The 56,835-nt window shown below is 60.5% G+C and carries 53 protein-coding genes, 1 tRNA gene and 2 pseudogenes (2 of these 56 running past the window's edge); 13 read left to right on the top strand and 43 right to left on the bottom strand.

From position 1 onward, the window contains the following. The 3 genes from ORL50_RS11480 to ORL50_RS11470 form a co-directional block, all read left to right on the top strand. On the top strand, positions 1–271 hold the 3' portion of the coding sequence (locus ORL50_RS11480; RefSeq protein ID WP_266014350.1) for a YajD family HNH nuclease. It extends 104 nt beyond the left edge of the window; the window shows 271 of its 375 coding nt (coding positions 105–375); its start codon lies off the left edge, out of view; its stop codon occupies positions 269–271. A gap of 209 nt (positions 272–480) precedes the next feature. Continuing rightward, complete coding sequence (locus ORL50_RS11475) at positions 481–951, top strand: RNA methyltransferase (RefSeq protein WP_266014347.1); 471 nt, start codon at positions 481–483, stop codon at positions 949–951. Between the two features lie 92 nt (positions 952–1,043). After that, positions 1,044–1,421 carry a YgaP family membrane protein gene (locus ORL50_RS11470; protein ID WP_266014343.1) on the top strand — a complete coding sequence of 126 codons (378 nt, stop codon included), beginning with the start codon at positions 1,044–1,046 and terminating at the stop codon, positions 1,419–1,421. Between the two features lie 116 nt (positions 1,422–1,537). Here ORL50_RS11470 and ORL50_RS11465 read toward each other — a convergent pair whose 3' ends face one another. Next, entirely contained in the window at positions 1,538–2,767 is a 1,230-nt protein-coding gene (locus tag ORL50_RS11465; RefSeq protein ID WP_266014340.1) for a hypothetical protein, read from the bottom strand. A 26-nt stretch (positions 2,768–2,793) separates the two neighbouring features. Further along, the gene (locus ORL50_RS11460) at positions 2,794–3,243 is read right to left on the bottom strand and encodes a YcgN family cysteine cluster protein (protein WP_266014337.1); all 450 of its coding nucleotides are present in this window, start codon (positions 3,241–3,243) and stop codon (positions 2,794–2,796) included. A 162-nt stretch (positions 3,244–3,405) separates the two neighbouring features. On the opposite strand from ORL50_RS11460, the gene ORL50_RS11455 reads away from it, so the two are divergent. Next, positions 3,406–3,999: a nitroreductase family protein gene (locus tag ORL50_RS11455; protein WP_266014334.1), complete on the top strand. Its 594-nt coding sequence runs from the start codon at positions 3,406–3,408 to the stop codon at positions 3,997–3,999. Between the two features lie 90 nt (positions 4,000–4,089). Here the strand turns inward: ORL50_RS11455 and ORL50_RS11450 are convergent, their stop codons facing one another. From ORL50_RS11450 to ORL50_RS11430, 5 genes are all read right to left on the bottom strand, one after another. Continuing rightward, positions 4,090–5,022, bottom strand: coding sequence for a D-2-hydroxyacid dehydrogenase (locus tag ORL50_RS11450; protein ID WP_266014331.1), 933 nt, complete (start codon positions 5,020–5,022; stop codon positions 4,090–4,092). Between the two features lie 114 nt (positions 5,023–5,136). Further along, positions 5,137–5,430 carry a YcgL domain-containing protein gene (locus tag ORL50_RS11445; protein ID WP_008036150.1) on the bottom strand — a complete coding sequence of 98 codons (294 nt, stop codon included), beginning with the start codon at positions 5,428–5,430 and terminating at the stop codon, positions 5,137–5,139. Next, positions 5,427–6,560: a ribonuclease D gene (gene rnd, locus ORL50_RS11440; protein WP_266014325.1), complete on the bottom strand. Its 1,134-nt coding sequence runs from the start codon at positions 6,558–6,560 to the stop codon at positions 5,427–5,429. Before rnd ends, ORL50_RS11445 begins: the two co-directional genes overlap by 4 nt. Positions 6,561–6,712: 152 nt before the next feature. Then, positions 6,713–8,362: a phosphoethanolamine transferase gene (locus tag ORL50_RS11435; protein ID WP_266014322.1), complete on the bottom strand. Its 1,650-nt coding sequence runs from the start codon at positions 8,360–8,362 to the stop codon at positions 6,713–6,715. A gap of 178 nt (positions 8,363–8,540) precedes the next feature. Further along, complete coding sequence (locus ORL50_RS11430) at positions 8,541–9,923, bottom strand: glutamine synthetase family protein (protein WP_266014319.1); 1,383 nt, start codon at positions 9,921–9,923, stop codon at positions 8,541–8,543. Positions 9,924–10,857: 934 nt separating this feature from the next. On the opposite strand from ORL50_RS11430, the gene ORL50_RS11425 reads away from it, so the two are divergent. Both ORL50_RS11425 and ORL50_RS11420 read left to right on the top strand, forming a co-directional pair. After that, on the top strand, positions 10,858–12,042 hold the full coding sequence (locus tag ORL50_RS11425) for a cyanate transporter (protein ID WP_266014316.1): 1,185 nt from the start codon (positions 10,858–10,860) through the stop codon (positions 12,040–12,042). 117 nt (positions 12,043–12,159) lie between these two features. Continuing rightward, entirely contained in the window at positions 12,160–13,086 is a 927-nt protein-coding gene (locus ORL50_RS11420) for a LysR family transcriptional regulator (protein ID WP_266014313.1), read from the top strand. A 68-nt stretch (positions 13,087–13,154) separates the two neighbouring features. On the opposite strand, the gene ORL50_RS11415 is transcribed toward ORL50_RS11420, so the two are convergent. The 18 genes from ORL50_RS11415 to ORL50_RS11330 all read right to left on the bottom strand — a co-directional run bounded on the left by ORL50_RS11415 (position 13,155) and on the right by ORL50_RS11330 (position 36,323). Continuing rightward, positions 13,155–13,520: a 5-carboxymethyl-2-hydroxymuconate Delta-isomerase gene (locus ORL50_RS11415; RefSeq protein ID WP_266014310.1), complete on the bottom strand. Its 366-nt coding sequence runs from the start codon at positions 13,518–13,520 to the stop codon at positions 13,155–13,157. 58 nt (positions 13,521–13,578) lie between these two features. Further along, positions 13,579–14,505, bottom strand: a complete 927-nt coding sequence (locus tag ORL50_RS11410; RefSeq protein WP_266014307.1) for a LysR substrate-binding domain-containing protein — start codon at positions 14,503–14,505, stop codon at positions 13,579–13,581. Between the two features lie 93 nt (positions 14,506–14,598). Beyond that, positions 14,599–15,303 carry an NAD(P)H-dependent oxidoreductase gene (locus ORL50_RS11405; RefSeq protein ID WP_266014306.1) on the bottom strand — a complete coding sequence of 235 codons (705 nt, stop codon included), beginning with the start codon at positions 15,301–15,303 and terminating at the stop codon, positions 14,599–14,601. Between the two features lie 9 nt (positions 15,304–15,312). After that, the gene (locus ORL50_RS11400) at positions 15,313–16,968 is read right to left on the bottom strand and encodes an ABC transporter ATP-binding protein (protein WP_266014304.1); all 1,656 of its coding nucleotides are present in this window, start codon (positions 16,966–16,968) and stop codon (positions 15,313–15,315) included. Positions 16,969–16,970: 2 nt separating this feature from the next. Next, the gene (locus ORL50_RS11395; protein ID WP_266014302.1) at positions 16,971–17,798 is read right to left on the bottom strand and encodes an ABC transporter permease; all 828 of its coding nucleotides are present in this window, start codon (positions 17,796–17,798) and stop codon (positions 16,971–16,973) included. Between the two features lie 3 nt (positions 17,799–17,801). After that, positions 17,802–18,761, bottom strand: a complete 960-nt coding sequence (locus ORL50_RS11390) for an ABC transporter permease (RefSeq protein WP_266014300.1) — start codon at positions 18,759–18,761, stop codon at positions 17,802–17,804. A gap of 165 nt (positions 18,762–18,926) precedes the next feature. Beyond that, positions 18,927–20,528, bottom strand: coding sequence for an ABC transporter substrate-binding protein (locus ORL50_RS11385; RefSeq protein WP_266014297.1), 1,602 nt, complete (start codon positions 20,526–20,528; stop codon positions 18,927–18,929). Between the two features lie 93 nt (positions 20,529–20,621). After that, positions 20,622–22,037: an aldehyde dehydrogenase family protein gene (locus ORL50_RS11380; RefSeq protein WP_266014295.1), complete on the bottom strand. Its 1,416-nt coding sequence runs from the start codon at positions 22,035–22,037 to the stop codon at positions 20,622–20,624. Next, on the bottom strand, positions 22,030–23,220 hold the full coding sequence (locus ORL50_RS11375) for a pyridoxal phosphate-dependent aminotransferase (protein ID WP_266014292.1): 1,191 nt from the start codon (positions 23,218–23,220) through the stop codon (positions 22,030–22,032). Before ORL50_RS11375 ends, ORL50_RS11380 begins: the two co-directional genes overlap by 8 nt. 36 nt (positions 23,221–23,256) lie before the next feature. Continuing rightward, entirely contained in the window at positions 23,257–24,864 is a 1,608-nt protein-coding gene (locus ORL50_RS11370; protein ID WP_266014289.1) for a 5-guanidino-2-oxopentanoate decarboxylase, read from the bottom strand. 10 nt (positions 24,865–24,874) lie between these two features. After that, positions 24,875–26,974, bottom strand: coding sequence for an acetate--CoA ligase family protein (locus ORL50_RS11365; RefSeq protein ID WP_266014286.1), 2,100 nt, complete (start codon positions 26,972–26,974; stop codon positions 24,875–24,877). An 18-nt stretch (positions 26,975–26,992) separates the two neighbouring features. Next, positions 26,993–28,153: an acyl-CoA dehydrogenase family protein gene (locus ORL50_RS11360; protein WP_266014284.1), complete on the bottom strand. Its 1,161-nt coding sequence runs from the start codon at positions 28,151–28,153 to the stop codon at positions 26,993–26,995. Positions 28,154–28,198: 45 nt separating this feature from the next. Next, positions 28,199–28,990 carry an enoyl-CoA hydratase/isomerase family protein gene (locus tag ORL50_RS11355; RefSeq protein WP_266014281.1) on the bottom strand — a complete coding sequence of 264 codons (792 nt, stop codon included), beginning with the start codon at positions 28,988–28,990 and terminating at the stop codon, positions 28,199–28,201. A gap of 1,227 nt (positions 28,991–30,217) precedes the next feature. Further along, positions 30,218–31,630 carry an amino acid permease gene (locus tag ORL50_RS11350; protein ID WP_266014278.1) on the bottom strand — a complete coding sequence of 471 codons (1,413 nt, stop codon included), beginning with the start codon at positions 31,628–31,630 and terminating at the stop codon, positions 30,218–30,220. A 208-nt stretch (positions 31,631–31,838) separates the two neighbouring features. Further along, on the bottom strand, positions 31,839–34,091 hold the full coding sequence (locus tag ORL50_RS11345) for an ATP-binding protein (RefSeq protein ID WP_266014275.1): 2,253 nt from the start codon (positions 34,089–34,091) through the stop codon (positions 31,839–31,841). Next, the gene (locus ORL50_RS11340; protein WP_266014272.1) at positions 34,088–34,834 is read right to left on the bottom strand and encodes a substrate-binding periplasmic protein; all 747 of its coding nucleotides are present in this window, start codon (positions 34,832–34,834) and stop codon (positions 34,088–34,090) included. Before ORL50_RS11340 ends, ORL50_RS11345 begins: the two co-directional genes overlap by 4 nt. Positions 34,835–34,866: 32 nt before the next feature. Continuing rightward, positions 34,867–35,583: a response regulator gene (locus ORL50_RS11335; protein WP_266014269.1), complete on the bottom strand. Its 717-nt coding sequence runs from the start codon at positions 35,581–35,583 to the stop codon at positions 34,867–34,869. A gap of 92 nt (positions 35,584–35,675) precedes the next feature. Continuing rightward, on the bottom strand, positions 35,676–36,323 hold the full coding sequence (locus ORL50_RS11330) for a TetR family transcriptional regulator C-terminal domain-containing protein (RefSeq protein WP_266014266.1): 648 nt from the start codon (positions 36,321–36,323) through the stop codon (positions 35,676–35,678). A gap of 318 nt (positions 36,324–36,641) precedes the next feature. Between ORL50_RS11330 and ORL50_RS11325 the strand changes: the two genes are divergently transcribed. Both ORL50_RS11325 and ORL50_RS11320 read left to right on the top strand, forming a co-directional pair. Continuing rightward, complete coding sequence (locus ORL50_RS11325; protein WP_266014263.1) at positions 36,642–38,603, top strand: oxidoreductase; 1,962 nt, start codon at positions 36,642–36,644, stop codon at positions 38,601–38,603. Positions 38,604–38,652: 49 nt separating this feature from the next. Next, the gene (locus ORL50_RS11320) at positions 38,653–39,240 is read left to right on the top strand and encodes a cupin domain-containing protein (RefSeq protein WP_266014260.1); all 588 of its coding nucleotides are present in this window, start codon (positions 38,653–38,655) and stop codon (positions 39,238–39,240) included. A 61-nt stretch (positions 39,241–39,301) separates the two neighbouring features. Here ORL50_RS11320 and ORL50_RS11315 read toward each other — a convergent pair whose 3' ends face one another. The 3 genes and pseudogenes from ORL50_RS11315 to ORL50_RS29080 all read right to left on the bottom strand — a co-directional run. Next, the gene (locus ORL50_RS11315; protein WP_266014258.1) at positions 39,302–40,309 is read right to left on the bottom strand and encodes a serine/threonine-protein kinase; all 1,008 of its coding nucleotides are present in this window, start codon (positions 40,307–40,309) and stop codon (positions 39,302–39,304) included. Next, positions 40,306–41,034 (bottom strand): PP2C family protein-serine/threonine phosphatase, encoded by a 729-nt coding sequence (locus tag ORL50_RS11310; protein WP_266014255.1) that lies wholly within the window; start codon positions 41,032–41,034, stop codon positions 40,306–40,308. The genes ORL50_RS11315 and ORL50_RS11310 overlap by 4 nt, the downstream gene beginning before the upstream one ends. Continuing rightward, positions 41,034–41,144: pseudogene (locus tag ORL50_RS29080) on the bottom strand (hypothetical protein); the annotation flags it as partial. The gene ORL50_RS11310 and the pseudogene ORL50_RS29080, both read right to left, overlap by 1 nt. On the opposite strand from ORL50_RS29080, the pseudogene ORL50_RS11305 reads away from it, so the two are divergent. Then, a pseudogene (locus tag ORL50_RS11305) lies at positions 41,143–41,277 on the top strand (DNA adenine methylase); the annotation flags it as partial. The pseudogenes ORL50_RS29080 and ORL50_RS11305 overlap by 2 nt on opposite strands. 257 nt (positions 41,278–41,534) lie before the next feature. Here ORL50_RS11305 and ORL50_RS11300 read toward each other — a convergent pair. After that, positions 41,535–42,113 (bottom strand): hypothetical protein, encoded by a 579-nt coding sequence (locus tag ORL50_RS11300; RefSeq protein ID WP_266014252.1) that lies wholly within the window; start codon positions 42,111–42,113, stop codon positions 41,535–41,537. A 271-nt stretch (positions 42,114–42,384) separates the two neighbouring features. Between ORL50_RS11300 and ORL50_RS11295 the strand changes: the two genes are divergently transcribed. Then, positions 42,385–43,371 (top strand): tyrosine-type recombinase/integrase, encoded by a 987-nt coding sequence (locus tag ORL50_RS11295; protein ID WP_266014249.1) that lies wholly within the window; start codon positions 42,385–42,387, stop codon positions 43,369–43,371. Here ORL50_RS11295 and ORL50_RS11290 read toward each other — a convergent pair. From ORL50_RS11290 to dapA, 8 genes are all read right to left on the bottom strand, one after another. After that, complete coding sequence (locus tag ORL50_RS11290) at positions 43,361–43,969, bottom strand: hypothetical protein (RefSeq protein WP_266014246.1); 609 nt, start codon at positions 43,967–43,969, stop codon at positions 43,361–43,363. The two genes, ORL50_RS11295 and ORL50_RS11290, sit on opposite strands and share 11 nt — an antisense overlap. A gap of 5 nt (positions 43,970–43,974) precedes the next feature. After that, the gene (locus ORL50_RS11285) at positions 43,975–44,385 is read right to left on the bottom strand and encodes a hypothetical protein (protein ID WP_266014243.1); all 411 of its coding nucleotides are present in this window, start codon (positions 44,383–44,385) and stop codon (positions 43,975–43,977) included. Positions 44,386–44,442: 57 nt separating this feature from the next. Continuing rightward, the gene (locus ORL50_RS11280) at positions 44,443–44,949 is read right to left on the bottom strand and encodes a hypothetical protein (protein WP_266014241.1); all 507 of its coding nucleotides are present in this window, start codon (positions 44,947–44,949) and stop codon (positions 44,443–44,445) included. 249 nt (positions 44,950–45,198) lie between these two features. Beyond that, positions 45,199–45,288, bottom strand: a tRNA-Ser gene (locus ORL50_RS11275). Between the two features lie 83 nt (positions 45,289–45,371). Beyond that, a complete protein-coding gene (gene purC / locus ORL50_RS11270; protein WP_008034929.1) occupies positions 45,372–46,085 on the bottom strand; it encodes a phosphoribosylaminoimidazolesuccinocarboxamide synthase in 714 nt (237 codons plus the stop codon). Between the two features lie 28 nt (positions 46,086–46,113). Next, entirely contained in the window at positions 46,114–46,872 is a 759-nt protein-coding gene (locus ORL50_RS11265; RefSeq protein ID WP_045058765.1) for an MBL fold metallo-hydrolase, read from the bottom strand. Between the two features lie 4 nt (positions 46,873–46,876). Continuing rightward, positions 46,877–47,992 (bottom strand): NlpB/DapX family lipoprotein, encoded by a 1,116-nt coding sequence (gene bamC, locus ORL50_RS11260; protein WP_266014222.1) that lies wholly within the window; start codon positions 47,990–47,992, stop codon positions 46,877–46,879. A gap of 17 nt (positions 47,993–48,009) precedes the next feature. Then, positions 48,010–48,888, bottom strand: a complete 879-nt coding sequence (dapA, locus tag ORL50_RS11255) for a 4-hydroxy-tetrahydrodipicolinate synthase (RefSeq protein WP_266014219.1) — start codon at positions 48,886–48,888, stop codon at positions 48,010–48,012. Positions 48,889–49,215: 327 nt separating this feature from the next. Here dapA and ORL50_RS11250 point away from each other — a divergent pair, with 327 nt between their 5' ends. Both ORL50_RS11250 and ORL50_RS11245 read left to right on the top strand, forming a co-directional pair. Next, complete coding sequence (locus tag ORL50_RS11250; RefSeq protein ID WP_266014216.1) at positions 49,216–49,776, top strand: glycine cleavage system transcriptional repressor; 561 nt, start codon at positions 49,216–49,218, stop codon at positions 49,774–49,776. An 11-nt stretch (positions 49,777–49,787) separates the two neighbouring features. Then, on the top strand, positions 49,788–50,261 hold the full coding sequence (locus tag ORL50_RS11245) for a peroxiredoxin (RefSeq protein WP_266014213.1): 474 nt from the start codon (positions 49,788–49,790) through the stop codon (positions 50,259–50,261). Positions 50,262–50,382: 121 nt separating this feature from the next. On the opposite strand, the gene ORL50_RS11240 is transcribed toward ORL50_RS11245, so the two are convergent. Then, complete coding sequence (locus ORL50_RS11240) at positions 50,383–51,453, bottom strand: AI-2E family transporter (RefSeq protein WP_266014210.1); 1,071 nt, start codon at positions 51,451–51,453, stop codon at positions 50,383–50,385. A gap of 31 nt (positions 51,454–51,484) precedes the next feature. Then, positions 51,485–51,724: a sulfurtransferase TusA family protein gene (locus ORL50_RS11235; RefSeq protein WP_020300476.1), complete on the bottom strand. Its 240-nt coding sequence runs from the start codon at positions 51,722–51,724 to the stop codon at positions 51,485–51,487. 98 nt (positions 51,725–51,822) lie between these two features. Between ORL50_RS11235 and ORL50_RS11230 the strand changes: the two genes are divergently transcribed. Next, positions 51,823–53,256 carry a M48 family metalloprotease gene (locus ORL50_RS11230; protein WP_266014202.1) on the top strand — a complete coding sequence of 478 codons (1,434 nt, stop codon included), beginning with the start codon at positions 51,823–51,825 and terminating at the stop codon, positions 53,254–53,256. Between the two features lie 253 nt (positions 53,257–53,509). On the opposite strand, the gene ORL50_RS11225 is transcribed toward ORL50_RS11230, so the two are convergent. The 4 genes from ORL50_RS11225 to rpoE all read right to left on the bottom strand — a co-directional run. Further along, on the bottom strand, positions 53,510–54,943 hold the full coding sequence (locus ORL50_RS11225; protein ID WP_266014199.1) for a DegQ family serine endoprotease: 1,434 nt from the start codon (positions 54,941–54,943) through the stop codon (positions 53,510–53,512). 181 nt (positions 54,944–55,124) lie between these two features. Then, entirely contained in the window at positions 55,125–56,081 is a 957-nt protein-coding gene (locus ORL50_RS11220; RefSeq protein WP_266014197.1) for a MucB/RseB C-terminal domain-containing protein, read from the bottom strand. A gap of 8 nt (positions 56,082–56,089) precedes the next feature. Continuing rightward, a complete protein-coding gene (locus ORL50_RS11215) occupies positions 56,090–56,677 on the bottom strand; it encodes a sigma-E factor negative regulatory protein (protein ID WP_266014194.1) in 588 nt (195 codons plus the stop codon). Between the two features lie 31 nt (positions 56,678–56,708). Then, positions 56,709–56,835: the final stretch of an RNA polymerase sigma factor RpoE/AlgU gene (gene rpoE / locus ORL50_RS11210; protein WP_007944079.1), read on the bottom strand. Its footprint extends 455 nt past the window's final position; the window shows 127 of its 582 coding nt (coding positions 456–582); its start codon lies off the right edge, out of view — the gene reads right to left on this strand; it ends in the stop codon at positions 56,709–56,711.

Genomic DNA, 56,835 nt, shown 5'->3' with positions numbered 1-56,835 from the left:
GTACCCGCACGTGTGCGGGCGCTGCACCCGTGAGTTTTCCGGCAAGCGCCTGAGCGAATTGACCGTGCATCACCGCGACCATAACCACGACAACAACCCCCAGGATGGTTCCAACTGGGAACTGCTGTGCCTGTATTGCCATGACAATGAGCACTCGCGGTACACCGACCAGCAGTACTTCAGCGAGGGTTCGTTGAGCTCGCCGAAAATCGCCAAGGCGACGCATAACCCGTTTGCGGCGTTGGCTGGGTTGATGAAGAAGGACGACTGAAGAAATTCGGCGATCGGGCTGGCCTCTTCGCGAGCAAGCCCGCTCCCACAGGGGTCTTCGGTGGACCAGGTTCTTGTGATCACTGGAGCTCATTGTGGGAGCGGGCTTGCTCGCGAAGAGGCCAGCCCGTCCATCACAGTACTCCAAACCAAACACCCCTCCCCCAATCCCCGTATAATCGCCGTTTTTTCCCCGAAGGCACCCCGCTCGTGGCAGACAAACGGTACAGCTGCATAGGTTTGTATAACCCCAAGTCACCGGAAAACGTCGGTTCGGTCATGCGCGCCGCCGGCTGCTATGGCGTGGCCTCCGTGTTCTACACCGGCAAGCGTTATGAACGCGCCGCCGACTTCGTCACAGACACCAAGCGCGTGCACTACGACATCCCGCTGATCGGCATCGACGACCTGAAAAAAATCCTGCCCCTGGGTTGCGTCCCAGTGGCAGTCGAGCTGGTTGACGGTGCCCGCGCACTGCCTGAGTACACGCATCCCGACCGCGCCCTGTACATCTTCGGCCCGGAAGACGGCTCGCTAGACAAAGAGATTCGCGACTGGTGCGAAGACGTCGTCTACATCCCGACTACCGGCTGCATGAACCTTGCGGCAACCGTCAACGTCGTGCTCTACGACCGTATGGCCAAAGGCTTGAACACCCGCTCCGGGGCGAAATTCCGCTGAATTGCCGCACATCCGATGGAACAAGCCGCCCGCGATGGGAGTCAGCTTATTTATCTATTCTTGAAGCAGTCCATCCAGCCAGGAGACAGATCATGAGCGAACTCAAACGCGTACAGCGCATCGAATCCACCCCGTTCCAGACTTATCCCGACCAGAACGTCCACGGTTGGGAGCGCATCGGCTCACTCGCCGGTGGCGTGGTGATGATGGGCAAGGGCCTGCGTCGCGGCGGCATTTTTGGTTTGATCCAGGTGGCGATCGGCGGCGTGGCGCTGGCCCGGGGCATTACCGGACACAGTTCGGCCAAGAGCCTGCTGGAGAAAAGTCGCCAGGACATGAACAACGTGCGAGCGAAGATCGAGCGCGCCGGGGAAGAGTTGACCAGGTTGAAGAAGAACGCTGAGGCGGCGACCAGTACGGCTACTGTGACGGGTAATGATTCGCTGGTTTCGCCCAAGACTGGGGTCTAAGGATTTAAGGTCAAGAGATCGCAGCCTTCGGCAGCTCCTACAGGTAATGGGTCGTCCGCATATGTTGCATACGACTCGATACCTGTAGGAGCTGCCGCAGGCTGCGATCTTTTGATTTACTGAAGCAACCCGGTATCCAGGACTTCGGAAGACTCACCGATCACACTCTCGGCCAGCTGCACAAATTCCCTGGTATCCACACTCTCCAAGCGCATCGCCCCACGCAGCACATCGTCCAGCGAGCGCTTGTTGCGGGTCTTGATGCGTATCTCCTGATCCAACTCCCCCAGCAGCAACACCGCCCTGCCAACTTGCGCCGAATCGATTTGCTCGCCGCGCAAGGTCTTCACCTTCTCGCCATCGCGCGCCAACTTCTTGTGCAAGCTCGCATAACGCTCATCGCTCATGCCACCCGCACGACGCACCAGTTCGATGGCGTAATACTCGGCAAATCCCTCGCTGATCCAGTCGCTGCGCTGCTTGTCATTGATGCGTGCGAACAGCTGGGCCAACTCGCGCACCAGCGCACTGCTGCCGCTTTCACTCACCAGTGGCAACCGCGAGTTGAGATAGATGGATTCGCGCGCTGCCAGGCTGCCGCGCCACATCGGGTCGTTCGCGCCGATGATCAACAACTTGGTCGGGTGCCGTGGAAACACCGCCTGCACCTGCGGCCAGACGAATGTCAGCAGCGTCAGCACATCCATGCGCCGCATCCCCTGGCCCAATGGGGACGCCACCGTCACCTCGGTTTCCCCGAGCCGCGTGCGGCGAGCACCGAGGTGACCGGCGAGCATCCAGCCGGTGGGTCGGTCGAACAGTCGCGAGACGTTATCGATGCGGAATTTGTTTTTGCCAATCCGCGGCCAGGCGGTTTCCACGCTTTTCCAGCCCGTGGGCAGCTCGAACTCAAGGCGCGACACCAGCTCGATGCCATCCTGCTGATCGAGTTTGGCGGCAGGTACCAGGTCGTCACCGCGCATCAATGCCCAGGTAGGCGTCATCCGCGTCTCGAAGCTGCCGCCCTTGCGACCGTGGCTGATGCGCACCCGATAGGTCAGGCTGGACTTGTCGGCAGCCGGACGCCAGATGCCGCGCGCCTGTTTGCCTGCCACCAGTTGCCACTGGCCGTCGGCTTTGAAGTCGCTGTAACGGCTGCCGTCACCCAGGTCGAAATCCAGGCTGCGGACTGCCGAACCCTGGGCAAGCGACAGCCGCACCTCGGCCTGATCGCTTTGTGGCAACAGGCGCACGTGATAATCCAGATCGACTTTTTTCGCCGCCCACGCCGATGAACTCAGCGCCAGCAACCCAATCGCCAACACCTGGCGCAATCCCACAGCCATACACACTCCTTGTGGCGAGCGGACAATCAACCCGCGCGGAAAATCAGATGGTCTTCCCAATCGTCTTCGGCCACGCTGCCTTCGGCCAGCATGCGCCCCGATTGTGAAATGCGTTCGTGGTGCACGGCATCGCGGTCACCGCAGACCAGATGGTGCCAGAGCGGCAGATCCTTGCCCTCGCTGACCAGGCGGTAACCGCAGGTCGGCGGCAACCATTTAAATTCGTCGGCCTTGCCTGGCGTGAGCTGAATGCAGTCGGGCACCGACTCGCGACGGTTGGGGTAATCGCTGCACTGGCAAGTCTTCAGGTCCAGCAACTTGCAGGCGATTCGCGTGTAATAGACGCTGTTGTCGTCCTCATCCTCGAGCTTTTGCAGGCAGCACAGGCCGCAGCCATCGCACAGCGATTCCCATTCCTGCTGATCGAGTTGATCGAGGGTTTTGCGTATCCAGAACGGTTCGACTTTGGCGGCCATGGTTCGAGCATCGACATCAGGTGGTGAAAAGGCCGCCAGTCTAGTGCGCCAAGCCCTGCGGGCCAAGCATTGGCGACTGCCGGTAGAACGCACTTGTCAGTTTTGTCGCCGCCACGTAGGGTTTTGCGTCGCCCACATTCAAACCGAGCAAGGAATCTGTCGATGAGTGCCAACCCGCGTGTTGCCGATTATGCTATCCACCCGCAGTTCACCGATCGCTGGTCGCCTCGTGCATTCACCGGCGAAGCAATCCCCGAGGAAACCCTGCTGAGCTTCTTCGAAGCCGCACGCTGGGCACCCTCGGCCTACAATTCGCAGCCGTGGCGATTCCTTTACGCGCGCCGCGATACGCCGAACTGGGAGCGTTACCTCGGCCTGCTCAACGAATTCAACCGCAGCTGGGCGCAACACGCCTCGGCGCTGATCATCGTGATCTCCAAGACTACCTTCACCGCCCCAGGCGCCAGCGAAGAAACCCCGGCGCTGTGGCACACCTTCGACACCGGTTCGGCCTGGGGTCATTTGGCCCTGCAGGCGAGCATCAGCGGTTGGCACACTCACGGCATGGCCGGGTTTGACCAGGCGCTAACGCGCAAGGAGCTGAACATCCCCGAGGGCTACGCGCTGCACGCGGCAGTGGCGGTGGGCAAGTTGGGCGACAAGGCGACTTTGGCTGAGTATCTGCAGGCTCGTGAATTGCCAAGCCCGCGCCGGCCGTTGGCTGAGTTGGCGGCTGAGGGTGATTTCACCCTCTGAAAGCAAAAGATCGCAGCCTGCGGCAGCTCCTACAGGTGTAAACATGGCTCTGTAGGAGCTGCCGCAGGCTGCGATCTTTTTGGCGGCGACTCAATACCCGCGATCGAAATCCACTTCCCCGCGCAACGCCTCGCCCGCCTGGTACGCCCGCAGGTTCTCGACAAACAGCTGCACCATCATCGCCGGCGAGGTCGGTGCCGAGCTGTGGCCGGTCAGCAGTAAGCCCCACGCCGTCCAGAAAGGATGCCGCTGCGGCAGTGGCTCCTGACGGCAGACGTCGATGACCGCGCCAGCCAGATGCCCTTCCTTCAAGGCTTCCACCAGGTCGGCATCGACCACCGCGACGCCGCGCCCGACGTTGAGGAACAACCCGGTGGGCTTGAATTGTTTGAACAGCGCCGCATCGTAGAGATCGTGGGTGTGTGGCGTGTTCGGCAACAGGTTGATCACGTAATCCACCTCACCCACCAGCCGTGGCAGGTCCGCCAGCGTGCCGACTTGCACAAACGGAGCCTGCTCGCGGGCCTCGCTGGCAATGCCATACAACTCGACGCCAAAGGGCTGCAGGAATTTGGCAACGGTGTGGCCGATGTCGCCGGTGCCGACGATCAACACCTTGCGCCCCGCCAGGCTCTGGCCCTGGCGACTGTCCCACTTGCGCTCGACCTGGCTGACCAGGCGCGGCAGCACTTCGCGCTCATGGCCCAGCAGATAGGTGAGCACATACTCGGCCATCACCTGGCCGAAAATCCCCACCGCCCGGGTCAGGCGATAGTGACGTGGCAAGCCGTCGGCCAGCAGCGGCGTGATACCCGCCCAGGTCGACTGCAACCACTGCGGTTCGTGGCCCTGGCGCAGCAGGGTCGCCAGCAGGTCCGGCTGACCCAGCCAGATCGGACAGTCGGCGGCCTGACTGGCCAATTCGGCGGAATCACCACTGGTCAGCACTTCCAGCTCAGGCGCAGCCTGGCGCAACAGTTGGGCGTACACAGGATGGTCGTGTTCAGCAATCAGAACGCGCATGGTTCAAACCTTTCGAAAACAGTGCGGACAACCGCCGCTGGAGTCACCCTCCATCGCGCGGTCATCGCCAGATATCAATTCCAGTGTTTCAAGGACGCTCGCCGCCTTGGTCGCTTACATCGGGTCGTTGCGGCGCAGCAACTCTTCCGGGAGATGCTCGATGTATTCGTCTTCAGCAGGCGGCATTTGCAGGTGGTAACCCTGTTTATCGAGGTTTTCCAGGACCACGGTGATGTCCTCGCGCGACAGCTTGCGCTCGGGTGTGAGCACCAGGTCAAACGCGTGATGCGGCTTACCGAATGCGGCCATCAGGCTTTCCGGAACGCGCTCGAGAGCATCGCTCTTGAGCACATAGAGGTACATCTCGTTCTTTTTCAGGCTTCGATAGATGGAGCAAATACGTTTCAAGGCTGTTCTCCGGCGGTGGCCAGGCTGTCGAGCAGCGCCTGGCCCATCAATTCGCGGCGCCAGCCACGCAACGAATCAGGCAATTGGTAGGGACCATTGGGGAAGCCGCTCTTGAGCAAGGCTTCCAGGGTTGTCTTGCGCAGCATCAATTCCGGCGCGATGTGCAGGCGCTCGGCTTCAGCCTGGCCGATCGCCCGCAGCTGTTTGATCAGTGCGGCGGCTTCCACCGGCAAGGGTTCCGGCACAGCGGGAGGCCATTGATCAGGCGACACACTGCCTGAGCGCTTGATCAGATCAAGCAAAAACTCGCCGTCCTGACGCACGGTACGCGGATGCATGTCTTCGATCTTCCCCAGTGCAGCAAGGCTGTCTGGCTGGGTGCGCGCCAGCGGCCACAGCGAATGCTCACGCACGATGCGGTTACGCGGCAGGTCGCGGGCCCGGGCTTCGCGCTCGCGCCAGGCGCACAATTCGCGCAACACGGCCAGTTGCGCGCGGGACAGCTTCCAGGCCAGCTTGGCTTCGCGATAGACCTCGTACGGATCGATCTCGCGACGCAAATTGGCGACCAGTTCGGCGCCATCTTCCAGAACCCAGTTGTACTTGTCCTCAGACAGCTTCGGACGCAGGCGTACGAAAACTTCCGCCAGATGCAGGGCATCTTCCGCGGCGTAGCTGATCTGCGTGTCGGAAAGTGGACGTTGCAACCAGTCCGAACGAGTCTCGCCCTTGGGCAGGTCGATACCCAGCACTTCCTGCACCAGGCGCGAATAGCCCATGGAGAAGCCCAGGTTCAGGTAGGCGGCTGCCAATTGCGTGTCGAACAGCGGCGCCGGCAGGCTGCCAGTCAGGCGCAGCAACACCTCGAGGTCTTCGCTGCAGGCGTGCAGCACCTTGACCACCGCCGGGTTTTCCAGCAATGCGGCCAGCGGCTGCCAGTTGTCGATGGTCAACGGATCAATCAGGTAAGCGCGTACGCCATCGCCGATCTGGAGCAGGCCGGCTATCGGGTAAAAGGTGTCGACCCGCATGAATTCGGTGTCGAGGGCAACGTAGGGCAGCTGCTGCCATTCGGCGCAAAAGCGACCAAGGCTATCGTTGTCGCGAATCCAGTGAATATCGATGGCCACACGGCTCTCCCTTGAAGAATGGCGCGCAGTATATATCGCCCCCGGCGATTTCCGCGCCTCCACTGAACAAGAGCTTTAGCGAAAAGACCTGCATGGCAGCAAGAAATGTCTGACAGGCGGAGATTTGTTGGCTGTAGGCAGGGTCTTCAGCCCTACCGTTTGGCCAACACTCCGTCGATCACCGAGCCACGGCAACCGGCAAACATATCCAGGCCCTGGTTGTAGACATGACTGTTGACCTCCAGAAGTCCCAGCATCGAGTGGAACAGATTGTCCTGGCTCAGGGGTTTGTCGCGACTTAACTGCAGGCAGTGGGTGTCCACCGAAAATGACTTCTGATAACTGTCGGAGAACCAGGCCAGCATCGCCACGTGTTTTTGCTGGTCAGGGGCGAGCATGTAAGGCGTGCCGTGCAGGAACAGGTTGTACTCGCCCAGGGATTCGCCGTGGTCCGACAGATAAAGCATTGCCGTATCGACTTTGTCCTGATTGCTGCGCAACACGTCGATCAGCGAAGACAGCACATGGTCGGTATACACCAGGGTGTTGTCATAGCCATTGATGATACTTTCGCGACTGCAATTGTTCAGCGCATTGCTTTCACACACGGGAGTGAAGTGCTCGTACTCTTTCGGGTAGCGCTTGAAGTATTCCGGCCCGTGGCTGCCCATCTGGTGCAGCACCAGCACGGTGTCCTTGTCCAGGGAGTCGATGAAATGTTGCAAGCCCTGCAGGAGGATTTCATCCCGGCATTCGCTGTTGGCGCATAACGCCGGGTCTTTGAGGTTGCTGACATCATCAAAAGTGACCCGGTCGCAAGTGCCTTTGCAGCCGGATTGGTTATCGCGCCAGATCACGTCAATGCCTGCGCGCTTGAGCACGTCCAGCAGGCCTTCCTCGCTCTTGGCCTGGGTGGCGTTGTAATCCTTGCGGCCCATGTTGGAAAACATGCACGGCACCGAGACCGCCGTCTCGGTGCCACAGGAATGCACATCGGTGAATGCGATCAGGCCGGCTTCTTTATTGAGCTCTGGCGTGGTATCGCGGTTATACCCAAGGATGCCGAAGTTTTCCGCCCGGGCACTTTCGCCCACTACCAGCACCGTCAGGGACTTGCGGCCATGGGTTTGCCACGCCGGATTGCGCTGGGCGTCTTCGCCAATCTTCATGAAGGGCTGCTGCGCCGACGCCACCTGCTCCTTGACCAAGCCAAATGCAGCAGCCATGTAGTTACTTGGCACGACCATCAGGCGCAGTTCATGGTGATTGCGAAACAACGAGGAAAGCCCTTGGTAGTTGATAAGCGCCACACCACCGATGACTGCCGCCGATGCGCTAACCATCAACAACTTGCTCAACACATCACGATGCCAGATTCGATAATTAATGGGTAACTTCCACAACAACCAAGATGGCAATACGCCCAGTACTACTATGTAAGCCAGCAACTTCACCGACAGCAAGTCACGCACTTCTGTGGCGTTAGTTTGTGCAAAGTTACGCAGCATGCCGACATCCATCAGCGCGCCATATTGACTCATGAAATAGGCCACGCCTGCGCTGCACATGAAGATCAGCGTCAACAGCGGCTTCATCACCCGCCGAAACGCCAGCAGGGTCAGGACAAAGTTGAAAACCGCCAGCACCATTACCCCGAACGCCACCCGTAGCATCAGGCCCTGGCCGTCGGCGGCGGTAATGTCGAACAGGTGCTGCCACAGTACAAAATTAAAACATGTCAATAAAAAGACGCTGGAAACTAATGTCACCCACTCCGGGCGAACGGCTTTTAACTTCAACATGATATCGGCTATTCCTGAAGAGAAGTGCCTGGGACAAATGTGAAAATTTCATTTATCCAGGCGACATTAACTCTAGGTAGCCAACCATCAATTTTTTGTGAAAAATTAGCCAACGATTAGTTGGCTAATGGCACATCGCTCAAACTTCCAGCATATTTGAGAATGATTCAGCGTTTATTCAGGCCTGATGCAAGTACCAGCGCCAGTCCTGCTCGCCGACCTCGCCCATGAATTGTCGGTACTCGGCTCGTTTAACCGCCAGGTAAACACCGAGGAACTGCGCGTCGAATGCCTCCCGCGCCCAGCTCGAGCCTTCAAGCGCGCGCAGGGTGGTCAGCCAGTCGGTCGGCAGCAACTCTTTGGCCTGGGCATACCCGTTGCCTTCCACCGGAGCGCCGGGGTCGAGTTGTTCACGGATGCCCCGGTGGATGCCCGCCAGGATCGCCGCAGCGGCCAGGTACGGGTTGGCATCGGCACCACAGATGCGGTGCTCGATATGCCGGGAGAACGCCGGCCCGCCGGGTACGCGCAAGCTGACCGTGCGGTTGTCTACGCCCCAGGTCGCCGCCAGCGGTGCGTAGCTGTTGGTCTGGAAGCGGCGATAGGAATTGGCGTTCGGGCAGAACAGCAGCAACGTATCCAGCAAGGTGCTGAGCATGCCCCCGACCGCCTGCCTGAGCAGCGGCGTGCCGTCCCCCGCTTCGCTGGCAAACAGATTGTTACCCGCAGAGTCCGCCAGGCTGACGTGCATGTGCATCCCCGTGCCCGCCAGGTCATCGAAGGGTTTGGCCATAAAGCAGGCCGTCATGCCGTGCTTGTGCGCCACCCCTTTGACCAGCCGCTTGTAGCGCACCGCTTCGTCCATTGCCTGCAGGGCATCGGCACGGTGTTCCAGGGTGATCTCCACCTGCCCGGGCGCGTATTCGGAAATCGCCGTGCGCGCGGGAATGCCTTGGAGTTTGCAGGCACTGTAGAGATCAGCAAGAAACGGCTCGATCTGTTCCAGCTCACGCAGGCCATAGACCTGGGTCCCGCGCGGACGACCACCGTCGACATCCCGCGCCGGCTGCGGGCGACCGTTGCTGTCGCGCTGCTGATCCAGCAGATAGAACTCCAGCTCTGCCGCCATCACCGGGTAATAACCGTCGGCCTGCAGGCCTTCAATCACCTTGGCCAGCAGATGCCGCGGGTCGGCAATGGTCGCCGGCAACCCCTCGGTGGGATGCATGCTGACCTGCACCGCCGCCGTCGGAATCAAGCGCCACGGCATGCGCGTCAGGCTGCCGCTGACCGGATAGGCCCGACAGTCGATATCCCCCACGTCCCACACCAGCCCGGAATTCTCCACGTCGTCGCCATTGATGGTCAGGCCGAGAATCGTGCTCGGCAGGGGGCGGCCAGTGGCATACACCGCCAGCAGTTCATCGCGATGCAACAACTTGCCCCGGGGCACTCCGTTGTTGTCGATGATGAACAGCTCGAACATCTCTATATCCGGGTTCTGTTCCAGAAAGGTCAGGGCTTCCTGCTCTGTAGCGAAGGTGGTTGTGGCACTGCTCATGGGATGTCTCTTGTTTGCGTGTCAGGCCAGCGCGCAGGCGCTGCCCGGTTGATCCCGATTCGAGCCGGGATCGGTTATGGATGCATCAACGCAAAACGCAGAAATCCGGCGGGCGCGCGTGACGGCAGTGCCACAGCGCCCAGAAGGCCAGATCGGAAGGAAGTGTGACGGGGCAACCGTCCATAGGACAAACCGTGCAAAACAGATAGGCAGCAGCGTCACATGGGCGGTTGGGGTGTTAAATCGGGATTTGAAGAACTTTGGGTGTGGGTTGGCTAAACAATCACTTGATCGCCCTTCAATCTCCGTGGCAGCTGTAGAGCCGGCGAGGCTGCGTTGGGCTCGGGACCTGCCTTGAAAATCCTGGGGCCGCTGCGCGACCCAACGCAGGCTTCGCCAGCTGCTACAAAAACCAGTGGCGCCCAATTTGTAGCAGCTGCCGAAGGCTGCGTTCGCCTGCGAAGCAGGCGCTATCTCAGGCGATTGAGTTTCTGCCTTGGAAACCTGGGGCCGCTGCGCGACCCAACGCAGGCTGCGCCAGCTGCTACAAAAACCAGTGGCGCCCAATTTGTAGCAGCTGCCGAAGGCTGCGTCCGCCTGCGAAGCAGGCGCTGTTTCGGGCGATTGAGTTTCTGCCTTGGAAACCTGGGGGCCGCTGCGCGACCCAACGCAGGCTGCGCCAGCTGCTACAAAAACCAGTGGCGCCCAATTTGTAGCAGCTGCCGAAGGCTGCGTTCGCCTGCGAAGCAGGCGCTATCTCAGGCGATTGAGTTTCTGCCTTAGAAACCTGGGGCCGCTGCGCGACCCAACGCAGGCTTCGCCAGCTGCTACGGGGTTGTGTATTTAACTTTTAAATACCTGAACAGACTTTCTGATTTGCCGCCCCCCAACCCTCGCCCGCCTAATCACCCCTTGTTCACTCAAGGTCCGATCCATGGAAAATGTCCGCGCCGCCACCCGTCCCGCCATTCTGCTGATGCTCGCCATTGTCCTGGTCGCGCTCAACCTGCGCCCCTCTATGGCCGCCGTCGGCCCGCTGCTGTCGGCGATACGTGGCGATGTTGCACTGAGCTTCAGCCTGGCCTCGCTGCTGACCATGCTCCCGGTGATGGCGATGGGCGTGGCGATGTTTTTTGGCATCGCCGTCAGCCAGCGCCTGGGCGAGCAACGGACGGTGATCTTGTCGCTGCTGATCATCGGCGCGGCCACCGCATCACGCCTGTTCCTCGACTCCGCCGCCGAACTGATCTTCAGCGCCGTGTTGGCGGGCGTCGGCATTGCCCTGATCCAGGCGCTGATGCCAGCCCTGATCAAATCCCGCTTTAGCGATCACGTCGCCTTGTGCATGGGCCTCTACGTCACCTCGATCATGGGTGGCGCGGCCATCGCCGCCTCCTTCGCCCCGCTGGTAATGATCCGCACCGGAAGTTGGCGAATTGGCCTGGCGGTCTGGGCCGTGCTGGCGCTGGTGGCACTGATCTTCTGGATGGCGCAGCCCGCGCAGCAGCCACTGAGCGAATCAAGGCCGGCCGGCAACGAGCGGTTTTTCAACAATTCCCGAGCCTGGCTGCTCGCTATCTTTTTCGGCTTGGGCACCGCGTCCTACACCTGCGTCCTGGCCTGGCTGGCGCCGTACTACATGGAAAAAGGCTGGAGCGAGCAGGACGCCGGCCTGCTCCTGGGTTTCCTGACGGCCATGGAAGTGCTGTCCGGCCTGGCAACCCCGGCCATCGCCAACCGCAGCCGTGACCGCCGCCTGGTCCTGGTGGTGTTGCTGGCACTGATCATGGCCGGCTTCTGCGGATTGATCCTCAGCCCGCAACACTTCAGCCTGGTGTGGCCATGCCTGCTGGGGCTGGGCATTGGCGGTCTGTTCCCGATGAGCCTGATCGTGTCCATGGACCACCTCGACACCCCGCGACGCGCCGGCAGCCTGACCGCCTTCGTGCAAGGTATCGGCTACCTGATTGCCGGAGTTTCGCCGCTGCTCGCCGGGCTGATCCGCGATCAACTGGGCAGCTTCGAATGGGCCTGGTGGGCGCTGACCGCCGTGGTGGCGCTGATGATCCTGATGGTCCTGCGCTTCGACCCGCGGCATTACGCGCAACACATTCGCTGATCGCGCAGGCAAGTGCTAAAGCAGTGCGATCAGCATTCTCCTGACCCCGCTGATCCGTTAGGATCCTGCGCAGACTGTTGCGCCGCCCCGCGCAGCCAGCACTGCGAGACGGAATGGATGCTGATCAGCAACTTGCTTAGAAAACTCGACATGCAAGACCTCATGGTCTTCGTCGCCGTGTACCAGCAGAACAACGCCACCGGCGTGTCCGAAGCCCTGTGCGTCAGCCAGTCGACGGTAAGCTACTGCCTGAAAAAACTGCGCGCGGCTTTCGCCGATGAATTGTTCATCAACAGCCGCGCTGGCATGCAGCCCACCTACAAAGCCGACAGCATGTACCCGCACGTGCTGAAGGTGCTCGAACAGATCAACCTGTGCCACGCTGGCGCGGCAACCTTCGACCCCGCCCTGCGACCCACCACTTTTAACCTGTGCGCCCCGGAATACTTCGAACAACTGCTCCTGCCACGCCTGCTCAAGCGCTTCGCCTTCGCCGACTGGCCGGTGACCGTCAACGTGCACAAACTCGAAACTGACATTCCGGCGCAAGCCTTGCGCGACGGCAGCCTCGATCTGGTGATTTGCTTCGGCCCGAATTTCCATGGCAACCATGGTGACATCCAGTCTGCGACTCTGCTGGAAGATGAGCTGGTCTGCGTCTTCGACAAACCCACCGCACCCGGCGAGCAGCGCTTGAGCGTGGAGGCGTTCATCGAACGCCGCCACGTGTTCCCGACTCCGTGGACTTCCAGCAGCAATATGGTCGACGGCTGGCTGGCGCAACAGGGTCTGAGTCGCCAGGTCGTAGCGCGGGCCAACAGTTATGGTGCGGCGCTGAAGATGATCATCGGGACGGAGTTCGTGGTGACGCTGCCGAGGCGGATTCAGCAGTTGCTGGCTGACGATGGCGGGTTTGAGTGCTGCGAAGCGCCGGTGGGGTTGCCGGGTTTCACCCTGGATGTGCAGTGGCATCAGGCAGTTGAACATGACGGCGCGAACTGCTGGCTGCGCGAGCAAATCGACCTTGCCTGTAACCGGCAATGATCAGGCAGCTGAAAAACCAAGGCTCACTCGAGGGTAAGTGAGCCTGTTAGCTGACGGTTGCAGCCAACTCAGTGCCCCACCGCCGTCTTAGAATAAGACTCCCGATCGATATCCAGAATCTCCACGCACAGCTGCACCTCCACCCCCGCCGGCCACTCGCACAAATCCTGCACCACCGCCAGCAGGCTCTCCGACAGTTGCTTCTTGATCTGCGGCGATCGCCCGCTGAGCAGCGCCAGCTTCACATGCACAAACCCGCGCTCGCCCATGGCGGTGCCAACCTTGAACGTCTCGACCTTGATCGCGCGGCTCTTGATGTCGAATTCTGCGCCGAACTGGCCGGAGCCCACCAGAGTGTTGTTCAGCCGGATCAAGGCCACGTCGGCGTTCAGTCCCGGCAGGTTGGCGGTGTATTCCATGTGCAGGTGGGGCATGTCGATTGCTCCTTGAAGTTGGCGGCAGGGTAGTACGTATAGCACAGAGTGATCTGACTTACGGCGCCGGGGCCATGAGGTCGGTAGCACTCATGAAAGTTTCCAGGCGTTTGCGCAGCCAGCGTTCGGCAGGGTCGGTGTCGACGTGGCTGAGCCAGACCATCGACAGGTCGAGGGTCGGCGTCTTGAACGGGAATGGCTCTTTGAACAGCGAGCCCGACGCGGCCATGGCTTCGGCCGTGTAGTCCGGCAGACTGGCGATCAGGTCGGTGCCGGCCAATAGCGCCGGCAACGAGCTGTACTGCGGCACCGACAGCACCACCTGGCGGGTGCGGCCAATCTCTGCCAGCCATTCATCGGCGTAGCCACTGACGTTGGCGGTGTGGGACACCAGCACGTGGGGACGCGCGCAGTATTCATCGAGGGTCAACGGGGTGTCGGATGCATCGGCGCGCAGGATGCTCGGCTGGATGTGGCGCAGCAGTTTGCGCTTGGCGTTGGCCGGCAGGCCGCGGGTCTGGCTGATGCCGACGGTGATATCACCGGACGCCAGCAAGTCGGGAATGCGCCAGTAGTCGACATGCTGGACCACGAACACCACTTTCGGCGCCTCTTGGCGCAGGGCGCGCAACAGCGGCGGCAGCAGGCCGAATTCGACGTCATCGGACAGGCCGATGCGAAAGGTCATGGTGCTGACCGCAGGATCGAAGTCGTGGGTCAGGCTCAGGGCGATCGACAGCGAATCCAGGGCTGGCGACAGGTACTGGATCAACTCTTCGGCCCGCGCCGTGGGCTCCATGCGGTGGCCGACCCGAATGAACAACGGGTCGTTGAACAGGGTGCGCAGGCGGTTGAGCGCCGAGCTGATGGTCGGCTGGCCGAGAAACAGCTTTTCAGCCACCCGCGTGACGTTGCGTTCGAGCATCAATGTCTCGAACACCACCATCAGGTTGATGTCGGCCTTGCGTAGCTCATTGCGATTCATCCGTTGTCCCCCGGTCCCCTAGACTGCGGGCAGTGTAGAAAGACCGGGGGCCTGGCGTCCATCGGCATGAACGCCAGCGCCGGGATCAGGCCGTTACACAGGCAGCGGGTACAACGCCTCATCGAACTGCGCCAGGCGCGGGAACACCAGCGGCTGCTCGTCGCCCAGGTGCTCCAGGCGCTGCTGATAATCGCGCAAGAAGCCCTGGCGCGCCTCGCCGCTGATGTATGGCACGTGCCAGGCGACGAAGGGTTGCAGCACGTCGAAGCCAACGTAGGCCAGGGTGCCGCGCAGGATTGGCCGCAGCATGTCTTCCAGCGGGCCGTGAATCGCGCCGTCGCCGAACATGTGCTCGCGCCCGCCGAGCGTGACGGTGACCAGCGCCTTCTTGCCGCTCAGGCCGCCTTGGTCGTAGAAGCGTTTGCCGCCGTAACAGATGCCAGAGACCAGCACCCGATCGATCCAGCCCTTGAGGATCGCCGGGGTGGAGAACCAAAAAATCGGGAAGTTGAGGATCAACAGGTCAGCCCACAGGAGTTTCTCAAGCTCCTGCTGGATGTCCGGCGCCAGGGACTGGCTCTTGACGCCAAGGCGCTGCTCCAGGGCATACACCAGGTAGTCGGGATTGTCCCGCGCGGAGAAATCGTCGGCGCTGGCCACCGGGTTCCAGTTCATCGCGTACAGGTCGCTGACTTTGACTTCGTGGCCCTGGGCTTCGAGCGTTGTGACAGCCTGGTCGCGCAAGGCTGCGGTGAAGGAGTTTGGCTCGGGATGGGCGTGAACGATCAGTACTTTCATGGTTGTTCCTTAAACGCTGACAAGCTGGGTATTGGAAGAAGGTAGCGCACGGGACGCCAGCAACCGGTCAAGCCAGTCGGGGTCCATTTGCGGTTCTGAGGAAAACAGCAGTCCGGTGTAGTCCTGGTGCGGAGGGGTGAAAATCGCGCTGCGCGAGCCGTGGTCAACTACCCTGCCCCGCTGCATCACCAGCACCTCATCGGCAATCGCACGCACGGTAGCGACGTCGTGGGTGATGAACAGATAGGCGACGCCCAGTTGCTGCTGAATGCGGTTGAGGAGTTTGAGCACGCCTTCGGCGACCAGTTGATCGAGCGCCGAGGTGACCTCATCGCAAATGATCAGCTGCGGATCGGCCGCCAGTGCGCGAGCGATGCACACCCGCTGTTTCTGCCCGCCGGATAATTCCCGGGGCTGGCGCTCCATGAACTTCGCCGGATCGAGCTCGATCATCTCGAGCAATTCGGCGACCCGTGCGCGCAGCGCCTGGCCCTTGAGGCCCAGGTAAAACGTCAGGGGCCGGCCGATGATGTCGACGATACGCTGGCGCGGGTTCAGCGCGGTATCGGGGATCTGATAGATCATCTGGATGCGCCGCAGCTGCTCCTTGCTGCGCTGGCGAAAGTCCGCCGGCAGCGCTTCGCCGTCGTACAGCACCTGCCCTGAAGTCGGCGGCAGCAGGCCGGTGATGAGCCGCGCCGTGGAGCTTTTGCCGCTGCCGGACTCGCCGATCACCGCCAGGGTCTGGCCGCGATACAGGCTCAGGGAGACATCGTGGAGTACCGGTTGCTGGCCGTAGCTGGCGCAACTCTTGCGCAACTCCAGCAACGGTCGTTCCTGCTGCGGGCACGGCTTGGGCTCGGTGCGGAAACTGCGTACCGCCCATAGCGACTTGGTGTAATCCTGCTGCGGATTGCCGAGCATCTGCCGAGTCTCGGCTTCTTCCACCAATTTGCCGTGGCGCAGCACCATGATGCGGTCGGCCATTTGCGCCACCACGGCGAGGTCATGACTGATGTAGATCGCTGCGCTGCCGAAGGTGGCTATCGCCTCACGAATAGCCGCCAGCACTTCGATTTGCGTGGTGACGTCGAGGGCGGTGGTCGGTTCGTCAAAGATGATCAGGTCCGGATGGCAGGCCATCGCCATCGCGGTCATGACCCGCTGCAGTTGTCCACCGGAGACCTGGTGCGGATAACGCTGGCCGATCTGTTCCGGATTCGGCAGGCGCAGCACCCGATACAACTCGACTGCTTCAGCCATGGCCTGGGCCCGACTGACGCCGCCATTTTTCACCGCCGTTTCGACGTGCTGGTCGATCAGCCGGTGGGCCGGATTGAAGGATGCCGCAGCGCTTTGCGCCACATACGCAATGCGCAGCCCACGCAGTTTGCGCAAGGCTTCGGGCTTGGCGTGCAACAGGTCGATGCCGTCGAAATGCACCGAGCCGCCGGTTACCCGACAGCCGTCGCGGGTATAACCCATGGCGGCGAGACCGAGGGTCGACTTGCCGGCACCCGACTCGCCGATCAGCCCCAGCACTTCACCGCGCTGCAACGTCAGGTCGATGCCCTTGATCAGCGGATGCCAGGCATCCTCGTAGTGACCTTCGATGTGCAGGTCGCGGATTTCCAGCAGCGGTTTTTCCGGGTTGCGGGTATTCATGTTCAGCACTCCTTGAGGCCGCTGGATTTGTGCAGCATCCAGTCGACGACGAAGTTCACGCTGACCGTGATCAACGCCACCGCCAGGGCCGGCAATAATGGACTGATGTCGCCGAAGGTGATCAGCACCGCGTTGTCGCGGACCATGCTACCCCAGTCGGCGGTCGGCGGTTGAATGCCCAGGCCGAGAAACGACAGCGCGCTGATGAACAGGAACACGAAGCAGAAGCGCAGGCCGAACTCGGCAATCAGCGGTGCGGCGGCGTTCGGCAGCACTTCGCGCGTCACCAGCCACCACAGGCCTTCGCCCCGCAGGCGGGCCGCCTCGACGAAGTCCTGGACCACCACAGTCATCGCCACCGCGCGGGACAGGCGAAACACCCGCGTCGCATCCAGCAGGGCGATCACCAGCACCAGCGAGGTGGCCGTGGTGCCCACCACGCTGAGAATCAGCAAGGCGAAGATCAGCTGCGGGATTGCCATCAGAATATCAACCACCCGTGACAGACCCTGGTCGATCCAGCCACCCTTGATTGCCGCGACCAAACCGCTCAGGCCGCCGAGGAGGAACGCCAGCAACGTGGTCAGAAAAGCGATGCCCAGTGTGTTGCGCGCGCCGTAGACCAGGCGACTGAACATGTCGCGACCGAGGTTATCGGTGCCCAGCAGGAACTGGCCGCTCCAGGGAGCAAACCCCTCACCCACTACCTGGGTTTCGCCGTAGGGCGCGAGCAGCGGCGCGAACACGGCGACGAGGATGTAGAGCACGATCACCAGCAGGCCGAACTTGGCACTCAAGGGCGCCCGGAATATCTGTTTGAGCAGGTTCATGGTCTACCCCTTCGGATGCATCAGGCGTGGGTTGCTGGCGATGGACAGCACATCGGCCGAGGTATTGAGCAGGATGTAGGTCGCGGCAAAGATCAGGCTGCAGGCCTGTACCACCGGAATGTCGCGCTTGGCCACCGAGTCCACCAGCAACTGGCCGAGGCCCGGATAGACAAACACCACTTCGACCACCACTACGCCGACCACCAGGTAAGCCAGGTTCAGCGCCACCACGTTGACGATGGGCGCCAGCGCATTGGGCAAGGCATGCCGGAAGATGATGCGCGACTGGCTGATGCCTTTGAGCCGGGCCATTTCGATGTAGGGGCTGGCCAGCAGGTTGATCAGCGAGGCGCGGGTCATGCGCATCATCTGCGCAATCACGACCAGGCTCAGGGTGGCGACCGGCAACACCGAGCGCTCCAGCACGGTTAACAGCGAGGCGTCGGGCGCGAGGTTGGAGATGCTCGGGAACCAGTTCAGCTTGACCGCGAACACCAGGATCAGGATGTAGGCCACGAAGAACTCGGGGAACGATACCGCGCTCAAGGCCGAGGTGTTGAGCAGGCGGTCGAACCAGCTGTTGCGATACAGCGCCGCGAGCATCCCCAGCAACAAAGCCAGCGGCACCGACACCAGTGCCGCCAGCAACGCGAGGCTGAAGGTGTTGCCCAGGCGCGACGCGACCAGGTCAGCGATGGGCCGCTGGTTGGCCAGGGACACGCCAAGGTCGCCTTGCACGACGTTCCAGATCCAGTGGCCAAAGCGCGTCAGTGGCGGCAGGTCGAGCCCCAATTGCGCGCGAAAGGCTGCCACGGTTTCCGCTGTGGCAGATTGACCGAGCATGGCCTGGGCGATATCGCCCGGGAGCATGCCGACGGCCAGGAAGATGATGACCGATACCGCCAGCAGCGATAACAGTCCCAACGCCAGGCGCTGGAAGAGCAGCTTGAAAATACTATTCATCGTGCAGTTCCTCGAAATAGCTACGCTTTTGCACACAACTCACTTCCACTGTGGGAGCGGGCTTGCTCGCGAAGGCGTTGTGTCAGTCGATAAGCTCGTTGAATGACACACAGCATTCGCGAGCAAGCCCGCTCCCACAGTTTGATCTCCAGTGGTTGGAGATTTTTATGCTTGCCACCACCGCTCGATCACGCGCAGGCCATCGAGCTCGCCGTATGGCGCGGTTTGCCCACCGTGCGCCACCCGGTTGGAACGCGCGGCCACGGAGCTGGCGAACAGCGGCACGATCGCCCCGCCGTCGTCCCGGCACAGCGCCTGCATTTCGTTGTACATCTCGCGGCGCAGCGGGTCGTTCATCTCGCCTCGGGCGGCGTTCAACAGCTGGTTGAAACGCGGGTTGTCCCAGTGGGTTTCGTTCCACGCCGCCCCCTTGGCGTAGCCGATGCTGAACATGCGGTCGGCGGTCAGGCTGCTGTACCAGAACGAAGTGGTGAACGGCTGCTTCATCCAGACATTGGAGAAGAAACCATCGGCCGGCTCGCGCACCACATCGATCTCGATCCCGGCCTGGCGCGCCTGCTCCTTGAACAGCACCGACGCATCGACTGCGCCGGTATACGCCGCATCGGAAGCCTGCAGGCGCACTTTCAGCGAGTCGACTCCGGCCTGGCGCAGGTAGAAGCGCGCCTTGTCCGGGTCGTAGGCACGCTGTTCCAGCGCAGGGTTGATGAAGCGACTGCCGGGCTGGATCGGATGATCGTTACCCACCAGGCCGTAGCCGTGCAGCACCGAGGCGAGCAGGGTTTCGCGGTTGATCGCATGCTTCATCGCCAGGCGAATATTGTTGTCCTGGAACTGCTGGGCGTCGCACAGCATGGGGAAGGTGTAATGCTGGGCGCCTTTGGTTTCCTCGATCACCAGGTTCGGATTGCGCTTGAGCAGGGCCACGGTTTTCAGGTCGACCTTGTTGATCACATCAACCTGCCCGGTCACCAGCGCGTTGATGCGCGCCGCACCGTCGGCGATCGCGATCAGCTCGGCACTGGCGAAATGCGCGCGGCCGGGTTTCCAGTAATCCGGGCTGCGCTCCAGGCCCATGCGCACGCCGGGCTCGTAGTCTTTGAGACGATAACCACCGGTGCCGACGCCGGCCTGCCAGTCTGGTACGCCGTCCTTGGACGGCATGATCACCAAGTGATAGTCGGCGACCACATAAGCGAAATCAGCGTTGCCCGAATGCAATTCGAACACCACGCTGTCGCTGCCCTGGGCACTGACCTTGGCCACATCGCCCAACACGGTCTTGGCGGCAGAAGTGGATTTTTCACCCAGGTGATGCTGGATCGAGGCGACAACGTCGTCGGCCGTCAGGCTCTTGCCGTTGTGGAAGGTCACGCCCGGGCGCAGCTTGAAAGTCCAGACTCGCGCGTCCGGGGTCGACGTCCAGCTCTCGGCCAGCTCCGGAATTGCCGTGCCGTCGACGGCGATTTCGCTCAGGGTGTTGTAGATCGCCGAGAAGCCCACGAAGGTGAATGTATCGACCCAGGTCCCGGGATCACGCGAGTCGGTGGTGCTGGCGCCGGCCAGGCCAAGGCGCAGGACGCCGCCGGGTTTGGGCGTGGCCTCTGCCGCCAACGCGCCCATCGGCAGCCCCATGGAGAACGCGCCGGCGACGGCTGCGGCCATGGCACTGTATTTCAGAAAGTCCCTGCGCGGGAAACTGGATTCATGGTTCGCTTGAGTAATCTTGTTGTTGTTATCGCTCATCGGATTGCCCCTGATCAAAAATGAGTTACCGCCTTAAACCACGCAAGACACCGGGCCAAGGCCCGGTGCGGTTATCGTTTACCTCATCAGGATTCACACCTGAATCGCCTTCACTTCGACAAATTCGCTGAGTCCTTCTTCTCCCCATTCACGGCCATTGCCCGACTGCTTGTAGCCACCGAACGGCGCCTGATAGTTGAACGCCGCGCCATTGAGAAAACACTGACCAGCGCGCAGCTGCCGCGCCAGGCTCAGAGCCCGTTCCGGGGTGCCGGTCCAGACGCCGCTGGACAGGCCGAATGGCGAGTCGTTGGCGATCTGGATGGCCTGTGCCTCATCGGCGTAGGGAATCAGGCACAACACCGGGCCAAAAATTTCCTCTTGGGCGATGCGCATGCGGTTGTCGACGTCGGCAAATAATGTCGGCCGGACGTAGAACCCTCGCTCGAATTCCTCTGCGGCCTCGCCGCCGTATACCAGGCGCGCACCTTCCTGTTGGCCGACCTGGATGTAGTCCCGCACAGTGCGTCGCTGGGCCGCCGAACACATCGGGCCAAGGAAGCTCTGCGGGTCCAGCGGATCCCCCATGCGCAAGCCCCGGGCTTCGGCAACGGCGATCTCCACGGCCTCGGCGTAACGGTTTGCCGGCAGCAGCATGCGGGTCAGTGCGGTGCAGGTCTGGCCGGAGTTGATCATCACGTCCTGCACGCCATAGCGCACTGCGGCGCCCAGGTCGGCGTCCTCGGCGATCAGCAGCGGCGACTTGCCGCCCAGTTCCAGGCACACGCGCTTGACCGATGGTGCAGCCGCCTGGGCCACGCGCACGCCGGCGCCGGTGGAGCCAGTGAACGACACCATGTCCACATCTGGATGCCTGGCCAGCGCTTCGCCGACTTTTGCACCCGGCCCGCTGACCAGGTTGAACACCCCCGCAGGCAAGCCGATGGCTTCGATCATCTGCGCCAGGAAGAATGCGTGCAGCGGCGTTTCCTGACTCGGCTTGACCACCACCGTGCACCCGGCGGCCAGCGCCGGCGCCAGCTTGCCGATCAACTGATGCAGCGGGTAGTTCCACGGATTGATAAACGCGCATACGCCAACCGCTTCGCGGACCACCATGGAGTTGCCGACCTCGCGCACTTCATCCATCAGGCCGGCCAGCTCGATATATTGCTCAAGCCCTTCGATAGGCCCGTCGACCTGGACCGCGCGGCACCACTGCACCGGCATGCCCAGTTCGGCGGTGATCACCGCCGCCATCGCGTCCGCATGCTGGCGCAGTTGCCCGGCAAGCGCACGAATGTAGCCGGCGCGAACGCTTGAAGGCGTGCGCGACCAAGGGCCGAAGGCTCGCCGTGCGGCAGCGACTGCGCTGTCGACATCACGCTCGTCGCCCAGCGGCACCGAGCCGGCGGCGGTCTCGGTCGCCGGGTTGATCACCGCAGCGATGCCCTGGCCCGATGGAGCCTGCCAGCGGCCATCGATAAACAGCGCCTTGTAGTCATGCATAGTGTCGGGTCTCCATCAGTTCACTGGCACAACGGGCGATGCGTTGGCAGGCGTCGCGCAGGTGTTCTGCCCCCACCACCAGGCCCAGGCGGATGTGACCGGCAGCACTCGGCCCAAACGCTTCACCGGCCAAGACCGAGACGCCATGGCGGTCGAGCAGGCGGTCGGCGAACGCCTGGGCGCTGAGCCCGGTTTCGCGAATATCGACCATCACGAACATCCCGCCATCGGGTTTCAAGGCGCGCACGCCTGGGCAATCGGCGAGGCTTGCACACACCAGGTCGCGGCGCTGGCGATAGGCTTCACGCATGGCTTCCAGTTCCGGCAAGTGACTGTCCAGGGCGACGACGGCGGCGTCCTGAATGAACTCCGGGGAGCCGTACAACATGCACAGCGCGAGGTTTTCCAGGTGCACCGCCAACGCTGTCGGCGCCACCGTCCAACCGACTCGCCAGCCGGTCATGGCGTGGGATTTCGACAGGCTGTTGAGCGTCGCGGTGCGCTCGGCCATCCCCGGCAAACTCGCCGGGCTCACGTGTTCGCCTTCGAACAGCAGTTCGCTATAGACCTCATCGGAAATCAGCCACAGGTCATGGGCGATGCACAGCCCGGCCAGCGCCTGCCAGGTGCTGCGCGGCAGGCTGGCGCCGGAAGGGTTGTGCGGGCTGTTCAACGCCAGCGCACGGGTACGCGGGGTGATGCGCGCGGCAACGTCTTCGGGCAATACCCGAAAGCCATTTTCGGGACGCACCGGCACCGGGATCACCACCGCACCGCAGGCGCCGAATACCGCTTCGTAGGTGACGTACATCGGTTCGGCAACGATCACCTCGTCACCCGGATTGAGTACACACTGGGCCACGCAAAACAGCGCGCACTGGGCACCGGCGAGCACCGTGACCTGATCGGCCGACACCACCTGGCCGCTGCGCTGCTGGTGGCGCCTGGCAATGGCTTCACGCAAGGCCCGCTTGCCGCGCACGTCGGCGTAGTGCGTGTGGCCATTGAGCAGGCTGTCGATAGCCGCCTGGACAATCGGTACCGGGGTGTCGAAATCCGGATCGCCCACTGATAGCAGCAGAATGTCTTCGCCCTGCTCCTGCAACGCCAGCGCGCGGTAATGGATATCCCAGGCGGCGGCGCCGTCACCGGAGATTCGTTGGGTCAGATCGGAAAAACGCATGGCCTGCTCCTTGTAAACAGCCGCGAAAAATGAAAATCAATGCGCACAGGCATGCTTGAGTTCGATCAGGGTCACGCCGTTACGCTTGAAGCCATGCCGCAGATCGGTCTGCAACTCGGCCAGGCTTTGCGGCTGTGTCACGGTGCAACCGAACGCGCGACCCAAAGCGGCGAAATCCGGATTGCGTGGCAGCACGCCAATCGGCTCGATATCCAGGCCGAGCATGTCGTCGCGGATTTGCCCCAGGGCATCGTTGTTCCACAGCAACACCACCAGCGGGCTATCCAGTTCCTCGACCGCTGTCGCCAGTTCCTGCGCGGTGTAAAGGAAACCACCGTCACCCACCAGCACCAGGCCAGGGCGATTGGGCGCGCCGAACTTGGCGCCGATGCCGGCCGGCAGCCCATAACCCAAGGTGCCGTAACCGGTCGGATGCAGCCAACTGCGCGGCGCCCGGCTGTTGAAGGCGTAGTTGCCGGTGTAGGCCAACTGGGTCATGTCGGTGCTGATGAAGGCGTTGTCCGGCAGCTCGGCGGCGATGCGTTCGAGAATTGCCTGGTGGATCAACTGCAGCGGGCCGTGGCTGCTCTTCACTGCGTCACGCAGTTTCGCCACGCTGGCGCTGGCTGCAGCGCAGTCGCGAGCGGTGTCGGGCAGGCGTTCCAGCAGCGCCGCCAGGGTTTGTTGTGAGTCGCCTTGCAGGGCCACCGCACAGGGGTAGAAATCGTTGAACTTGCGTGGGTCGATGTCCACCCGCAGCAGCTCGGCATTCAGCGGCAGGCGCTCGCGCCAGAAATCGGTGTCGGCCATCTCGGTGCCGACCGCCAGTACCACGTCGGCTTCGCCGATCAGTTGCCAGCCAGGCTCGACGCACAGGCTCGAACCGGCGTTGAGCGGCGAGTCCGCAGGCAGCAAGCCTTTGCCGGCGACGCTGGTGAACAGTGGCGCGGCCAGACGGGTGCTGATGCTTTGCAGTTCCTGCGCGGCGTGCAGTGCGCCACCACCGGCGATGATCATCGGGCGCTTGGCGTTTTGCAGCTTGGCCACGGCTTGTTCTATGGCAGTGATCGAGGCCGGGCCACGTCCGGGGCGCTGTACCACTTCGTTGCTCCAATCGCGTTTCACTGGCGACGCCAGCACGTCCAAAGGCACCGAAATATGCACCGGGCGCGGACGTTCGCTGTCGAACACGGCATAGGCACGGGCGATCAGTTCAGGCAGATCCTCGGCGCTCAACGCCACCGCCGAAAACGCAGTGATCGGTGCAGTCATGGCGCGCTGATCCTGGGTTTCGTGCAGACAGCCCCAGCCTTTGCCGAGGCTGGCGGTGTGGTTGACGCTGGAGATCACCAGCATCGGAATCGAGTCGGCGTACGCCTGGCCAATGCCGGTCGCCGCGTTGGTCACGCCCGGACCAGTGATGATGAAGCACACCCCCGGTTTGCCGCTGACCCTGGCGTAACCGTCGGCCATGAAACTGGCGCCCTGTTCGTGCCGGGTCAGCACATGGCGAATGCCGCTGCCCGGCAGGCCGCGGTACAGCTCCAGCGTGTGCACGCCGGGGATGCCGAACACGGTGTCGACGCCGTAGTTGGCCAGCAGGCGCACCAGGGCCTGGCCGCCGGTCAATGGGGTGGTTTGCATGTTCATATCCTCACTCGTGGCCAAGGCGAATCAACGCATCGACCGCAGTCGTGCCATGGGCGCCGACCAACAATGGGTTCACATCGAGTTCCAGCAGGGACTCGGCGTTTTCGCAGGCGTAGTCGGCCACTGCGCGGATCGCGGCCACCAGCGCATCGAGGTCCGCCGCTTCACGGCCGCGAAAACCTTGCAGCAACGCGGCGCTGCGCAGGCTCAGCAACGCGCGGCGAATGGCGCCGCCGGTGGTCGGCAGCAGCAGGCTGCGGCTGTCCTTGAGCAGCTCCACCAGGATGCCGCCCGCGCCAATGACCAACGCGAGGCCGAAGTCGTTTTCGCGTTTGATGCCGACGATCAATTCGGCCAGCGGTGGCGTGGCCATCGGCTCCAGCAGCAACTGATCGAACGGCACTTGCGGTGCGTAAGCGGCGATGCTCGCGCGCATCTTGTCCAAGGCGCAGACCACGGCGGCGCGGTCCTTCAGGTTCAATGCCACGGCGCCGGCTTCGGTCTTGTGCGGCAGTTGCGCGCTGACCGCCTTGAGCACCAGCGGGTAGCCCAGCGCGTCGGCATCGGCTGCTGCATTTTGTGCAGTGCTCAATACACCGTTGGGCGTCGACAGGCCAAAGGCGCGCAGTGCCTGTTTGGAATCCCACTCGTTGAGCAGGCGACCTTCGCCTTCCAGGGCCTGGGGACACAGCGGTACCAACGCCGACTCACCCAGCGCCAACAGTGCCTGGCGATTGCGCTGGTAACCGGCAATCCGGCCCCACGCAGCGAGACCATCTTCCACCCCTTGCAGCGCCGCCACGCCCTGGTCATGCAGGCGTTCACGGGCGCTGGCCGGCAGCAGTTCGGGAAAGGCTGAGGTGACAAACCCGGTCTTGCCGTGGCGCACCAGTGCTGCGCAAAAAAGCTCCAGCAGCAGGTCGCATTCCTTGCGCTCGCCGGTGGCCTGCGCCGGATAGTCGAGCACCAGCATGGCGGCGTCGGCCTCGGTGCGCAGGGCACTGTCGAGCATGCGATTCAACGCCTCGCCATCGCCCCAGATCGCTGTGGTGAAGTCCAGCGGATTGACCAGGTTGGCATAGCTTGGCAGCACCTGTGCGAGCTCTTCACGCTGGGTCTGGTCAAGCTTGGGCAAGGTCAGTTCGTTGCGTTCGGCGTAGTCGGCGATCAGGCCTGCGTCGCCCCCGGAACAGGCCAGGGCAATCAGGCTGTCACCCGCCGGAAGTTTGCCGCAGGCTGCGGCCTTCAGCGTTTCGACAAAACTCACCGGCCCGCTGACCCGGATCACTCCCAGGCGCGCAAACAGGCTGTCGTACAGGGCGTCGGAACCGGATAGCGAACTGGTGTGACTGAGCGCCAGTTCGGCACCGATCTGCGACACTCCGGTTTTCAAGGCGATGATCGGAATGCCTTTCTCCAGCGCCTTGTGCGCGGCGCGGGCGAAACCCGGCACGTTCTTCAGCCCTTCCAGATGCAGGCCGATGGCAGTGACTCGCGGTTCGTCGAGCAACACGTCCATCAATTCGGCGACGCCCAGCTGCGCCTGGTTACCCACCGAAGCCATATAGGCCACCGGCAGCGAGCGATCACTCATCGACAGGTTGTAGGCGAAGTTGCCGCTCTGGGTCAGTACCGCGACGCCCTTCTCCACCGGTTTGCCGCCATGGGCCACCGGCCACAGCGCCGAGCGGTGCAAGTAGTCGAGCAGGCCGTAGCAGTTGGGACCGAGCAAGGCCATCTGGCCGGCTGCCCGCAGCAGCTGCTGCTGCAAGGCCTGGCCTTCGGCACCGGTCTCGGCGAAACCCGAGGCATAGCAAATCGCGCCGCCTGCCCCCTTGCTCGCCAGCTCGGCGACACAGGTCAGGGTCAACTCTCGATTGGTGGCGATGAACACCGCGTCCGGGCCGCAGGGCAACTCGGCAATGCTGCGCACACAGGGCACGCCTTCGAGGCTTGCGTGTTGCGGGTTCACCAGCCACATCTGCCCCTGGTAACCGCCGTCGGCACAGCGCCTGAGCGCGCGCGCCATGCTGCGGCCGCCGACAAAGGCCAGGTGGCGCGGGGCGAGCAGGCGCTTGAGGTTGTCACGAATAGTCTGCGACATGGGAGTTCTCCAGGGCGATCAGCGCAGCAGCGGCCGCAGCAGTTCACGGGAAATGATGTGCCGCTGGATTTCCGAGGTGCCTTCCCAGATGCGCTCGATCCGTGCGTTACGCCAGATGCGTTCCACTGGTCCTTCGTCCATCAGGCCCATGCCGCCGAAGATTTGTACCGCCTCATCGGCTGTGCGACCCAACACTTCGCTGGCGAACAGCTTGGCCATGCCGGCCTCGCCATCGGTCATGGTGCCCTGGTCCATTTTCCACGCGGTGTGCAAGGTCAGCAGTTCAGCCGCGCGGATCTGCGTGGCCATGTCGGCGAGCTTGAACGAGATACCCTGATAGGTACCGATCGGCTGGCCGAACTGCTTGCGGTCCGCCGCCCATTGCAGCGATACGTCGAGTGCCCGCTGAGCCTGCCCGACGCAGTTGGCAGCGACCATGACGCGGCCCGCGGTCAGCCAGGCGTTGGCCACTTCCCAACCCTTGCCAACTTCGCCGAGCACTTTGTTGGCCGGCACCCGGCAATCGTCGAAGAACATTTCGAAGGTGTGGTAACCGCGGTTGCTCACGCACTTGGGACCGCGGCGAATGGTCATGCCCGGGGTGTCGCGATCCACCAGGAACGAGGTCACGGCGTTGCGCTTGCGACCGTTATGTTCGTAGGTGTCGGTGACCGCAAACACGATGGCGAAATCGGCGTGGCCGGCGTGGCTGATGAAGTGTTTGCTGCCGTTCAGAACGAAGTCATCACCGTCGCGCACAGCGCGGGTCTTGATCGCATTGGCATCGGAACCGGCACCGGGTTCGGTGAGGGCGAAGCAGTCGATCTTCTCGCCCTGGATGCACGGCAACAGGTAGTCGCCGATCTGGCTGCCCGTGCAGGCCATGAGGATCTTCGACGGCCGTGCGACGAACACATGCAGCGCCCATGAGACCTTCGACAGCTCACGCTCGATCAACGCCTGGGACAGGTAATCCAGCCCGCCTCCGCCGACTTCTTCGGGCATGTTGAAGGCATAAAAACCGGCGGCAATGGCTTTGCCGCGAATCTCTGCCGCCAGCTCCGGGGAGACTTCATCCGCCCGGTCGACCGCTTCTTCGTGGGGCAGCAATTCTTTGGCGACAAAGCTGCGTACCGCTTCCACCAACATTTCTTGTTCTTGGGTCAGTTGGAAATTCATGGTGTTACCTGTTGTTCGTTCACGGGTTATGGGGGCGGTGCTGGCTTATTTGCCGACGAAGCGCGCCGGGCGTTTTTCCACGGAGGCGCGCAAGGCTTCCGCGCCGTCTTCGCTGCGGCCGCACAACAGGCCGGCGGCCAGTTCGGCGTGCAGTTGCTGCGGCAGATCGCGCTGGGCGCCTTCGCGCATGAGTTTTTTGGTCTGGGCGAAAGCGAATGTCGGGCCGTTGGCCAGCCGCGCGGCGAGCTCGCCCGCTGTCTCGAGCAATTGCTCATCGGCACACACTTCGCCCACCAGCCCGGTTGCCAGGGCCCGGTCGGCGCCCCACAACTCGTCGAGGAACAGCAGGCGCTTGGCCTGTTCAGTGCCGATCAGCCGTGGCAGGTGCCAGCTGGCCCCGGCGTCCGGGGAGTACGCCATGCTGGTGTAGCCGGCCTTGAACCGCGCCGATTGCGCGGCAATGCGCAGGTCGCAGCACAGGGTGAGGTCCATGCCCGCGCCGACTGCAGTGCCGTTGATGGCGGCGATGGTGGGTTTTTCCAGGCTGTACAGACGGCCCATCAGGGCGTGGGCGGTTTCGGTCCAGCCGTAGGTTTCCAGATCGCCCCGGGCTTCGGCTTCGGCCCACTCAGCGAGGTCGGCGCCCGCGCAGAAACTGCGGCCGCTGCCGGTGAGCACGACGACGCGGACGGCGGGGTCGGTGTTGAACTGCTCGAGCAGTGCGTGCAGGTTTTTCAGGGTTGGGATGTCGAGGGCGTTGCGCTGAGCCGTGCGGTTGAGGGTGATCCAGGCAACGCCTGCTTCGACCTGGCTGAGCAGTGAAGGTTGAGTAGTCATTGCGGGGCCTGGATTATTTTTGATTGGAATGAGGGGGGACGACTTGAGGCCATACTAAACGAGTGTTCAGTAAGGCGGCAATTGGCGGTGTAACTGTGACTATTTGATTGTATGCGTTTGTTTTTTATTGGTTTTTTTGTGTTTTTTGGTTTGGTTGGGTTGGGTCTGTTACAACTTCGAACAACTGGGTACATGGGGGTTTGGGTGTGTATATCCGTTTTTTCTTCACGGCTGCTAATGGTTCCGCCCTTACGGCGGGTCACTTTCGAAAGAGCGCGAAAGTAACCAAAGCGCTCTTGCCCCACCACTTGGCACCTCGCCTAGGCTCGGTGTGCCCTCACTCCGGCATTACGCAGCGGGTCGCCGCGATGGGCCATCCCTGGCCCAGCGCGGCTAAACCGGCATCCTTGCCGGTTTACCCGCTGCGTAATGCCTGCGTTCGGCCAGCGTGGTTAATGGGGCGTCCGTGATCAACAACCGGGCCGTGGCGGCCTGCGGGCCGACCAAGGCTTCAAGCCGGCGCGCTGCGCTGGTTTGGCCGTGCGCTTTACCTGAATTTGAAATGAGAACCTGATGGACATGGCAACTGTGGGAGATGGCAACTGTGGGAGATGGCAACTGTGGGAGCAAAGCTTGCTCGCGATAGCGGTGCTCCAGTCACCATGATTGTTGAAGGATAATCCGTCATCGCGAGCAAGCTTTGCTCCCACAGGGTGTGCCATTCGAAGCTCTGCCATCCGCCGCTGATGCTGGGTCGAGCTAGCCGTCAGGTCGGCTTTCAGGCCGCCTCGGCCCGGTTGTTGATCGCGGACGCCCGTTAACCACGATGGCCGAACGCAGGTATTGCGTAGCGGGTAAACCGGCAAGGATGCCGGTTTAGCTGCGCTGGGCCAGGGACGGCCCATCGCAGCGACCCGCGGAGCAATGCCTGCGTTCGGGCACACCGAGCCTAGGCGAGGTGCCGAGTGGTGGGGCAAGAGGCGCTTGGTTACTTGGCGCTTTTCCAAGTAACCCGCTGTAAGAGCGGAACCATTAGCAGCCGTTAAAGCAAGAATGGATATGTACACAGCAAGATCGCAGCCTCGTTTCACTCGACAGCTCCTACAGGGAAATCAGGGGCCGCGCGAAACCGTTAGAAGCCGTAACCACAAAACCGGATATGCCCCACCCTCAAAAACAAAAAAACGCGACAGTCACCCCGTCGCGTTTATCGTCCAGACCAATCAATCAAGCAGACGGCAAGCTCGGCGCCAATACCCCCTGGCGCTTGCGATAAATCAGAAAGTAAGCGCTATAGCACAACGCAATAAAACCAAACCCCCAATACAGCGAAGGCCGTTGCGTCTCATCCAATGCCAGGAACACAAACAACGAACAGCACAACACAATGCACGTCAGTGGAATCAGCGGGAACCAGGGTGCCTTGTATTTCAGGTCGCTAAGTTTGCCCCCGTCACGTAGATACGCCTTGCGGAACTTGTACTGCGCCAGGGCAATGACAATCCAGGTCACCGTACCCGACATGCCGCTCACCGCCATCAGCACCATAAACAACGTATCGGCGGCAACGAAGCTAGTCATCAGCGACACCAGCGCAAAGCACAACGTGATACTCAGCGCCCGCAACGGCACGCCACGCTTGCTCAATGGCGAGAGGCTTTTGGGTGCCATGCCGGTCTTGGACATCGCCCACAAAATACGCGTCGAAGCGTACAGGCCGGAGTTGCCGACCGACAGAATCGCCGTCAGGATCACGAAGTTCATCAGGTCGGCCGCGTACGGAATGCCGACCATATCGAACACCTGCACAAACGGGCTTTCCATCAGCCCGGCCTGCTGCCACGGCACAATCGCCGAGAGCACCACGATCGCCAGCACGTAGAAAATCAACACCCGGAACACCACGTTGCGCACTGCGCGGGGGATGCTTTTCTCCGGCTGATCAGTCTCGCCGGCCGCCACGCCCATGATTTCGCAACCCTGGAACGCATAGACCACGGTCATCATCACCGCGAACACCGCCGACAGACCATTGGGGAAGAGCGAGTCGCCGATCAGGTTGGTCATCATCGGCGCCGGCTCGCCGCTGCTCAGCGGGATCGCGCCGAAGATCACCAGCACACCGACCACGATGAACCCCAGAATCGCCGCCACCTTGATCCCGGAGAACCAGTACTCGGCTTCGCCGAACGCGCGGGTCGCCAGGGCGTTCAGGCCGAACAGTACTGCGACGAACAGTGCCGACCAGTACCAGATCGGCACCGTCGGAAACCAGCGTTCCATCAACATGCCGGCGGCGGTGAACTCCAGCCCAACGGTGGTGGCCCAGCTCATCCAGTAGACCCAGCCGATCATGAAGCCGGTCGCCGGGCCGATGAACTTGGTGGCGTGGGTCTGGAACGAGCCGGACACTGGCATCTGCACGGACAACTCCCCCAGGCAGACCATCACCAGGTACATCAGGAAGCCGGCAACCAGGTAGGCCAGGATCGCCCCCACCGGACCGCCCTGGTTGATGGTGACGCCCGACCCCATGAACAGGCCGGTGCCGATCACGCCGCCCAGGGACAACATGAAGATGTGGCGGCTTTTCAGTGCGCGGGTCAGGTGGATGCCCTGGCGGTCGATTGATTCGCTCATGTCGGCACCTCAGTAGACGGCGCGATGCGCGGCGGCTGACAGGACGTCATGGCGCGAGGAAGGATCAGCTTTACGGCGGTTCATTATTATTATCTCCAATAAGCTTCGAAGACCGCGCTGCGGCGGTTACGTCGATTATTGGAAAGGCATGTAAGTTCGAGTTGTACGTGAGGATCAAAGATGTAAAAAGTCGTAACAAACTTGTACGTCAGGCCTGTAACAGCTGCGCCAGGGTCTGCCGCGAACTCTGCAATTGCTCGTGCACCTGCGGCGCCAACCCTCGCAGGCCCGCCTCGTCATGGTTCATTGCGGCTTCCTCCAACGCTCGCAGGACATTGGCCAATGCACGAAACCCCAACGAATCGCTGCTGCCGGCCAGGCGGTGGGCCAAGTGCGCGACCTCCGTGCAATCGTCGGCAGTGATGGCCTCGGCCAGGGCCTGGCTATGCTGTTCGATCGAATCGCGCAGCACCTTCAACAAACCGAGGAGTTTCTGTTCGCCGAGCAAGGTCCGGTGAGTGTCCAGTAGCGGCCAGTCCATGGCTTCGTCCGCCACTTGCGCGCGGGGCTCGGGAGCCTGGGCAGCCAGCGCCTGGCGCAGGTTGTCGAGCTTCAGGGGTTTGGCGAGGATGCCGTCCATGCCGGCATCCAGGTAACCGCGAACCAGGGCCGGTTGCACGCTGGCGGTCAAGGCGAAGAGGCGGCTGTGGCGATTCGGCCCAGGGGTGGCGCGCAGCCGTTTGCACAGTTCGACTCCGCTGATGCCCGGCAAGTGCACGTCGAGCAGGATCAAATCGAAGGCTTGCGCGGCACATTCAATCAACGCCTGCTCGGCGTCCTCGGCAAGCCATACCTGGTGCCCATCGCGCAGCAGTAGCCCCTCGACCACCTCGCGGTTAAGCGCCACATCCTCGACCACCAGAATGCGCAAAGCCTGGCCTGCGACACTGCTCGCAGCGACAGCCTGCACACCGGTCGCCGGTGCCAGCGCGAGCTCGAACCAGAAACAACTGCCGCGCCCGACTTCACTGTGCACGCCAATACACCCGCCCAACTGCTCCACCAGATGCTTGCTGATCGCCAGCCCCAGCCCGGTGCCGCCGAAGCGCTGCGCCACCTCTTCGCTGGCCTGGGTGAAGCGCTCGAAAATCTTCTGCTGCATCGCCAGTGCGATGCCAATGCCGTTGTCGGTAACGCTGACCCGCAGCCGCTGCCCTTGGCCACCAGGCAACAGCTCAACCTCAACCTTGACCCACCCGCCCTCGGTGAATTTGATCGCGTTGGCCAGCAGATTGCTCAGGACCTGGCGCAGGAATTGTTCGGCGCCATGCTGCCGCTCCGCTACTCGCGGATCGATGGAACATTGCAGGATCGTGTCGTTGCTTTGCGCGCGCGGTTCGAGCAGCGTCAGCACTTCATCCAGCAATTGCCGCAGGGAGAAGTCCACCGCTTCCGGGTGGCTCACGCCCTCCTCCAGCCGGGCGAAATACAGCACTTCATTGAGGATCGACAACAAGCCTTCCCCGGCTTTGTACAGCGCATCCAGGCGCTTGCCGCCGAGCTCGTCCAGCGGTGCCTCGCGCAGCAATTCGGCCATGCCGAGGATGCCATTGAGCGGGGTGCGCAATTCGTGGCTCATGGTGGCGAGAAAACGTGACTTGGCAAGGTTGGCCGCCTCTGCTTCATCCTTGGCGCGCATCAGGCTGGCGGTGCGGCGCTCGACCATTCGCAGCAGTTCGTCACGGTTATCCTGCAACGCCCGGCGATCACTTTCGCGGCGGTCGATATCACTGAGAATGGCCCGGCGCATGTCATCCAGTGCATGGGCCACGGTATCGATTTCGTCTGCGTCCGCACGCCGATGCTTGTCCAGGCGCAGCGGCTCGTGGGAATCGCCTGCGGCGATGCGCCGGGCGAACTCGGCCATGACTTGCAGGTGACGCGTAACCAGGCGATAAAACAACCCCGACAGCACCACCGCCAGGCCGCACAGGAACACACTCATCCACAGCAGGCTGGTCAGCCCGGTCGTGAACAGGCGCTCGTGCACCGCTCCCAGGTCGGTGGTGACTTCCAGTTCGCCCAAGTGCCGTACAGCGCCCGACGGCGGCTGGTAATCCAGGGCAAAGCGCTCGATACGCAGCGGCCCGATCGGCTCGGCAGTGCCTTGCAGCAGGTCGAAATCGGGACTGCGCAGGCGCACTCGCGCCACGTCGGAAAAGTCCACCAGGCCGCGCAATTGCACGTTGAGCTGATCCTGGTTGAGGTCCCACAAACTGCGCTCCAGACTGGCCAGGTAACCTGCGCGAATCAGCTCCATGCGCGAATCGATTTCGCGCATCTCGCGGCGATACTCAAAGTACAGCTGAACGCTGCTCGCCAGCACTGTGAAACACAGGCTGAAGAACAGGATATACAGCAGCAGGCGCCGCAACAGGCCTCCGGGACGGGCACCCATCATGGTCGATCCGGCGGCTGGCTGAGTGTGTCGCGGTAGGTGACTTCACTCTCGTGGAGCAAGCGCTCGACCTCGCCTGAATCGACCATGCGCCGCAACTGCGCATCGATGTCTGCCATCCGCCTCGCCACGGGAGAGCGCCGCGACACCGCGACTCGCAGGTAATCCACACCAAAGGATTCGGCCAGGGCGACGATGTCCTGGGTGCCCGGCAGGGTATCGACCTGCATTTGCCCAGTGCGCCGCTCGGAAACGATGAAGTCGATGCGCCCACGTATCAGCTTGCCGAAATTCTGTCGGCTATCGGAGACCTTTTCGATGTTCTGGTGCTGGTTGATAAAGCGGTCAAACGTCTCGCCGTAACTCTCCCCGAACAGAAAACCTCCGCGGTAGCGCGCCAGGTCTTCGAGCCGATCGATTGCTACCGGATGCTGGCGGTTGATGAACACCGCGACCTCCTCGCGCAACACCGGCACCGTCGAAAACACCAGGCTCTGCTCGCGCGCTGCAGTGCGGTAGGCCAGCACCAGGTCCACCCGCCCCTCAACGGCGTCGAGTACGCAGCGATTCCAGTTATCCAGCTCGACTATCTCGACTTCGTAGCCCAGTTGCCCGAACAGTTTTTTCACCACGCTGGGCGCGAGGCCGCGCACCTGCTTGCCATCGCTCCAGGAGATCGGCGGGTACACCGGATAGTCGCAATAGCGAATTTTCTCTGCAGCGGTCGCCCCGGTGGATGCCAGCATCAACAGCAGCCAGAACCCGCGCCACACGCCGCTCAGGCCGCCACGCTGGCGGTGAACAGGTAACCGGCACCGTGGATGGTGATGATCAGTTCAGGCTCGGCGGGGTCGTCGTGCAGCTTGCGCCGCAAGCGTCCCACCAACACATCAATGGAGCGATCGTTGGGCACCCACTCGCGGTTGCGGATCTGGTCCATCAACTGATCCCGGCTCAAGGTATGCCCGCTGTTGCGCAGGAACACGCTGAGCAACTGGTACTCGCCATGGGTCAGCAGGGTTTCGCCACCGCTATGGTCGATCAGGCGCCTGCGGTCAGTGTCCAAAGCCCAGGCGGCGAATTGCTTGACCGGGCGAGCGACGGCGGCGACTGGATGCGGCGTATGAGCATGGCGCACCCGGCGAATCAGATTCTTCGCCCGGGACACCAGTTCCCGCGGATTAAGGGGCTTGATCACATAGTCATCGGCGCCGCACTCGAGGCCTACGATGCGATCGATTTCATCGTTGCGCCCGGTGATCAGAATGATCCCGACCTCCGAACGCACCCGCAGCTCCCGGGTCAGGGTCAGGCCATCCTTGCCCGGAAGGCGGATATCGAGCATCACCAAGTCGACGCTCTGGGTCGCCAGGAAAGTTTCGGCAAGCTCCGCCGTGGCGGCGCAATGCACTTCGTAACCTTCCTGGGACAGGTAGGCCTGCAGCAGTTCGCGAATCAACGGATCGTCGTCGACGATCAATACCCGAGGAGTCATCGCTAGGTGTCCCGCGTATGCCCGAAGGCGTGTTTCTTATTAGAGTTTGGTCTATCACTGACGGCAGAGAGTAGCTATTGCTGAACGATCGATCAACAGCCCGTCGTCTGCAAAGTGAATCGTTGCCGACCGCCGGCCTGCAGCCCATCGACCCAGGCTTCGCAGATCTGCATGCCCTGTTCCGGGGTGAAGGTGCCAGGGTTGAGACCCGATTCCAGCCACAAGCCGTCGAGCAAGGCGCTCAGGCTGATGGCCGCCAAGTCGGAATCGAAATGCTCCCAGCCCTCTTCTTCTGCCAGCTCGTTCAGCACCTTGCGCAGGATGGCGCGGTACTCGCCGTAGGAATGTTCGTGCGCGAGGTTGATCGCCTCCGCCGTCTTCACCGCGCCCCAGAATGCCAGCCAGGCATCGAGCAGCTGCGGGTCGAGCAATTCGGCAGAAAACGAGCCGCGAAAAAACGCCGACAGCCGTTCCCGGGCATTCGGTGCCGCCTGTTCCATGGCCGCACGCAGCAGCGTCATGACCCGACCGGTCACCGCCAAATAGGCTTCGGCGACCAGTTCGTCCTTGCCGGAATAGTGATGGCTGATCAGCCCGACCGAAACACCGGCCTCGGCGGAAATCTTGCGAATCGACGCGCCCTGGAAACCATGGCGCTGCAGGCACACGAGCGTGGCCTCGATGAGATTGGTTTTGCGCAGTTCCGGCGCCATTCTGGAGAATCGGACTTCCTGAGTCATTGCACGACCTTCCTGGAGGCGAGGGTTGAGCCCTGTACGAGCCGTTCGTGAGCTGAACGACTGTACAGCAACTACCCTCGCCGACTCCAGATGCCGATCGCTTTTACATCTCGGGGAATGCATCGGGAAGGAACAATCGCGCCAACGTCGACGGCGATCAAGTCGGCAAATCGACCTGCAATGACGTTATTGCACTCTTCCTCGCTCAACGAACAGTAAATAAAACCATTGATTTTTTACTACAGGTAAATTCTTATGGCGAAATAATAACGCCAAAAACCGGCCCTTTCGGCTTCAGGCCGCCTGGAGTAATCCCCCATGAGCACAACCTCCCACGCCTTTGCGCACCTCTTCGAACCCTTGCAGCTGCGCGGCAAGCGGCTGAAAAACCGCATCATGTCCAGCGGGCACGACACCTCGATGCCCACCGACAATCTGGTCAACGCTCAATTGATCGCGTACCACAAGGCGCGAGCTGAGGGCGGCGCCGGGCTGATCGTGCTGCAAGTGGCCGGCGTGCACGACAGCGCGCGTTACACCTCGCACGTGTTGATGGCCACCGACGACGCCTGCATCGAGGGCTACCGTAAACTCGCGCAAACCTGCCATGCCCACGGCACCGTGGTGCTGTCGCAGATTTTTCATCCGGGGCGGGAAATCATGGAATCCAGCGATGGCCTGCTGGCGGTCGCCTATTCGGCTTCAGCGGTGCCCAATGAGCGGTTTCGGGTGATGCCCCGGGCGCTGGATCAAGCGATGATCGACGAGATTGTCGCCGGTTACGCAGCAGCGGCCCGGCGCCTGTTCCAGGCCGGGATCGATGGAGTTGAAGTGGTCGCCAGTCACGGCTATCTGCCGGCGCAGTTCATCAATCCGCGAGTCAACCGTCGTACCGATGGCTATAACGGCGAGCTGCAGCAGCGCTTGCGTTTCTTGCGGGAAATCCTCGCGGCTGTGCGCGCCAGTACCGATGAGCACTTCATTATCGGCCTGCGCATTTCCGCCGACGAGCGCGATCCAGAGGGCCTGACCGAGGACGAATCGCTGCTCGCCGTGCAGTCGTTGCAAGCCAGCCTGGACTACGTGCACATCGTCGCCGGTACTTCTGCATCCCTTGGCGGCGCCGTGCATATTGTGCCGCCGATGGCCATCGAGGCGGCCTACCTGGCCAGGGAAGCCGGCACCTTCAAGGCCGGGCTGGCGATCCCGCTGTTCGTCACCGGGCGCATCAACCAGCCCCAGGAAGCCGAACTGATACTGGCCCGGGGTCAGGCCGACGTGTGCGGCATGACCCGCGCGCTGATCTGCGACCCGCAAATGCCCAACAAAACCGACAGCGGTCATGTCGAAGATGTGCGCGCCTGCATCGCCTGCAATCAGGCGTGCATCGGCCACTTCCACAAAGGCTTGCCGATCTCCTGCATCCAGCACCCGGAAACCGGGCGCGAGTTGATCTTCGGCCACAGCCAACCGGCCGGCCAACGCAAGCGCATCATGATTGCCGGCGGTGGCCCGGCCGGGATGAAAGCCGCTGCGGTCGCCGCCCAACGCGGCCATGAGGTGACTCTCTACGAAGCCGCCGCGCAACTCGGCGGCCAAGTGCTGCTGGCACAGCTGTTACCGCGACGCAGCGAGTTCGGCGGCGCCAGCACCAACCTGCAACGGGAGATGGAACTGGCAGGTGTGCGTGTCGTGCGCAACACCCGTGTCGACCGCGCCCTGGTCGAGCGCGAGCGCCCCGATCTGGTGATCATCGCCACCGGAGCCGAACCCTATTGGCCGAACTTCGAACGCGGCGGCGAATTGCAGGTGGTGGACGCCTGGCAAGTGCTGCGCGATGAAGTCTCCATCGGTCGCTCCGTAGTCGTGGTCGACTGGCGTTGCGACTGGATCGGTCCCGGCATCGCCGAACGCCTGGTGCGCGCCGGGCATCAGGTGCAACTCGCGGTCAACGGCACTCACTGCGGTGAAAACCTGCCGCTGTACGTACGCGACCAACTGGCCGGCGAATTGCACAAACTCGGTATCCCAATCACCCCGTACGCCCGGCTCTACGGCTGCGATGACAACACCGTCTACCTGCAACACACCGCCAGCGGCGAACCGATGTTGCTGGAAAATATCGACACGCTGGTGTTGTGCCAGGGCCATCAACCGGTCGACACCCTCGGCGCCGAACTGCAAGGCCTGGTGGAATTCCGGCGCATCGGCGACTGCCTGGCGCCGCGCACTGCCGAGGAGGCAATCTACGAAGGTCTGAAAGTCGCCTGGGCCCTTTGAGCCTGTTTATACTCCGGGGTTTTCACCCAAACCCCGGCCTGGAGCACGCATGAGCAACACCAGCAAGGACAGCGCCGCAGCAGAGCCGCACTTCCTCGGCACCCGAATCCGCGGCCTGCGCAAACGCCGGGGCATGACCCTGGCGGAACTGGCGCAGATGAGCGAACTGACGGCGGGCTACATCAGCCAGCTCGAACGCAACCTCGCCTACCCCTCCATCCCCGCCCTCTTCAACATCGCCCGCAGCCTGGGCGTCACCATCCAGTGGTTCTTCGCCAGCGAGGCCGCCACCGCCCCCGAAGACCTGGGCGTAGTGGTACGCAAAAACACTCGGATGAGCGTGCATTACGAAGATGGCATCGTCGACCAACTGCTCACCCCACAGCCGAACCGACAACTGGAGATGCTGCACTCACGGTTTCCGCCTGGCACTTATAGCCAGCAGAGTTACAGCCATGAGGGGGAAGAAGCCGGGTATTTGTTGTCGGGGAGTTTTGAGCTGTGGGTTGGCGAGCGGCATTTTCTGCTGAGCGAGGGGGACAGTTTCAGCTTCTCGAGTCAGGAGCCACATCGGTATGGCAATCCTGGAGAGGTGGATGCGGTGGTGATTTGGGTGGTTACGCCGCCTACGTTTTGATGGGGTGTTCAATACATATTTTCAGACCTGTTGAACATCGCGTTTGCTTCCTGATCGGTAGTCATCCGTTACGCCAATGCATCAAGCGTTGCAGCCCAGGTGGTGTGAGGGTGAAAGCATCACGCAGTTGTCTGGCAGTGATCGTTCGATCCTTCAGGTCGAAAGCCAGTGCCGTTCGCAGGGCTGGCCAGCAATGTTTAGGTAAGTTCTTAGGGGCTTGCAGCTCGCTCTTCAAATGCTCATTGCGCGCTTGGTTCGAGGAAATGCGGCGAAATGGAGGCTTGCCTTCCGACAGCTCATAAATCACACAAGCTACGCTGTACAAATCGGCACTGGCCGACAGCGCTTGGCCCTCGAGCAATTCTGGCGCGGCGTAGCCCGGAGTCCAGCCGTTGAAACGTTCGCGGCTCAGATGCGGCAGACCGGGCAGGACGCCTTCCTCTGCCTGGCCAAGGCCGAAGTCAAACAAACGCACGCCATCTTCGCTGAGCATCACGTTGCTCGGTTTTATATCACCATGCAACACGCCTCGGGCATGGGCGTAGGCCAGTGCGTCGAGCAACGACAGCGCGATATCGCGCAACTCCTCCCATGGCAGACCCTGGGGCCGCTCGCAGAGTAAGGCGTCCAGGGTCAACCCACGCATAAGCTCCATGGTAATAAAGGCACGCTGGTGATGGGCGTCCACTCCAAAGGTGTAAAAACGCAGCACGTTGTCGTGACGCAGGCGTCGGGTCAGGGCGAACTCGTTGTAGAGCAACGCGCTGGCGTCCGGCGACTCGGCAAACTCTTCACCAAGAACTTTCAGCGCGACGTAAGGGTCAGGATCGCCGAACTGTTCGCGCAGCAAGTCCCGTGCACGGTAAACCGCGCCCATGCCACCGGCACCTAGCAATCTTTCGATACGGTAGCGGCCTGCCAGCACGTCAGGCATTTCACCCATGCTGGCCTTGATGGGCATCACTGCGGCCTCAGCCTTGTACGACTTGGCGAACGCAAAGTAGGTCAGGTTACCGCCCTGCTCCTCGCTCCCCAGCACGTCCTCGGTCGGTCGCATGAGCTCAGTCATTGGCGGATCACAACAGCTGTCAGGTTGTCCCGGGCCGAGCCACGCAGTGCGCTGTCAAACAAACGCTCCAGTGCAACCTGCGGCGCGGTCAGACTCAAGGCGTTGCCAAGTGCATCGCTGGTGAGCCCTTGATATAAACCATCGCTGCAGAGCAAAAACGCATCGCCGGGATAGACCTCAAGTTCCAGCACATCCAGGGTCAATTGCTCGGCTGCCCCGACAGCGCGGGTCAGGGCATTTGCGGCAGGATGGGCCATGGCCTGCTCGATGCTCATTTGTTGTTCGTCGAGCAGTTGTTGTTGCAGTGAGTGGTCCTTGGAAAGCTGATACAACCGCTGACCACGCCACAGGTAGCAGCGGCTATCCCCCGCCCAGATGCAGGATGCACGATTGCCTTCCACCAGCAACGCAACCACGGTGCTGCCCATGATGCTGTCGAGGCGCTCGGTAGTGACAGTCAACTCCATGCCCAAGCGGCGGTTGAGCCAGTGCAGGCACTGGCGGATGCTTTTGACTCGCTCGTCAAAATCATCCTGCACCGGCAATTCCGCCAGGCTGGCGACGATCAGCTGGCTGGCGATATCTCCACCCTGGTGACCGCCCATACCATCTGCGACCACCCACAACCCCCGCTCTGGAGCGTCCAGGAAAGCATCTTCGTTGCGCGCCCGAACCTTGCCGGCATCGGTGCGCGCGGCGCTGCGCCAGGGGCCGGCCTCCAGCATCAAAGCTGCACCGGCATACGGAAGGTGCGCAGCACACCCATGTCGAAGGGGTTTGGCGTGCGCTGGCTGGTTAGTAAGTAGTTAGCGCGCAGGCCTCCGACGTCAGCCTTGTTCGAAGGCTTTCATTTGGAGACAGTAGACATCCGTTACAGCACAACGAATCAGCGGCAGGGGAAGGCCGATGTCAGTGGAGAACTGGTGATCATGAACTGGGAGCCTGCAGTTTTGGGCCGACTGTTCTGACGCACTTGGCTTATAGTCGTGTCTGTGGCGGGGTGGCGTAAGCTTTTGGGCAGCATTGGTATCTGTTTCTATTCATTCTGAGCCCGAGAAAACCAGAAACAGACATTTAATCGAAGGCAGGCTGGAGGACTTGAAAGTCGTGGAGCGGGTATACACCGACGGATAGGAACGCTCAAGTACACCAAAAACCCCACCGTAAAACGTGGGGCTAATGACGAAGAAGGATGCCCCATTTCAACTCCCAATCACATTGATCACTAGGGATGAGGTAGATCTGGATCTACGCAGCTTTCTACCATGCGAGACAACAGCGATTTCACGTCCGCGCTGATCCGATCAAATGTGGCTGGCGTGATATCCCACTCTCCATCGGAATGGGCGAACAGCCCTTTATTTGGCCAAAAGGCGTAGTGGATCTTTCTCCGGCCGCCATTGTCATCAACGATTTCTACAATCCGATTTTCATGCTTCTGACCGGGCAAGCGCTGATCGATGTGTTCAAATGCTTCACGTCCCTTGGCATAGTGCGAAAACCAACGATCCTCTAACTCAGCCAGCTCGGGGCGAAAAGCTTCAAAAGCAGGGTCGTCCACTGACTTGGCCAAGTACCGATACACGTTCCTCAGCGAGATAAAGTAGAAGTGGATGTCAACCAAGATGTCTTGGTAATACTTCTTCTTAGCTTCAATACCCTGGCTAGGCGGCATTTCCCGGTTCCAGATTCTTCGCACCTGAATTTCAGCGGCTCTCAAGGAGCGGAACGCAAAATCGACGCAATGGACCGTCGCGTCTAATCGGCTTGCAGTCATCACTTTGAGAGTTTCATCTTGATTCATGTCTCACCACCTTAGGGCAGATTTAGGGCAAATTCAGGGCCGCTATAGGCCGCAGCATGCCTCAGCCAGATCCATAAAACGCCATTTTTTAAGGCCTAGAGCGGACAGGGGGAAGACTTGAAGGGGTGCGAATCCCTATCTCTCCGCCATTACATAGAAAAAGCCCCGTAGCTGAGAAGTTACGGGGCTTTTTCGTTTTCCATGATGCTGTTCTAAAGCATCGTCGGCCCATCGATGATTGAGATCGGGCTTCTTCTACCGCAAGCGCACCGTGAAGGAAGGAATTGATCGATGGCTGGAAGTACAGCGCGCACTCAAAGCATCGAGCACGGTGATCAACTATGTGAGTAAGTCTGCTCACGTTGATAACAAGTTTGGAAAACGTCGAATCGTCGACATCAGTAAAAGTGATATCGAGTTGTTTCAGGCACAGCTGCTAAAGCAAGGTCTCGCCCCAAAGACTGTTAACGATATATTCACCGTTGTTCGAGGGGTCTGGGCTGACGCCTTCGGCGACGGAATCCTGAAAGCTAATGCACTCGACAGGATCAGCAATGTCGGATCGGACGTGGATCTGGAGCACGCCGATCCGTTCAGCCGCGCCGAGATCGATTCCATCAGCAAAGCAGACCCCGACCGACGCGCGGATACGAGGATGATCGAGTTCAATTGCTGGGCCGGGCTGTCCTTATCCGAGCTTATCGGGCTCGCCGTTGAAGACATCGATCTTGATGCTGGTTTGGTACACGTTCGGCGGGCATTGGTCGTCGGCGAATTCAAAGTGCCTAAAGAACGCTCCAGGGTGCGAGTTGTAGAGCTGATATACCCCGCTCTCGAGCTGATGCGAGAGATTGTTACTGCAGCCAAGGAGGCTACTGCAGTAGAGATCACCGTTATCCAGCGCGACAACATCACATCAAAGAAGATGAAGGTGAGGTTTCTTTTCCACAGCTCCACCAGCGGCCTGCTGTGGAGTGGCAAGACTGTGAGCAAGTGGTTCACCGCCCATCTGAAAAAGGCACAAGTCCGCCACCGAGGCGCCAATCAATGTCGCCACACCTTTGCGAGCCAAGCCCTTTCAAGCTACGTACCAGTGGAGTGGGTCGCACGCCAATTAGGACATAGTGATACAACAATGGTGAGGAAACATTATGGACGATGGATACCAAGGGACACAAAAAGCATGGCCGCTTTCGTATCCGAGCAAATGGGCTTTCGAACAACGATCGATGCCAATCAACGTGATCTTACTGAATAGCTTTCCAGCGAATCGCAGTCATGACGGTATGGTAGACATTATAAATAAAGGATTTTAATTGCATCAACAAGAAGAACATCCCCGTATAAAGAGTAACGTATGCCACACCGACCAACCACTCTGTAATTTTCCATGATATTGGGGAGAGCTGTACTATCTTATGCACCAGCCCTCCTTTGATTGCGAACAAAATCACCAACAAACAGAAAACCGTATAAACCAAGTAATAAATAAATACACGCATAAAAATAAAAAAATTGTTTTTCAAAAAAGACAACTGCGATTTGTCATGCCTATGCTTAGACATTGCCACTAGCATATCGGGCTGACTAATCGTTGCAAAGATGGTAAAACCAGCCAAAATAAAACCTAAGACAGAAACCACTACCCCCAAAGCCATGGTGCTAAATTCCCGCACAATCTTAAGCTTCTCATCCAATGAGATTTCCAACATGCAGTATTGAAGCACCACCAAAATAAAAACGATTAACGTCATCCAAAAATTAAATGAACTAAAGGGAATCCTTCTCGCTTTGACGTAAATCGCCCACAAGCTCTTTTCATCCATCAACGCCTTGGGCGACAAATCATCGTTCACCTGGTTCACCTACGATAAGGAGTGAGTTTGGCAATCGCTGCTCGGGTTGGAGCTGCAACTTGAATCATACCATCGCCTACCAACTGAATAAATTTTTGAAACAAAGTCGGTGCTGCTTGCGAAGGCGAGTTCGTTGTTAACTCAACATAACTCTTAAGCTGAAAATGCTCATTGTCACCGCGCAATTCCGTACCCGAACTATCTTTACCCACAAGCGTCACTGTCTGATTTCCCTGAACAGTGGCAGCCTGTACTTCCTCGATCACACTATCTTTATCCAACCCTTCAGAGTTTGAGTGACGAATTGTTGTTGTCTTACTATTAACTTCATCCTTCTGACGTTGCACAGCCTCGAAAAAACCTTCATTATCATGTTCGTCATTTCGATCAGAAAACTTATATGTAACCGAACTCAAAACCTCATACTGCCGAACAAAAGAGTCGATACTTTGTGCTGAAGTTAACGGAATCAACTACAAAGTAGGAGGAAAATTATCAAGCATCAACTGCTTTTTCGTTACTTTCTCGCCACTCTCTTTAAGCTCATCATACGTAGTATCAATAAAGGCTTTATGGCTACGCTTCAAGAAACTCTCAAGTGTCGACTTGAAATTATCCAGCGTTGGAGCGAATTTTGTTTCTTTAAGAAAGATAAGCCGATGAATATCAAGAACTAAAACAAAAATACAAGAAGGTGAAGATTGCATTTCCTCATGATCTTCTACCAATCCCGATTTAGTATAAATCTGCTCTCGCTCTAAAACCATGTCCTTAATAAATCGACCAACAAGTAAAACCCGCCCATCGACTGTGACTAATTCTACGTTTTCAAAGAAAAATTGCGTCGTTCCATAAATCCTTGTGAGCTCAGGATTATAAAAGGACGGCAGCACAATTTCTTCAAAATAATCAAGAAGGTTTTGATCCCCAAATTTGCAAACGAGATTCGCCATTTCAACCGGGTATTGGCGGTTAGACATTAGATCCCTCTAAATGAGCGTTGAAGCTCTTGGTAGCCATTTGATGGCTAACTCTAGCGCCCCAGTGAATTTTTGTCACTGAGACTCTGCTGAATGAGCAGAGATTGCCTACGATCGTAAAAGAGCAAAGGGACGCCACCGGTCCAGCCGAAGATGTTTTTTGCCCTAAAAATGCCCTAACTCAATCATCTGAAACGAAAAAGCCCCTGTAATCTCTAACGATTACAGGGGCTTAGTCTTACTCAATAATGGCGGAGAGATAGGGATTCGAACCCTAGGTACCGGTGAAGGTACAACGGATTTCGAATCCGTCCCATTCGGCCACTCTGGCATCTCTCCAACGGCGCGCATCATAACAACACTTTCGCCGGATGCGAAGCCCCTAAGCGAAATATTTCTGTGGTATCAGATGCTTGCGTCGATTAAAGCGGTACGCCCAGACGGTTGGCGACTTCTTCGTAGGCTTCGATGACGTCACCGAGGCCTTGGCGGAAGCGGTCCTTGTCCATTTTCTTGCCAGTGGCCTTGTCCCAAAGGCGGCAGCCGTCGGGGCTGAATTCGTCGCCCAGGACGATGGAGCCGTCGCTGAATACGCCGAATTCGAGTTTGAAGTCGACCAGCAGCAGGCCGGCGTCGTCGAACAGTTTGCTCAGGACTTCGTTGACCTTGAGCGACAGTTCCTTCATGCGTACCAGTTGCTCGGCGGTGCCCCAGCCAAAAGCGACGACATGCGATTCGTTGATGAACGGGTCGCCCTTGGCGTCGTCCTTCAGGAACAGTTCGAAGGTGTAAGGGTTGAGCTTCATGCCCTCTTCGACGCCCAGGCGCTTGACCAGGCTGCCGGCGGCGTAGTTACGCACGACGCACTCGACCGGGATCATGTCGAGCTTCTTCACCAGGCACTCGTTGTCGCCCAGCAGCTTGTCGAACTGGGTCGGCACGCCGGCGGCTTCGAGTTTCTGCATGATGAAGGCGTTGAACTTGTTGTTCACCATGCCCTTGCGGTCGAGCTGTTCGATGCGCTTGCCGTCGAACGCCGAAGTGTCGTTGCGAAACAGCAGGATCAAGCGGTCAGCGTCGTCGGTCTTGAAAACCGATTTGGCTTTGCCGCGGTAGAGTTCTTCACGTTTTTCCATGATGGGCTCCGCTTGCTAAGTAGGTGGGCTAGGCGATGTGTCGCCAGTCGAGCCCTGAATCTTGATCGGCCAGTTGCAGCCAGTCCGGGTCGCACCCGAGGGTGTCGACAAAACATTGCCGGGCCAGCTGCGGCAGGTTGTTCTTGCTGCTCAGATGGGCCAGGACCAGGTGTTGCAGGCCTTGCCAGCCCAACTCGGACACCAGGAATGCCGCCTGGTGGTTGTTCAAATGTCCCAGCTCCCCGCCAACCCGCTGCTTGAGAAAGTACGGGTAGTGACCGCGAGCCAGCATGTCACGGCAATGGTTGGACTCGATCATCAACGCATCGAGGTCCTTGTAGCCATCCAGCACCCTGTTGCAATACGAACCCAGGTCGGTCAGCAGGCCGAAGCGTCGCTCACCATCGCTGAATACGTACTGCGTCGGTTCCTGTGCATCATGGGCCACGGCAATGACGCCGATGCTCAGTGCGCCGATCTGCAGTTGCTCGCCGCCCGCCAGGAGGCCGGCCGGCTCAATCGGTTTGCGCATCCCGCGCAGGGTGCCGCGACTGAGGTAGACAGGCAGATTGTAGCGCCGAGACAGCAAACCCACGCCATGCACGTGGTCGGCATGTTCGTGGGTCACGAGTATCGCGCTCAGCTGCGCCGGGTTTACCCCGAGGCGCAACAGGCGTTTTTCGGTTTCCCGCAGGGAAAAACCACAATCCACCAGCACATACGTATCAGCGCTGGCTATCAGCGTGCCGTTCCCTTGGCTACCGCTGCCGAGAACGGCAAAACGCATGAGATCAGCCCAGGTTGTCCTGAATCACGCTCAACACTTTGCGCGCCACATCAGCTGGCGCCACGGTGTTGATGTTCTTCTCGACGGTGACCTGGACGTTTTCACCCACCTTGCTCAGGCGAACCTGATAACGCTCGGCGCGGGCTTCAACTTCTTCCTTGTTCGGCGCGCTGCCGAACAGGCTGCTGAAGAAACCAGGCTTGTCGTCTTTCTTCTCGGCCTTTTCGGCGAGGTTGATGTAGTACAGGCCCAGGCTGCGGTTGATGTCTTCCACTCGCCATTCGCCCTGCTCCAGCGCACGACCGACGCTCGACCAGGCACGATCCAGGTCGTTGCCGATGTTCAGGACCGGGTTGCCGCTGCCGTCTTCGCTCAGGCTCACACGGCTTGGCGTATCAAAATCACGCGAAGCCAGCATGGATACCGAACCGCCTTTCTCGGAGATACGGCTCATGCTTGCAAGCATGTCGTCGACCAGTGCCGCGTCCAGGCCGGTGTTGACCGAACGGTTGGTGAATTCGACGTCGGCAGTGCTGCCGGCAGGACGCTCGGCGCTGACCACGTAGATTTCACTGGTATTGCGCTGCACGCCTGGCTCGATACGCACCCGCACGCGGGTTTCGCTGTCGGCACCGACACCGGCGGCGCTCAGGCGCTTGGCCATGGCGGCGGACAGTTCGTCGGGATGCTGCCAGGTGGTGGTGAATTCGCCGGTTTGCGGGCGCTGCTCGTCCAGGCGGAAGCCGTTGTCCTGGAAGAACTGCACGGCCACTGGCCAAGCTTCGGCCGGTGGGTTCTGCGCGACGATCCAGCGGGTGTCACCGCTCTTCTGCAGCGAGTAGGCGCTGGCATCAGCCGCTGCGGTCAGCGGTTGCGGACGGGGAACCACGTACTCGCCCTTGACGGAGTCATCGGCCACGTTGCGCGGGATCGGCAGCAACGGGTCAAGGCGCTTGGCGGTAGTGACATCCGGTGGCAATTGCATCGGTGCAGTCTGTTGCGCTTCCAGGTAATCGCTACCACGGTCACGGAAATAACCTTCCGGGCCCCAGACCCATCCACAGCCACTGGTGCTGGAGATGATCACGGCTAGTGCGGAAAGTCCGGCCAATCGCTTCATGCGTAGTACTTCCTCAATTAAACCAGGACGCCGGACTGGCGCATGGCCTGCCGCAGCGGTTCGTGACAGGCAGTGCTGAGCCAGGTGAGCGGCAGACGGATACCGTCCGGCATCAAGCCCATTTCATGTAGCGCCCATTTCACGGGAATAGGGTTGGATTCGATGAACAGGGTTTTATTGAGTGGCATCAGCGTTTCGTGAATGGCGCGCGCGGTGACGGCATCGCCTTTCAGAGCGGCATTGCACAGATCGGCCATGGCGCGCGGGGCGACGTTGGCGGTCACCGAGATGTTGCCCTTGCCGCCCATCAGGATCAGCTCGACGGCGGTCGGATCATCACCCGAGATCACAAGGAAGTCGGCGCTGACGCCATCGAGGATGGCCTTGGCACGAGACAGGTCGCCGGTGGCTTCCTTGATGCCGATGATGTTCTTCACGGTCGACAGGCGAATCACGGTGTCGGCCTGCATGTCGCAAGCGGTGCGGCCAGGCACGTTGTAGAGGATCTGCGGGATGTCGACAGCTTCGGCGATGGCCTTGAAGTGCTGGTACAGGCCTTCCTGGGTCGGCTTGTTGTAGTACGGCGTCACCAGCAGGCAGGCGTCGGCACCAGCGGTCTTCGCGTTGGTGGTCAGCTCGATGGCTTCGCGCGTCGAGTTGGCGCCCGTTCCGGCGATCACCGGAATGCGTCCTGCAACCTGCTTCACCACGAAACGAATCACTTCGATGTGTTCGTTCACGTCAAGGGTGGCCGATTCACCTGTAGTGCCGACCGCCACGATGGCGTGGGTGCCGTTTTGCAGGTGAAAGTCCACCAGTTTGCTCAGGCTGTCCCAGTCGAGACGACCCTGTGCATCCATGGGTGTGACCAGTGCCACCATACTGCCCGCAATCATGCAACCGCTCCTGCCGGAAAAAGAGAGCGGTAATGGTACTGGCGCCAAGATGCTTGTACAAGCGAAGTACTGCGCTGCTGCCATTCCCCTTGGCGCTGCTTTTCGCTACCCTTCAGACTTTGATCGGTACTGATAAGCTCGTACGCCGCGTTCCAGCCTCCATTTTCGGCATCACAAGCCCCGATCCAGCGTTGCCACCCTTCGCTCTTGCCTCAATAGAGCACGTCGCAACCTGCCATCGGGTTTTCTGAATTCGCATCCGCAGGCTCGTTCCCGGTTAAAAAAGCCCATTGAGGTATCGACCGCTCATCGCTTTAGGAATGCTGCATGTCCACCCCCACAGTTCGCGAACAATTCCTTGTCATCAGTGCCCTTGGCGCCAACCCTATGGAGCTGACTAACGTCCTGTGCCGCGCCAGCCATGATAATCGCTGCTCCGTGGTCACTTCCCGCCTGACCCGTCATGGCGAGTGCAGTGCGTTGATCCTCGAGATCTCCGGCAGCTGGGACGCCCTGGCTCGCCTGGAAGGCAGCCTGTCGGGTCTGGCCAAGAAGCACGCCTTCACCGTCAACGTAGTGCGCAGCGCGGCCCTGGAGAACCGACCACAGGCCCTGCCGTACGTCGCCTATGTCAGTTCCGCCTATCGCTCGGACATCATTAACGAGCTGTGCCAGTTCTTCATGGACCACAACGTCGAACTGGAGAACCTGACCTGCGATACGTACCAGGCGCCTCAGACCGGCGGCACCATGCTCAATGCCACGTTTACCGTGACCTTGCCCGCTGGAGTGCAAATCAGCTGGCTGCGCGATCAGTTCCTGGATTTTGCCGATGCGCTGAACCTGGATGCCCTGATTGAACCGTGGCGCCCACAGAACCCAATGTAAGGAAGCTATTCATGGCCGTTGCCATCGACCAACCGGTTGCCGACTTCGAAGCGCCCGCCACCAGCGGGCAGACCGTCAGCCTCGCGAGTCTCAAGGGCAAGCAGGTGGTGATCTACTTCTACCCGAAGGACAGCACGCCGGGCTGCACCACCCAGGGCCAGGGCTTTCGCGATCAGCTCGAGGCGTTCAAGGCGGCTAATACCGAGGTGTTCGGCGTGTCCCGCGACAGCCTCAAGTCCCATGAGAACTTCAAGGCCAAGCAGGCTTTCAACTTCGAGCTGATCAGCGACAAGGAAGAAGCGCTGTGCCAGCTGTTTGATGTGATCAAGCTGAAGAAGCTGTATGGCAAGGAGTACATGGGGGTGGATCGCAGCACTTTCCTGATCGATAAGGATGGGGTGCTGCGCCAGGAGTGGCGCGGGGTGAAGGTGCCGGGGCATGTGGATGCGGTGTTGGCGGCGGCTCAGGCCCTCAACAAAGCCTGATTCATCGGGCGTCTGCTCCGGCGCCATCGCGGGCAAGCCTTGCTCCCACAGAGGCTCGTGCATAGGGCCAATGTAGGAGTGAGCCTGCTCGCGATGAGGCCATCAGCTCCACCGAAGATTCTTAAAGCAACGGCGCCACCACCGGCTCCTTGCGCGGCCACGCATCCAGCACGGCCTTGAACAGCGTCGCCAGGGGGATCGCAAAGAACACCCCCCAGAAGCCCCACAACCCGCCAAACAACAGCACCGCGCAGATGATCGCCACCGGATGCAGGTTCACCGCCTCCGAGAACAGCAGCGGTACCAGCACGTTGCCGTCCAGCACCTGGATGATTCCGTAGACTGCCATCAGGTAAATAAACTGATCGCTCCAGCCCCACTGGAACAGCGCAATCAGCAATACCGGCACGGTTACCACCACAGCGCCGACATAGGGCACGACCACCGAGATGCCCACCAGTAACGCCAGCAGCGCTGCGTAGTTGAGCCCCAGCACCACGAAGCCGATGTAGGTCGCACCGCCGCAAATGAAGATTTCGATGACCTTGCCGCGGATGTAGTTGGCAATCTGCCGGTTCATTTCATGCGCGACGCGAGTGATCAGCGCCCGCTCCCGAGGCAGGTAGCCGCGAACCCATTCGCCGATCATCTCCCGGTCCTTGAGGAAAAAGAACACCAGGATCGGCACCAGGACCAGGTAGATCATGATGTTCACCAGCAGGGGCAGGCTCGACAGCGAGAAGGTCAGAGCCCACTGGCCGAAATTACCGATTTCACCGCGAGCCACTTCAATGGCCCGCAATACCTGCTCGTCCGACACCAGATGCGGGTAGCGCTCCGGCAGCAGCAACAGCAGTGACTGCCATTTGGCGAGCATGCCGGGCAGCTCGTTGAACAGGGTGATGAATTGATGCCACAGTAACGGCACAACGACCACGATAAACACCAGCAGCACGCCCATGAACAGCGCAAACACCAGGCCCACTGCAGCGCCGCCGGGCACTCGCAGGCGTTCGAGTGTCACCACCAAGCCCTGCATCAGATAAGCCAGGACCATGCCCGCCAGCACCGGAGCGAGCATTCCGCCCAGGGTCAGGACCGCGGTAAATGCCAGGAACAGCAGCACCGCCAGCACCACGGCTTCTTCGTCGGAGAAATAGCGCTGAATCCAGTCGCGTAACACCTTGAACATCAAAAATCCTTAGGAATAGGCCCTGCGCAATTCAGGCTTTTTTCAACCAATAGCGGTACACGCCTGCTTCGTCTTCTTCGCGCAGCAGCGTATGACCAGCCAATCGGGCAAAGGTGCGAAAGTCGCGCTGCGAGCCCGCATCGGTGGCGATTACCTTGAGCACTGCGCCGCTGGCCAGGCGATTGAGTTCGAGCTTGGCCTTGAGCAGCGGCAACGGGCAATTCAGGCCGCTGGCGTCCAGCTCGGCATCATGGGCTACAGCGTCAGTCATTGCATCACTCCGGGTCTGGCAGTTGAGTGGCTTAGAATATCTGGTCCGAAGGCAAGTGTCCGGCTACAGTAAGGTCTTTGTCGACTAAGGCTCTGTGCATGACCTTTCTGCGCCCTACCCTGCTGACGCTCGCTTGCCTGCTCGCCTCACCGGGCTTCGCCGACGACCTGCCGTCACTCGGCGACGCCAGTTCAGCCATTGTCTCACCGCAACAGGAATACCAGCTCGGCCGCGCCTGGCTGGCCCTGCTGCGCAGCCAGGTCTCGCAACTCAACGATCCACAGCTCAAGGATTACGTCGAATCCAGCGTTTATCGCCTGGTGGAAACCAGCCAGGTAAATGACCGACGCCTGGAGTTCATCCTCATCAACAGCCCGCAACTCAACGCCTTTGCGGCGCCGGGGGGGATTGTCGGGGTCAACGGCGGCCTGTTCCTCAATGCCCAGACCGAAGGCGAATACGCCTCGGTGCTCGCCCACGAATTGGCTCACTTATCGCAGCGCCATTTTGCCCGTGGCGTTGAAGCGCAACAGCGCATGCAGGTGCCAATGATGGCCGCGCTGCTGGCCGGCATCGTCATCGCTGCAGCCGGTGCGGGGGATGCGGGGATTGCTGCGATCGCCGGTACACAAGCGGCGGCGATTCAGGAACAGCGGCGTTTTTCGCGCCAGAACGAACAGGAAGCCGACCGCATCGGCATCCTCAATCTGGAAAAAGCCGGCTACGACCCACGCTCGATGCCCAGCATGTTCGAGCGACTGGGGCGCCAGTACCGCTTCGATGCCAAGCCTCCGGAATTTCTCCTGACTCACCCGGTGACTGAATCACGGATCGCCGATACCCGTAACCGCGCCGAGCAAGCCAAAAAAGGTGGCATCGAAGACACGCTGCGGTACCAGCTGATTCGTGCCCGCGTGCAATTGGTCTACGAAGAAACCCCAGGCCTGGGTGCCAAGCGCTTTCGTGCCCAGCTTGACGAAAACCCCAACAGTGACGTGGCTCGCTATGGCCTGGCGATCGCCCAGATCAAGGGTGGTCAGTTGAACGAGGCGCGGGAGAACCTCAAGCTGCTGCTGGCCAAGTCGCCGAACGAGATCATCTACAACCTCGCGCAAGTGGACCTGGACATCACCAACAATCGCCTGGCGGATGCCCAGACCCGGGTTGACCGGATGCTCACGCAGTATCCCGGCAACTACCCGCTGAACCAGGTGCGGGTTGACCTGCTGCTGAAACAGAACCGTGCCGCCGATGCCGAGAAGGCCCTGGAAGGCTTGCTGAAATCGCGCCCGGACGATCCGGACGTCTGGTATCAGGTGGCCGAAACCCGCGGCCTGTCGGGCAACATCATTGGCCTGCACCAGGCGCGAGCCGAGTACTTCGCGCTGGTTGGCGATTATCGTCAAGCCATCCAGCAGCTCGACTTTGCCAAGCGCAAGGCCGGCAGCAACTTCCCGCTGTCTTCGCGAATCGACGCGCGCCAGCGTGAGTTGATGGAGCAGGAACGCATGGTCAAGGACATGATGGGCTAAGCAGCCCGTAGCAGCCCGTAGCAGCTGTCGAGCCTGCGAGGCTGCGTTCGGGGGCGCAGCACCCGCAAGATTTCCGTCGCAACACAAATCGAACGCAGCCTCGCGGAGCTCGGCAGCTGCTACAGAAGGCGCAGCACCCGCAAGATTTCCGTCGCGGCATAAATCGAACGCAGCCTCGCGGAGCTCGGCAGCTGCTACAGACGAAAAAAAACCGCCTCTCTCGAGGCGGTTTTTTATTCAGCCAGCAACCGGTTTATTCAGCCAGTTTGAAGGTGATGAAGCTCGCGCGGCCCTGACGCAGGACTCGCATCGACACCGAGCGGTTCTTCGGCAGCGCCTTGGCGATCTCGGTGAACTCTTTAGTGGAACCAATCGCCTGATTGTTCAGGTGAGTGATCACATCATTAGGCTGCAGGCCAATCATCGAAGCAGGACCGTCCTGGACTTCCTTGATGATCACGCCACCCTTGAGGTCATAGGTTTTCTTCTGCTCGGCAGTCAGCTCGGCCACGGACACACCCAGGCGATTGCTGCTGCGCTCGACTCCGGATTTGGCCAGGGTTTCCAGCTCCTTGCCTTCTTCCGGGATCGCGCCAACGGTGAGCTCCACATTCTGGCGCTTGCCGTCGCGAATCACTTCAAGGTTGGCCTTGGAGCCTGCTTTCAGCGCGCCCACCAGGTGTGGCAGGTCCGCAGACATGACGATCGGCTGACCGTTCATGGTCAGGATCACGTCGCCGACACGCAGGTCACCCTTGGCTGCAGGGCCGTCATCCTGGATCTGCGCGACCAGTGCACCGGCCGGCTTGTCCAGGCCAAACGACTCGGCCAGGTCCTTGTTCACTTCCTGGATCACCACGCCGAGCCAACCGCGACTGACTTTGCCACCGCTTTTCAGCTGGTTGGAAACGTCCATGGCCACATCGATCGGAATAGCGAACGAGACACCCATGAACCCTCCGGAACGGGTGTAGATCTGTGAGTTGATCCCCACCACTTCACCATTCAGGTTGAACAGTGGACCACCGGAGTTACCCGGGTTGATCGGCACGTCGGTCTGGATAAATGGCACATAGTTTTCGTTCGGCAGGCTGCGACCAATGGCGCTGACGATGCCTTGGGTCACGGTGTGGTCAAAGCCGAACGGCGAGCCGATGGCCACGACCCATTGGCCGGCCTTCAGGTCCTGGGATTTACCCAGCTTGAGCACGGGCAGGTCCTTGCCTTCGATTTTCAGCAGGGCCACGTCGGAACGTGGATCGGTGCCGATCAGCTTGGCTTTGAGTTCACTGCGGTCGGCGAGACGGACGAGGATTTCGTCGGCATCGGCGATCACGTGGTTGTTGGTGAGGATGTAGCCGTCAGACGAGATGATGAACCCCGAACCCAGGGACTGCGCCTGCTGGCGATCACCCCGTGGCGAGCGCGGGCTGCGCGGCTGCGGCATGCCGCGTTCGAAGAACTCGCGCAGCATCGGCGGCAGGCCTTCGAGGTCGGGCATGTCCTGTTCGGACACTTTACGGTCCGGCAGTTTTTGCGTGGTGCTGATGTTGACCACAGCAGGCGAGGCTTGCTCGACCAACTGGGTGAAATCAGGCAACTCGACCGCCTGGACAGCGACCGCCTGCCCGAGCACCAGCACAGTGGCAAAAATGGAAAGGTAAGACTTCAAGCGTGGTATCGACATACGGCTCCCGTTACGACGAGCATGGTTAAGCGATATGGAGCAAGGAACACCGGGAAAGATACGCCGGTATTTTTGTTCCGGGAACAACAAACAAGGCCAGAGCCGAGAGGCTGTGACCTATAAAAAATTCTGGGTTTTTTTGCAAATTGAAATGCTCACCAAACATTTCGATATCGACTCACTACTTGGCTGCAGTGGCATCGGTGCGCATGGACAGCGCGATTCGCTCTGCGGTGCCGATCGGAATTTCTCCAACGACCGTTACCATGATTTCGCCTTGAGGGGTGGTCAAGCGCCGCGAAACCGCAACGGTAGGGCCCAGCTGGGTGCGGGTATCGGTCACGGCTGCGCCGTTCAGGGGTTCGAGGAATACGGAGAATCGAGCAAGACCATCGTCATACATCAGGCTACTGACCTGAGACTTGGTCTGAGGATCCTTGCGCGCGGAACTGCTGGCCAGTTCAAAACCAGGCGGCAGCCAATCCGAATGCCAGGACTGCGCAACGTTCGCTGCCGAAGCCTTGTCGTTATCCACGGCAACGACTTTACAGTCGGCGCCTGGCTGCAGATCACGCTCGGAAGGTTCTTCGGAAGTATTGAGCTGGGTGAACTGGAAACGCTCCAGCAACTGGCCCTTGTCATTTAACAACAATGATTTGAGCGGCAGGCCGGTTTCCTTGTCCAGATGCAGCTCGAAGCCATATCGATGCTGATCCCGTGGCGTCAGGGCGACAATTACCGCTGGACGCCCAGCCACACGCGATTTGCCGATGACGGCAATTTCATACCAATTCTTGAGCTTTTGTGGATCAAGTGCACGAGCAGCAGACTTGGAGGATTCTCCAAGCCCTGCAATCAGGGTGCCGCTGACGCATTGAGTATGCCCATCAACGCGTACGACTTCCTGAGCCGAGCCGTCGAGCTGGAGTAAACGCTCGCGGACCTTGCCATCCTGGACACGGTGCCAGATGTTGTGGGTAGAAAAACTACCGTTACGCTCGTAGACAAAAGTACCGTTAAAGCTTTGCGTCTGCTCGGCATGGCCCAGCCGGGTCAACCAGTCCTGGGCTTCGTCCGCGTGGGCTGGAACAACGAACCAGCCACTAAGCAGAAGCGAAAGTAGAGGTATGGCGCGCATGATCCTCCTTAACGGTTTTCCAGGCTTGCTGCACGAGCGTATGGCAGTGCACTTTCAGTACCTTTCATTGCAGCTTCCTGGGCATGCTGGCGCAGATAGGTAGGCAGACGCTGACCATGCCAGCCTGGCTGACCTTGCAACACGCCATTAGCCATAGGGCCAGTAGCTTCCGAGCTCTCGCTGTAGCCAGCCAATACTGCTGGACCCTTGACCTGAGGAACGGCCAGACCCGGCTGATTGGACTGCTGTGCCAGTTCGACACCAGCGATTTCGTCCTGGTTGTACAGGCGAACACCCGCCAGTACGGCGACGGTCACGGACGCAGCTACAGCCAGGCGACCAAGGCTGCGCCATGGACCACGGGTGGCTTTTGCCGGTACGGTTTCGTCAGCCAGGGCTGCCGAGACGGCCGCCGCAATATCCAGGCGTGGAAGCAGCAGGTCCTTGTGCATGACTGCCCGAGCGATTTGATAACGAGCCCAGGTTTCACGGGTTTCAACATCGTCGAAGGCATTTAATACCCGACGCAATTCCAGTTCGTCCGCTTCGTTATCCATCACTGCGGACAGCGATTCCTGCAGGGCTTCACGACTCATGGCGTTCCTCTCTTGGCTGTCGCCGCTGTCTTTAGTTTTCCTGCAACAACGGCTGCAGGGCTTTATCGATGGCTTCCCGAGCGCGGAAGATCCGGGAGCGCACGGTACCCACCGGACATTGCATGACTGCTGCAATGTCCTCGTAACTCAGACCATCA

It is taken from the genome of Pseudomonas sp. RIT-562 (genome assembly GCF_026241895.1).
Lineage (GTDB): Bacteria > Pseudomonadota > Gammaproteobacteria > Pseudomonadales > Pseudomonadaceae > Aquipseudomonas > Aquipseudomonas mandelii_F.
Note: the sequence above shows the minus strand (reverse complement) of the source record. Positions and strands in the feature narration are given on the sequence as shown.

Coding starts and splice junctions, on each gene's coding strand:
- ORL50_RS11470 (WP_266014343.1), top strand. CDS start 1,044: ATGAGCGAACTCAAACGCGTACAGCGCATCGAATCCACCCCGTTCCAG.
- ORL50_RS11465 (WP_266014340.1), bottom strand. CDS start 2,767: ATGGCTGTGGGATTGCGCCAGGTGTTGGCGATTGGGTTGCTGGCGCTG.
- ORL50_RS11460 (WP_266014337.1), bottom strand. CDS start 3,243: ATGGCCGCCAAAGTCGAACCGTTCTGGATACGCAAAACCCTCGATCAA.
- ORL50_RS11455 (WP_266014334.1), top strand. CDS start 3,406: ATGAGTGCCAACCCGCGTGTTGCCGATTATGCTATCCACCCGCAGTTC.
- ORL50_RS11450 (WP_266014331.1), bottom strand. CDS start 5,022: ATGCGCGTTCTGATTGCTGAACACGACCATCCTGTGTACGCCCAACTG.
- ORL50_RS11435 (WP_266014322.1), bottom strand. CDS start 8,362: ATGTTGAAGTTAAAAGCCGTTCGCCCGGAGTGGGTGACATTAGTTTCC.
- ORL50_RS11430 (WP_266014319.1), bottom strand. CDS start 9,923: ATGAGCAGTGCCACAACCACCTTCGCTACAGAGCAGGAAGCCCTGACC.
- ORL50_RS11425 (WP_266014316.1), top strand. CDS start 10,858: ATGGAAAATGTCCGCGCCGCCACCCGTCCCGCCATTCTGCTGATGCTC.
- ORL50_RS11420 (WP_266014313.1), top strand. CDS start 12,160: ATGCTGATCAGCAACTTGCTTAGAAAACTCGACATGCAAGACCTCATG.
- ORL50_RS11415 (WP_266014310.1), bottom strand. CDS start 13,520: ATGCCCCACCTGCACATGGAATACACCGCCAACCTGCCGGGACTGAAC.
- ORL50_RS11410 (WP_266014307.1), bottom strand. CDS start 14,505: ATGAATCGCAATGAGCTACGCAAGGCCGACATCAACCTGATGGTGGTG.
- ORL50_RS11405 (WP_266014306.1), bottom strand. CDS start 15,303: ATGAAAGTACTGATCGTTCACGCCCATCCCGAGCCAAACTCCTTCACC.
- ORL50_RS11400 (WP_266014304.1), bottom strand. CDS start 16,968: ATGAATACCCGCAACCCGGAAAAACCGCTGCTGGAAATCCGCGACCTG.
- ORL50_RS11395 (WP_266014302.1), bottom strand. CDS start 17,798: ATGAACCTGCTCAAACAGATATTCCGGGCGCCCTTGAGTGCCAAGTTC.
- ORL50_RS11390 (WP_266014300.1), bottom strand. CDS start 18,761: ATGAATAGTATTTTCAAGCTGCTCTTCCAGCGCCTGGCGTTGGGACTG.
- ORL50_RS11385 (WP_266014297.1), bottom strand. CDS start 20,528: ATGAGCGATAACAACAACAAGATTACTCAAGCGAACCATGAATCCAGT.
- ORL50_RS11380 (WP_266014295.1), bottom strand. CDS start 22,037: ATGCATGACTACAAGGCGCTGTTTATCGATGGCCGCTGGCAGGCTCCA.
- ORL50_RS11375 (WP_266014292.1), bottom strand. CDS start 23,220: ATGCGTTTTTCCGATCTGACCCAACGAATCTCCGGTGACGGCGCCGCC.
- ORL50_RS11370 (WP_266014289.1), bottom strand. CDS start 24,864: ATGCAAACCACCCCATTGACCGGCGGCCAGGCCCTGGTGCGCCTGCTG.
- ORL50_RS11365 (WP_266014286.1), bottom strand. CDS start 26,974: ATGTCGCAGACTATTCGTGACAACCTCAAGCGCCTGCTCGCCCCGCGC.
- ORL50_RS11360 (WP_266014284.1), bottom strand. CDS start 28,153: ATGAATTTCCAACTGACCCAAGAACAAGAAATGTTGGTGGAAGCGGTA.
- ORL50_RS11355 (WP_266014281.1), bottom strand. CDS start 28,990: ATGACTACTCAACCTTCACTGCTCAGCCAGGTCGAAGCAGGCGTTGCC.
- ORL50_RS11350 (WP_266014278.1), bottom strand. CDS start 31,630: ATGAGCGAATCAATCGACCGCCAGGGCATCCACCTGACCCGCGCACTG.
- ORL50_RS11345 (WP_266014275.1), bottom strand. CDS start 34,091: ATGATGGGTGCCCGTCCCGGAGGCCTGTTGCGGCGCCTGCTGCTGTAT.
- ORL50_RS11340 (WP_266014272.1), bottom strand. CDS start 34,834: ATGCTGGCATCCACCGGGGCGACCGCTGCAGAGAAAATTCGCTATTGC.
- ORL50_RS11335 (WP_266014269.1), bottom strand. CDS start 35,583: ATGACTCCTCGGGTATTGATCGTCGACGACGATCCGTTGATTCGCGAA.
- ORL50_RS11330 (WP_266014266.1), bottom strand. CDS start 36,323: ATGACTCAGGAAGTCCGATTCTCCAGAATGGCGCCGGAACTGCGCAAA.
- ORL50_RS11325 (WP_266014263.1), top strand. CDS start 36,642: ATGAGCACAACCTCCCACGCCTTTGCGCACCTCTTCGAACCCTTGCAG.
- ORL50_RS11320 (WP_266014260.1), top strand. CDS start 38,653: ATGAGCAACACCAGCAAGGACAGCGCCGCAGCAGAGCCGCACTTCCTC.
- ORL50_RS11315 (WP_266014258.1), bottom strand. CDS start 40,309: ATGACTGAGCTCATGCGACCGACCGAGGACGTGCTGGGGAGCGAGGAG.
- ORL50_RS11310 (WP_266014255.1), bottom strand. CDS start 41,034: ATGCTGGAGGCCGGCCCCTGGCGCAGCGCCGCGCGCACCGATGCCGGC.
- ORL50_RS11300 (WP_266014252.1), bottom strand. CDS start 42,113: ATGAATCAAGATGAAACTCTCAAAGTGATGACTGCAAGCCGATTAGAC.
- ORL50_RS11280 (WP_266014241.1), bottom strand. CDS start 44,949: ATGTCTAACCGCCAATACCCGGTTGAAATGGCGAATCTCGTTTGCAAA.
- purC (WP_008034929.1), bottom strand. CDS start 46,085: ATGGAAAAACGTGAAGAACTCTACCGCGGCAAAGCCAAATCGGTTTTC.
- ORL50_RS11265 (WP_045058765.1), bottom strand. CDS start 46,872: ATGCGTTTTGCCGTTCTCGGCAGCGGTAGCCAAGGGAACGGCACGCTG.
- bamC (WP_266014222.1), bottom strand. CDS start 47,992: ATGAAGCGATTGGCCGGACTTTCCGCACTAGCCGTGATCATCTCCAGC.
- dapA (WP_266014219.1), bottom strand. CDS start 48,888: ATGATTGCGGGCAGTATGGTGGCACTGGTCACACCCATGGATGCACAG.
- ORL50_RS11250 (WP_266014216.1), top strand. CDS start 49,216: ATGTCCACCCCCACAGTTCGCGAACAATTCCTTGTCATCAGTGCCCTT.
- ORL50_RS11245 (WP_266014213.1), top strand. CDS start 49,788: ATGGCCGTTGCCATCGACCAACCGGTTGCCGACTTCGAAGCGCCCGCC.
- ORL50_RS11240 (WP_266014210.1), bottom strand. CDS start 51,453: ATGTTCAAGGTGTTACGCGACTGGATTCAGCGCTATTTCTCCGACGAA.
- ORL50_RS11235 (WP_020300476.1), bottom strand. CDS start 51,724: ATGACTGACGCTGTAGCCCATGATGCCGAGCTGGACGCCAGCGGCCTG.
- ORL50_RS11230 (WP_266014202.1), top strand. CDS start 51,823: ATGACCTTTCTGCGCCCTACCCTGCTGACGCTCGCTTGCCTGCTCGCC.
- ORL50_RS11225 (WP_266014199.1), bottom strand. CDS start 54,943: ATGTCGATACCACGCTTGAAGTCTTACCTTTCCATTTTTGCCACTGTG.
- ORL50_RS11220 (WP_266014197.1), bottom strand. CDS start 56,081: ATGCGCGCCATACCTCTACTTTCGCTTCTGCTTAGTGGCTGGTTCGTT.
- ORL50_RS11215 (WP_266014194.1), bottom strand. CDS start 56,677: ATGAGTCGTGAAGCCCTGCAGGAATCGCTGTCCGCAGTGATGGATAAC.